The organism is Cellulomonas sp. P4_D11, from assembly GCF_056401915.1.
In genome coordinates this window covers 55,048-104,389 of record NZ_JBFUIK010000016.1, presented here as the reverse complement: position 1 = coordinate 104,389, position 49,342 = coordinate 55,048, and the positions used below count along the sequence as shown (strand labels likewise).

Sequence of the window (49,342 nt, the reverse complement as noted above, 5' to 3'; positions counted from 1 at the left end):
ATCGGACTACCCGCCGCCACCAACGTCGACGGCTACGTCCGACGCGACGCCACCCACTACCTGCTGTCCTTCTCCACCCCCACCACCACCGTGCCCACCCTGGGCACCACCCAGGACGAAGACATCATCGCCAACAACGCCGGCACCTGGACCACCCTCTTCGACGGCACCAGCCACGGCCTGACCAGCGACAACCTCGACACCGACGCCTTCGACACCCCCTGACAGCCCTGCTTCCCACCAGTGCCCCTGCGCATCACGTCCGTGGAGCTCCATGCCTGGCTCGCCGCGTCACCGCCTGGCCACCGCCCTCCTGATGGTCGGCGCGTCGCTGGCGCTCGCGGTGGTGGCGGGAGGGCCGGCGCTGGTCACCGCCTCGTGGATCGCGTCCGCGCACCGGCAGCAGCTGACGCTGACCGCGGCCAGCGAACGGGAGGGACACCGCGAGGCCGAGGTCACAGCGAGTGACGAGGCTGCCGAGGCCCTCGAGCTCGACAGCCTCCTGCGTCGGTCATTGACCGTGAGGACCGCGGCGGCGGTACTGGCCGGGACGGTCTCGCCGGTCCCGTCAGATTCTGTGGGATCGAAGACGGCCGTCGTCGTCACGCGGGTGGCCCCCGACGAGTCCTCTCCGAGGAACGAGGGGCAGGACTCCCTCGGAGTGACCCTGGTCGAGCTGCAGAATGCACTCGCACGGCGGGACGTGTCCGCTGCGCGACGGTTGGTGCACTCCGTCGAGCAGGCCGTCCTCGCAGCTGCCGTCGCGACCGCCGACGACGCAGTGCAGTCTGTCGAAGCGGACCGGGCCGCCTCGGCGGACCGCGAGCTCGTCGACCGTCTGGACCGCGCAGCACTTCTGACGCACCTCGCCGCCGCGGCACGAGCAGTCAGGCCGTCGGCGCGGCACGCCGCCCAGGCCCGCGAGCTGGCAGCCTCTCTGCACGCAACGGCTGATCCGACCCGAGTGGCCGACGAGCCGGCGGCCGACGGGACCGTGGCGGCACAGACCACGGACGGGTACGACAACGGCATGATCCCGCTCGAGGCGCTCTGCCCGGTGAGCTTTGCCCCGGCACACCGGTTGCGCTGCGACGCAGCCGACGCGCTCGACAGGCTGAACACCGCATTCCGTGCGGCCCTGGGCACAGACCTGACCCTCAGCGACTCGTACCGGAGCCTCGGCGGCCAGTACGCCGTGAAGAAGGTCAAGCCATTCCTCGCCGCGACACCGGGGACCTCGAACCACGGATGGGGGTTGGCGGTTGACCTCAGTGGTGGCGTCGAGTCCTACGACTCACGGCCGTACGCGTGGCTGAAGCAGCATGCCACCGAGTACGGCTGGCGACACCCGCCGTACATGGACCGGGGCGGATCCGGTCCCCACGAACCGTGGCACTGGGAGTTCGGGACGACCGACCACCACCCGTCAGCATCGAATCGAGACGAGCGCTCCTCCGCGGTGTTGCCCGACCGCACGGAACCGGCCCCTGCCACGTTGGTACCCAGCTCGTCGCACATCCCGCCGTCCGACCCGGTGCCCGTCGTGGTGCCCAGCTCCGCGGGGGGCCCAGTCTCCGAGGCGCAGTCCCCCGTCGTGCTCAGTGACGAACCGATCGAGGACTCGTCCCCAGCACAGTCCGTACCGCCAGCACTTCTCGAACCCTCCCTCCCGGACCCGGTACCACCAGCGTCGAATCAACCTGCGGATGTGAGTCCGGCGTGCACTGCCCAGACGATCCAGGGCTCATCGGGTCTCCCCCCGTTGCCCGACGAAACGGCCCCCGAGGCAGAGGTCACGTCGTCGCCGGCCTCTCCGTCGCCAGCCGGCGAGCTCGTACCGCCTGCTTCGAGCGACGAGCCACCGCCCCCAGCCTGTCCGGCTCATCTTGACCAGTCGGTCGACGATCACGCCGACCGAGCGATCCCGAGTGATGCGGCAGCCGTCGAGAGCTGACGCCAGCCCGACGGCTCAGCCGATCAGGTGGGACCCACAGCCGGGCCCGTCGACCGAATCGATGGTCACCGATGGGAGCCCGGGCCGCCAAGCGTGCGCCACTCGAGCGGGGCCCGGAGTCCACCGGGGTGCGCGCGGGACGGCCGCGGGGTCATCCGTGCGCCCCCAACCCAGCACCGACCGATCAGCTCGCCCGTGCCCGAGAGTCCTTCGGGGAAGGTCATGCTCACCTCGGCGCCGCTGGCGGTCGCGAGTCCGGCCGGGAAGGCGTAGCGGGGTTCATGGGTGGCGAGGGCGACGGCGAAGATCGGCGGCAGCGTCGGGAGCGAGCCATGCCGCGTCGTCGTCCGCAGTGTCGACGGGATCGCGTCAGAGCTGGCCGTCGGCGGCAGGACGACGGGACCGCCCCGGCGAACGTCGTGCTTGCGAGCCGTCCAGCGGAGGGCCGCGGCCGCGATGTGTAGGACGCGATGTGTCACGCGCGTCGGTGCTCCGTGGTCGGGAGGACGACACCCAGCGTGTAGGACGTCGTTCTGCAGGGCAGTTCTGCTGCCTTCGGCGTGCGTGGGTGTCCAGTCCTCGCCCGGTGACAGCCGGGCGCTCACCCACTGGAGAGACCATGCGACCTGACATCGTCCCCGGCGCGACGTTCCCGGACTACGCGCTGCCCGATCACACGAACACCCTGCGTCGGCTCAGCGAGATCCAGGGCCGCGACCCGATGATCCTGACGCTCGCCCGTGGGGCCTACTGCCCCAAGGAGCATCAGCAGCACCTGGATCTCGCTGCCTTCTTTCCCAAGATCGCGGTGGCGTACACCCGCGTCGCGACGATCACACCTGACACGCCGCGCGGCGCCCAGGAGTTCCGCGACGCGGTGGGGGCGCGCTGGCCGTTCCTCTCCGATCCTGGACGGACGGTGCAGCGCGACCTGGACATCCAGGAGTACACGGATCTCGCCGACGACCCGATGATCCCGCACACCCTCGTGCTCAAGCCTGGGCTCGTCGTCCACTCGATCTACAACGGCTACTGGTTCTGGGGCCGACCCTCGACCCTCGACCTCTGGCACGACCTGCGCGAGGTGACCCGGGAGATCCGCCCCGACTGGGATCTCACTTCGCCGGGTCTGCGGGAACGCTGGGACGCCGGGGACCGCACGCCGTTCTACGGCTTCAGCGATCCCGTCGTCCAGCCCGGCGGCTGAGACCTGGCGACCGGCACGACAGCAGGCTCCTGCGTATTCCTGCGCAGGAGCCTGCAGCGTTCTCACCTGCGCAGGACCTCCGCGGGTTCGTAGGTCCGCACTACGTGCTCGACCACGTGACCGCGGGACGCGACGGCGTGCGGCTGGGGACGACGGTGCTCGTGGGGGCATGGGACGCCTGATCGACCAGTAGAAGGCGGCCAGACATGACCACGACGACGACGGCCGATCCGGCACTTCGTGCGGCACAGCGAGGACCCGGGACTCGGCATGTCCCTCGTCTCCCCATCCCTCGACCAGCGACGTGACCCTCACCACCTCGGTGCCCGAGATGTCACATCTTCGAGATCAGCTCGGTCGGTTCTGCAGACCCACCGCCTGACAGGTCGGGTCATCACCACTCGAGCAGGAGGACGACCACCATGACACCCATCCTCGAACCCCTGGCGCAGGCGTTCGCCGACGCCACCTCGACGCCTCCGTTCGTGTACGAGCTCGGGCCTGACGGAGCGCGCAAGGTCCTCGACGACGTCCAGGCGGCAGCCGTGGAGAAGCTGCCCGTGTACGACCGGTGGATCGACGTGCCCGCCGAGGTCGGCGACGTCCGTGTGCGGATCGTCAAGCCGATCGGTGCACCGGCGTTCCTGCCCGCCATCCTGTACGTCCACGGCGGCGGCTGGGTCCTGGGCAACGCCGGCACGCACGACCGTCTCGTCCGCGAGCTCGCTGTGGGCGTCGGAGCGGCCGTCGTGTTCGTCGAGTACGACCGCTCCCCCGAGGCGCGCTACCCGGTCGCGATCGAGCAGGCGTACGCCACGGCCCAGTGGATCGTCCGGCACGGCCTGTCCGAGGGTCTCGACCCGGACCGGATCGCCGTCGCGGGCGACTCCGTCGGCGGGAACATGACCGCGGCGCTGACGCTCCTGGCCAAGCAGCGCGGGGACGTCACCTTCGTCCACCAGTCGATGTACTACCCCGTCACCGACGCGGCGCAGGACACGGACAGCTACCGCGAGTTCGCCGACGGGCCGTACCTCACGGCGAAGGCCATGGCGTGGTTCTGGGACGCCTACGCGCCGGACCACGAGGTGCGCTCGCAGATCACGGCGTCACCGCTGCGCGCCACGCTCGAGGAGCTGGCGGGCCTGCCGGAGGCGTTCCTGATCGTCGACGAGAACGACGTGCTCCGCGACGAGGGCGTGGCCTACGGGCGCCGGCTCGTGGAGGCCGGTGTCCGCACCACCTCGGTCGGCTACAACGCGACACTGCACGACTTCATGATGCTCAACCCCCTGCGGGCGAGCGCCGCCAGCACCGGTGCCATCGAGCAGGCGATCCAGGTCCTGCGCTCGGCACTGACGGTCGCCTGAACACCCATCCGAGAAGAAGGAGAACCCTCATGAGCACGAAGAAGCCCACCGTCGTCCTGGTCCACGGCGCGTTCGCCGAGTCCAGCAGCTGGCAAGGCGTGGTGGAACGGCTGCAGGCCCAGGCCGTTCCCGTCGTCGCCGTCGCCAACCCGCTGCGCAGCGTCGCCGGCGACGCCGCCTACGTCCGCGACGTCGTCGCCGACATCGCCGGCCCCGTCATCCTCGTCGGCCACTCCTACGGCGGGATCGTCATCACCGAGGCGGCCACCGACAACGACTCCGTCGTCGGCCTCGTGTACGTGAACGCGTTCGCACCCGAGCACGGCGAGAACGCGTTCGACCTCTCGGCCAAGTTCCCCGGCAGCACCCTCGGCGCCGCGCTCAAGGCCTACCCGGTCGCCACCGGAGGCAACGAGCTCGCGATCCGCCCGGACGTGTTCCGGCAGCAGTTCGTCGCCGACGTCCCGGCGGCGGTGGCCGACGTGCTGGCGGCGACGCAGCGGCCCGTGACCCAGGCCGCTCTGGTCGAAGGGCTCGCGTCGGAGAAGCCGGCGTGGTCGACGCTGCCGTCGTGGTTCGTCTTCAGCGACGCGGACCTCAACATCCCCGTCGCGCTGCACCGCTTCATGGCCGACCGCGCCGGTGCCCGCACCGCGACCGAGGTCGCCGACGCCTCGCACGCGATCTCGGTCTCCCGTCCCGACGCGGTGACCGCCACCATCCTCGACGCCGTCGAGCACTGGGACGACTGACCCCAGCATCACCACCTCCCCCTCAGAACGGAGAAAGCAGACATGAAGATCCTCATCATCGGAGGCACGGGCCACATCGGCTCCAACCTCACCGGCCTCCTGCGCGCCCAGGGCCACGACGTCACGCCCGCGGCACCCAGCACGGGCGTCGACACCATCACCGGGCAGGGCGTCGCCGAGGCGGTGGCGGGCCAGGACGTGGTCGTCGACGTCAGCAACGCCCCGGCGTGGGACGACCAGGCCGTGCTGCACTTCTTCACGACCTCGACGAGCAACCTCCTGGCCGCCGAGCGAACCGCCGGGGTCCAGCTGCACGTCGCGCTCACGATCGTGGGTGCGGAGCGCGCTCCGGACAGCGGCTACCTGCGCGCCAAGGTCGCCCAGGAGAAGCTCATCCAGGAGTCCGGCCAGCCCTTCACGATCGTCCGCTCCACGCAGTTCTTCGAGTTCGTCCGCGGCATCGCTGATTCCGCAGCCGACGGCGACACCGTCCGACTGCCGGGGGCCACCCTCCAGCCGATCGCCGGCGACGACGTCGCGCAGCTCCTGTGCGAGATCTCGACGTCCCCGGCGGCCAACGGGGTCATCGAGATCGCGGGACCCGAGGCCATCGGGCTCGACAACCTCGCCCGCCGGGCCCTCGAGCGCGACAACGACACTCGCGTCGTCGTGACGGACCCGGAGGCCCGCTACTTCGGCACCCGGCTCGAGGACTCGACCCTCACGCCGGGCCAGGGTGCCCGCATCGCGCCGACGCACTTCGGGGACTGGCTCACGACGCACCCCCGCGTCTGAGCCCTCACAGAGGACGGCGGGCGGTCCGTACCGCCCGCCGTCACGAACATCGAAGGACCCTCATGTTCGACGACTTCAGCGAACGGCTCCTGCGGACCGACCGTGGACCGGTCTTCGCGCGGGTCGGCGGCGACGGGCCTCCCGTCCTCCTGCTGCACGGCTACCCGCAGTCCCATCTGATGTGGCACTCGACCGCCCCCTTGCTGGCGCAGCACCTCACCGTCGTGGCCGTGGACCTCCCGGGGTACGGCGCATCCTTTCGTCCGGTGATCGCGAGCGACCACGCCCCGCACGCCAAGCGAGCGGTGGCCGTCGACCTGGTCGAAGCCATGGCCGACCTCGGCCACGACCGGTTCGCCGTCGCCGGCCACGACCGTGGCGGACGCGTCGCCTACCGGATGGCCCTCGACCATCCCGAGCACGTCACGGGAGTGGCCGTCTTCGACGTCGTGCCCACCGGCGAGGTCTGGGCACGGGCGGACGCGCTCCTCGCGCTCATGTACTGGCACTGGGGCTTCCTCGCGCAGCCGGCCCCTCTTCCCGAGCGCCTCATCGGCGCCGACCCCGACGCCTTCTTCGACCTCCACGTCAGAAGACTTGGCATCGGTGGCGCTGACGGTCGGTACCCACCGGCGCTCCTGGCGAGCTACCGCGCGCTCCTCGACGACCCGAGCATCGTCGAGGCCATCTGTGAGGACTACCGCGCCGCCGCGACGATCGACCGGGACCACGACGACGCGGACCTGCGCGCAGGTCGACGGATCGAAGCCCCTCTGCTCGCACTGTGGAGCGCACGGGGCGCTCTCCCGCGCCTGTACGGAGACGTGCTGGACGTCTGGCGGCCTTGGGCTCGACAGGTGTCAGGCCAAGGGCTGGACACGAGCCACTTCCTCGTGGAGGACGCCCCGGAAGCGGTCGCCCAACAGCTACGCACCCACTTCGGCTGACCGGACTCGCGACGCTCCTGCCTGGTGACCAGGAACCGGCACTTCGCGGTGTCGCGAGGCCCGACGTGACGGTCCGGTCGCGAGTCGCGGGACGTGAGCTCCCGACCTACCGTGGAGATGTCAGGTTCGTTGCGACGTCGATGTCGACGGCCGGACTCACGACCAACGGTCGCCGGGAACGGAACCCCATGTCTCGCACCTACAGGGTTGGGTACTTCGTCGGAAGCCTCTCGTCCACCTCCATCAACCGCGTTCTCTCCAAGGCGCTCATCCGACTGGCGCCCGGCGACCTCGAGTTCGTCGAGCTGCCCATCGGCAACCTCCCGCTGTACAGCCCCGACTACGACGCGGACTACCCGCCGGAGGCCCGAGCGCTCAAGGAGGAGATCGCCGGCATCGACGCGGTGCTGTTCGTCTCCCCCGAGTACAACCGGTCCATCCCGGGCGCCTTGAAGAACGCCATCGACTGGGCGTCGCGACCGTGGGGCCAGAACTCCTTCGACCACATGCCGGCAGCGGTGATCGGCGCGTCGATCGGGGCCATCGGCACGGCGGTCGGCCAACAGAGCCTGCGCGCTGTGCTCAGCTTCTGCAACGCCCGGCAGATGACGTCGCCCGAGGCGTACATCCACTACTCACCCGACGTCTTCCGCCCCGACGGCGAGGTCGACGACGACTCGACTGCCGCATTCCTGCGCGCGTTCATGGCCGAGTTCCACGATCATCTCGTGCGCGTCCTGACGGTGCTCCCGCGCGCCTGACCCAAGCGACAGCAGCGGCGGCATGTCGACATCGTTGTTCATGACTTCACCTGATCTCATCGACCGCGCGCCGGTCGCGGTGATGCAAGCGACCTGCGCAGACGACCTCGTCGAGATCCAGAGGCTCTGGCCCTGGTTCGAGGATCGAGTCGGGTTACGCGGCCGCAAGATGTACGCCGCTGCAGATGTTGTGGCGCAGACCTACACGACGTGCACGCCTGTGCGCGAAGGTGACGACCCAGCGCACCTGGGCCTCGAGGTGGGCGAACTGCCGGGCGGAAGGTTCCGTCGTGGTCGCCTGCGCGGGATGCCTCCCGAGGTCTACGCCTCGATCGGGCCCGGGCTCGAGGAGCTGGAGGCGGCGGGCGCGGTCGACAGATCGCGACCACTCGTCGAGTTCTACAGACGGCACGACGAGATCGAGCTGTGGGTACCTGTCACGTCCTGATCTGCACCGATGAGTGTCGGTTGCGCCGGAGCGTGAACCGATCGTCGCCTCGGTAGCGCCAGAATCGCCACGGCACAGCGGACCTTCTGACGGCCTGGTTCATCCGCGTCGCGAGCATCGAGCTCGTCCGGATGGCTCCGGCCCGTCAGGACCCGTCCGACGATGGTCTGCCGTAGCCCTCGAGCAGCCGGAGCCAGATCTCGCTGAGTGTCGGGTAGGCGGGCACGGCGTGCCAGAGTCGATCGAGGGGAACCTCCGCCACGATCGCGACCGTCGCGGCGTGGAGCAGCTCGGCGACGTCGGGACCGGCGAACGTGACGCCCAGGACGACGTGACGCTCTTCGTCGACCACCATGCGCGCCGTGCCGGTGTAACCGTCGGCGTGGACGCCGGCTCCGGCTACCTGACCGATCTCGTAGTCGACGACCCGGGTCGAGTATCCGGCTGCTTCCGCGGCTTCCGCGGTGAGCCCGACGGACGCAATCTCGGGGATGGTGAAGGTCACCTGCGGGACAGCGACGTGGTCGGCGCTGGCGACGTGCGTTCCCCAGTGCTCGGCGGAGACCGCTGAGCCGGTGGCGCGGGCGGCGATGACGTCACCTGCGGCCCTTGCCTGGTACTTGCCTTGGTGGGTCAGCAGGGCGCGTCGGTTGACGTCGCCGACGGCGTAGAGCCAGTCAATGCCGACCACGCGCAGGCTGTCGTCCGTCGCGAGCCACTCGCCGGGCGTCAGGCCGAGGGTCTCCAGTCCCATCCCGTGGGTTCGCGGTGAGCGGCCGGTGGCCACGAGCACCTCGTCGGCGACGACAGTTCCGGCGGTCGTCTCGAGGACGACCCCGTGGGCCGTGCGGGTGACCTGCTTCGTCTCGGTGTCGAGGAGCACCGTCGCGCCCATCAACTCGAGTGACCGAGCAACGAGCTCGCCGGCAAACGGTTCCATGGAGGACAGCAGGCCGCTGCGGGAGATGACGTGCACCTTCGCTCCGAAGCTGGCGTAGGCGGTGGCCATCTCCACCGCGACGACGCCGCCCCCGATGATGGCGAGGCTCTGCGGGATCGCCTGGGCGCTCGTCGCGTCGCGGCTGGTCCAGGGTCGCGCCGCGCGGAGCCCGTCGATGTCGGGCACGAGCGGGTCGGAGCCGGTCGTGACGGCGACGGCGTGCCGGGCCGACAGGACCGTCGTGGTTCCGCCCGGACCGGTGACCGTGACCTCGCGGGGGGCGGTGATGATGCCGTGGCCGCGTACCAGGGCGATGCCGGCCTGCACGACCCACCGTTCGGCGCCGGTGTCCGTCCAGTTGCTGGTGTAGTAGTCGCGGTGCGCAAGCACGGCGGCGACGTCCACCGCGCCGGTCACGGCGCTCGCCGCGCCCGGCACATGCCGGGCGGCGTGCAGCGCGTGCGCCGGCCGCAGCAGCACCTTCGAGGGCATGCACGCCCAGTAGGAGCATTCGCCGCCGACGAGCTCGTGCTCGACGAGCGCGACGGACAGGCCTCCTTGCACGGCGCGGTCGGCGACGTTCTCGCCCACGGCGCCGGCGCCCAGCACGATCAGGTCGTACTCGATGGTGTCCATCTCGGTCCCGTCGCCGAAGTGCTCCCGCCGCGTCCGCGGCCGTCGGTCACCGCGGACGGATGGCGGTCCGGTTCGTCCGTCCAGGTGACGTGTGCAGCGTGGTCCTCCGGCCTGCTGGTTCGCGCCCGTGAGACGCACGGGTGCACACCCTGGGGCGCCGCGCGCCACCGCCAGTCATTGTGCGCACCCGAGGTGTCACGCTCTAGACGATCTGGGCGGCGGGTGAGACGCTCGAAGGGCACCAGCCGTCAGAGCTCCGCCGAAGTCCTCACGGTGTCTGCGCCAGGCGGGAGTACCTCGACGAGAAACGGCGGGGGCAAGGTGTCCATCCATAGGCACTGCGTCGTGTCCGGAGAGCCTGACGGCTCATGACGAGCCGGGGCGGCGGTCTGCGCGGGCGCTCGACCGAGTGCGATGCCTTGGACCAGCTGCTCGACAGCGCTCGCGACGGCCGCAGCCAGGTCCTGGTGCTGCACGGTGAGGCTGGTGTCGGCAAGACGGCGCTCCTGGACTACCTGAGTGCTCGGGCATCGGGCTGTCGCCTCGCCCGCTCGTCCGGTGTGGAGTCCGAGATGGAGTTGCCGTTCGCGGGTCTGCACCAGCTCTGCTCCCCTTTCCTGGGCATGGTCGACCGCCTGCCGGTACCGCAGCGCGACGCCCTGCAGACGGCGTTCGGCATGCGTGAGGGAACGGTGCCCGACCGGTTCATGGTCGGGCTCGCCGTCCTGACCCTGCTGGCCGAGGTGGCAGAGAAGCAACCGCTGATCTGCGTCATCGACGACGCACAGTGGCTCGACCGGGCGTCGACCCAGACCCTGACCTTCGTGGCCCGACGGCTCCTCGCCGAGTCGGTCGCGGTGGTGTTCGCCCTCCGGGAGTTCGGCGCGCAGCAAGACCTGTCCGGGCTGGCCAAGCTCTCCATCGGCGGGCTCATGGACGCCGACGCGCGCGCCCTGCTGGAGACGGTGGTGACCTGGCCGCTCGACAGACAGGTTCGGGATCGGATCGTGGCCGAGGCGCGCGGCAACCCGCTGGCGCTCCTCGAGCTGCCGCGCGGTCTGTCCGCGTCGCAGCTCGCCTTCGGACCAGACGTTAGCGACCTGCCCTTGATCACCCGGATCGAGCAGGGTTTCCTGCGCAGGCTGCAGCCGCTTCCCCTGGACACGCAGCGCCTCTTGCTGCTCGCTGCGGCCGATCCGGTCGGGGATCCCGGGCTGATGTGGCGAGCCGCCGCGCTGCTCGACGTGGACCCCAACACCGCGACCGCGGCTGTCAGGGCGGGTCTCTTCGAGGTCGGGGCGCAGGTGCGCTTCCGACACCCCTTGGTGCGCTCGGCGATCTACCGGGCAGCCGGTGACGACGACCGGCGCGCCGTGCACCGTGCGCTCGCCGAGGCGACCGACGCCGCTGTCGACCCGGATCGGCGCGCCTGGCACCGGTCCAGCGCCGCAACCGGACCGGACGACGACGTCGCCGACGAGCTGGAGGCGTCCGCCGGTCGGGCTCAGAGCCGAGGAGGGATGGCGGCCGCGGCATCCTTCCTCGAGCACTCCTCCGCACTCACCGTCGACGGCGGCGCGCGTGCCCGACGTGCTCTGGCCGCAGCGCAGGCACACAAGCTCGCAGGAGCGTTCGACTCCGCACTCTCCCTGCTCTCCCAGGCGACCTCCGGACCACTGACTCCGGCGGAGGTCGCCCACGCGGACTTGCTGCGCGCGCAGATCGTCTTCACGACGACCTTCGGCTCCGCCGCCCCGCCGATGCTCGTCGAGGCAGCCCGGCAGCTCGAGCCGCTCGATCTGCGGCTGTCCCGCGACACCTACCTCGAGGCAATGGCGGCGGCACGGTTCGCGGCTGACGGGGACGGCCGGATCGTCGAGGAGGTGGCCCGAGCAGCGAGGAACGCACCTGCGGCACCGCAGCCGCGGACGGCGACCGACGTGCTCCTCGACGGCCTGGCGCTGAGGTACACCGAGGGGATGGCGGTAGCCCTCACGTCGATGCAGGCGGCGGTCGCCGCCTTCGGCAGCCCCGCACTCCCGCCGACCGAGGGGCTGCAATGGCTCTGGTACGCGGGCATGACGGCGCTCGAGCTCTGGGACGACGACGCCTGGCTCGCCCTCGCCGAACGCCACGTCCAACTGGTCCGCGATGTCGGGGTGCTGCCCTTGCTGCCGATCGCGCTGAGCACGCTCAGCGCGGTCCACGTGTGCGCCGGGGAGATGCACGAGGCGGCCGCCCTCAACGACGAGATCCGGCGGCTGACCGAGCTGCTCGGCGGCCAGCTGGGGCCCTACGCCCAGCTCAACTTCACTGCGACGCAGGGCCGTGAGGAGCCGGCTCTCGACCTGATCGAGTCAGCGATCGCGGACGCCAATGCGAAGGGCCAGGGCCTCGAGTACACGATCGCGAACGTCGCCGGCGCGATCTTGTACAACGGACTCGGCCGCTATCCCGAGGCCCTGGCAGCGGCCGAGCGGGCCGGCGCCCTGCCCGTGGATCGTGGCGGCAACATGTGGGCGCTCGCCGAGCTCGTCGAAGCCGCGCACCACAGCCGGGAGCCCGAGCGGGGACGGGACGCACTGCGCAGACTGAGCCAGATCACGGAGGCGACGGGCACGGACTGGGGCCTCGGGCTGCAGGCGAGCCTGCAGGCTCTGTTCAGCGAGGGCGATGACGCGGAACGACTCTTCCTGGAGGCCATCAATCGGCTCGGGCGGACCCGCGTGCATCTGGCCCTGGCTCGGGCGCACCTGCTCTACGGCGAGTGGCTGCGGCGCGAGAACCGCCGCCTGGACGCCCGCGGCCACCTGCGCACCGCGTACGAGATGCTGGCGGAGATGGGCGTCGAAGCCTTCGCCGAACGGGCCCGACGCGAGCTGGTGGCGACCGGTGAGATCGCGCGCAAGCGGGCGGTCGACACGCGCGACGACCTGACGGCGCAGGAGGAGCAGATCGCCCGGCTCGCTGCAGACGGCGACACCAACCCCGAGATCGGCGGAAAGCTGTTCATCAGCTCCCGCACCGTGGAGTGGCATCTACGCAAGGTGTTCACCAAGCTCGACATCTCCTCCCGCCGCCAGCTCAAGGACGCGTTGCCGGCACCGGCCCGAGCCGCCACCGCCTGAGAGCATCCGGCCCCGGTCACCGCACCGGTCCCTCGCGCCGCGTACCGCCCCCACCAGTGCCCGCCACACCCTGGCCAGGGCACGGCCAGTGCCATGCACGGGCGCGACCGGCGCCCGCAGGATCGAGCCTGGACACGTCGGAGTACCTACGCCGACGCATCTCAGAAGGAGCGAGCCATGAGCACCCGGATCACCGTCATCTACGACAACCCCGTGGACCCCGACGCCTTCGAGGCCGGCTACCACGACCAGCTCGCCCTCGCCGGGAAGCTCCCGGGAATCAAGCGGCTCGAGAGCGCGAAAGTGTGGCCGAAGGAAGACGGCACCCCGACGCCCGCCTACCGGCTTCTCGACCTCTACTTCGACGACTACGCCGCAGCCAGCCACGCCGTGACCACGCCGCAGGCCGCCGAGCTGTTCCCGCACATCTTCGGCTCCGCCACCGGCGGCGTGCGCATCGTGTTCGCCGACGTCGAACCCGACTGACCTCGCTCGCTCACGACGTACCCAAGGTGGTCAGAGCATGAGGTCTCGCCCGCGCTCCACAAGCGCTCGTCGCGACCGGCACTCCACGCCGGTCGTCTTCACCGACACCGCGACGCCTGAACGATCCTTCGACACCGGCCCGGTGCTCGTCTCGGTCAGCACGAACGACGACGTGGCGGCCATCCACTGGGCAGCTTCCGAGGCCGCCGCCCGGCACTGCGCCCTCCGCGTGGTGCACGTCTTCACGCCCGCCCTGACTCCCGACGCCTTCGGCTACGTGCCGTCGGGACCCGCCATCCCGGCGCTGCAGGAAGCAGCACAAAGGGTTCTCGATGTGGCCGTCGAGCGCGCGCGCGACATTGCGCCCGAACTGGCCGTGACCGGGCACCTGCAGGCCGGCGAGACAGCAGTCGGCATCCTGCGCCAGCTCGACGACGACGCGCTTGTCGTCCTCGACCGCAGTGCCGCCCGGCGCCGCTGGACGTCGCTCGTCTTCGGCTCCTTGTGGCATGGCCTGGTGCGGAACACCCGCGTGCCGGTCGTCCTGGTCGGCACCCTTGCTCCGCGCGGCGGTCCGTCCGCCGGGCGCGTCGTCGTCGCGCTGGAGGCAGGCGGACCGTCGCGCGCCGTGCTCACCTTCGCCTACGCGGCCGCGCGTCGCAGGCACCTCGGCGTGACGCTGCTGCGCGTCGCCGGATCCGCGGACTCACCACGAGCACAGGCCATGCACCCCGTCGAGGCCACGGCATCGCGAGAGGAGCTGCACCGCCTGGCGCACGCCGTCGCCGCGACAACCCCGGACCTCGACGCGGTCGTGGACCTCGACGACGCCCTCAGTCCGCGTGCCCTCGCCGACCGGGCCGCAGGCGCCGCCCTGCTCGTCGTCGGCGTCTCGCGACGAGGAATCCACTGGGCGAACCCCCGTACCCGCGCTCTCGTGGGCGCGGCAGAGAACGTTCCGCTGGCCCTGGTGCCGCTGCGGAACGACCACTGAGGAACCAGCCCGAGGATGACCGACGGTCACCCGGACACCACCAACAAGGGAGTGCATCGTGGACATGAAGCTCGAGGTCATCGTCGTCCCGGTCTCGGACGTCGACCGCGCGAAGGAGTTCTACGGGACGCTGAAGTGGCGCCTCGACGCAGATTTCGTCACCGGACCCGACTTCCGGGTGGTGCAGGTCACCCCGCCCGGCTCCGAGTGCTCTGTCATCTTCGGCACGGGGCTCACCACGGCCGCGCCGGGCTCGGCACAGGGCCTGCACCTGGTGGTGACTGACATCGAGGCAGCCCACGCCGAGCTCAGCGCGCTGGGCATCCACGTCGACAAGGTGTTCCACGACGAGGGCGGGATCTTCCACCACGCCGGCACCCTGTGCCAGGTGCCTGGTCCCCACCCGGACCACGCCAGCTACGGCTCGTTCGCCACGTTCGCCGACCCGGACGGGAACGGCTGGGTCCTGCAGGAGATCACCGAGAGGGCTCCCGGGCGATGAACGCCGTCGAACCGCTCGGCACCACAGTGGTCGACCCCGCCACGACCGCGCTGATCCTCGACGTCCTCAGTCGGGCCGCGACGGCGCACGGCCGGTACGAGATCGAGATCGGTCACGAGCACGCAGAGTGGGCACCGTGGTACGCGGCCCACATGGCGCGCACGTTCGCGGACGGCGGCTACACGATCGTCGCGCCGGACCAGCGGTAGCACCCGACGAGCGGCCCCGGCTGGAGATCCAGCCGGGGCCGCTCGCCTCTGCGTCAGTTCTTGCTGAAATGCCCGTTGACCCGGTGTGCGAACTCGTGCGGGTACTGGAACAGGAACCCGTGGTTGGCGTCCGGGTAGATGACCAGCTCGGCGGACGGCAGGTGCCCTGCGAGCAGGTAGGTGTTCGGCGTCGGGATCATGATGTCGTTGTCGCCGTTGGCCACCAGCGTCGGCACCGTGATGCCGGCCAACCGCGCCAGCTGGCCCATGTCCGGCACGCTCCACTCGCTGATCACCGCACGCACGGCGTCGCGCGCCGCGAGCGAGGGGGTCACGTCCCGGTCGACCTCGCGGGTGAAGATCCGCTTGACGAACTCGTTGCCGGCCGCCTGGCTCGAGTCGGACGGTGAGAAGAACAGGAACAGGATGTCCTCCGCGCCCTGGACGTCCTTCATCGCGTGCGCCCACACGTCCTCGGACCAGACGTGCATGTCGCGGCCGCCGCGTGGCCCTGTGCCCGCCAGGACCAGGCGCCGGACCAGCTTCGGGCGCAGCAGGACGAGCTCCTGCGCGGCGAACCCGCCGGTCGAGAACCCGAGCAGGTCGATCCGGGACAGCCCGAGCGCATCGACGAACGCCAGCGCGTCCCGAGCCAGCCCCTGGGCGGTGTTCGGGGTGGTCCCGGTGGACAGACCGGTTCCGCTGGTGTCGACGAGCAGGACCTCCCGCTCCTCGGCGATGTCGTCGACCAACGCCGGGTCCCAGCTGTCGAGGTTGCCCCGGAAGTGGTTGAGGAACAGCACGGGCGTGCCACCGGGTCGGCCGAACCGCCGGTAGGCGTAGGACGTCCCGTTGGAGGCGTCGACGTGGGAGATCGGGGCTGTGTACTGCGACATCATCGTCCTTCTTCCGTCCGGGGGAAGCGGCCGGCAGCCGTCTGCCGACCCGGGGGCTGCCGCTGAGCGTCGTCCGCACAGCCGTTTCCCCTCGCCCACTCTCCGGCTGCTCCCGCGCCGCTCGCGCCAGTGCTCCGCACTGGTCCCCCACTGGTCGGGCGCGGGCCGCCCGCCGCCCGGGGTCGGGGGGCTCCGCGCACGTGCATCCCCAGGGTGCGTCCCGGGCGCGACGGGCCGGCTGACCGCGCGACGGTGGACACCCGGACAACCAAGGAGAAGGCCATGAACGAGCTGCTCACCCAGGTCCTCGAAGTTCACGGCGGCCTCGACCACTGGTCGAAGGTCACGCACGCGACGGCGCAGCTGTCCCTCGGCGGGCCGTTCTGGGGATGGAAGGGCTGGCCCGACGTCTACGTCGGGCAGACGGTCAGCCTCGATACCCAGCGCGAGCACATCAGCTTCGCTCCCTTCACCGGTCCCGACCGCGTCTCGGTGTTCGACGCCGACCCCGAACGCGTCGAGATCCGCACCGCCAGTGGCGAGCTGGTCGAGGGCCGAGACGACCCCCGACCGAGCTTCCCGGCCTACGAGAACGACACTCCGTGGGACGCCCTGCAGGTCGCCTACTTCACCAGCGCCGCGACGTGGAACTACCTGACCGCCCCGTTCCTGTTCACCTACCCGGGTGTCGAGGCCCACGAGATCGAGCCGTGGAACGAGGACGGGGAGACCTGGCGCCGCCTGGCCGTCACCTTCCCGAGCAACCTGCCCAACCACAACGTCGACCAGGTCTTCTACTACGACGCGGACTTCCACCAGCGGCGCATGGACTACCAGCCGGACGTCACCGGGTCACCCATCGCCCACTACACCCACAAGCCGCGGGTCTTCGACGGCTTCCTCTTCTACACGCAGCGGCTGGTCCACCTGCGCGGCGACGACAACGTCGCGAACCAAGAGTTCGCCCCCATCACGATCGACCTCGAGTCCGTCGAACTCAGCTACCGATAGCACCAGCCGACGGACATCGCCGCGACCTCACGGCGGTGGGCACCTCGCCCCACTGCACCAGCTGTCCGGGAGAACAGCGCCTCAGGCGACGTAGGCGAGCACGACCGGGGACCCGAGGCCCGACCACGTGCCGGTGAGGATGCCCTCGCCGTCGGTGGGAGTCGACTGCAGATCGAGCCGACGGCACAGGACGATGCGCAGGGCTCCGGACATGTCCATGACTGTCGTCGAGCGGTCCGAGGACACGCGCACGTCGCCGATGGTCGGGACGTCGCCCGAGCGCGAGCCGCTCACGCTGACGCGCATGCTCGGTTCGCGTGGGGCGGCAGCACCTTCGACGACCTCGTCGGCTTGGTCGACACCCGCCAGCAGCACGGACGCGAGCACGCCGGCGTAGACGGGGTCCCCGGTCGCGTCGTAGACCCAGCGCTGCCCGAGCACCGAGTGCTCCATGGTGCAGATCAGGAAGTGGTCCGCACCGTCCAGCGGGGCGCCGCGGTAGGTCAGCGGAACATGGAGCAGGACCCCGCCGGAACTCGACAGGACGTGTGACTCGATCCCGACCTCACCGTCCGGATCGTCGAACCGGTACGCACCAACCAGCTCGAGCTCCCGGTCCCCCCACGGCTGGCCGGGAACCCAGTCGTTGAGCAGCTCCGCCTTGGTCGGACGAATGGTCGCACGGTGGATCAGGGCCATCGGCCGACCCTAGCGTCCGCGGTGAGAGGCACGCTCGAGACCGGTCGCGACACCCGTGAACCACGTGGGCGCTCGCGCGGTCAGCGGGCGCAGGACCTGACCGCACACGGACCGTGCCGCATCTACCCCTTGCTGTCTTCCTCGTCCTTGCTGTTTCCCTTTCCGCTGTTGTCGTCCTTGGCTTCGTCCTCCTGGTGGCCCCTGTTGTCCTCGTCGCCCGTCGTGGCCTCGCCCGCATCGTCGTCGTCCTGACTGGGCGGTGGTGCCGTGGCAGACGGTACGACTTCGGGTGCGAGGGACGGGGTAGACGCTGCCTCGGGCACGGGCGAAGCAACAGGGGGCGGTGGTGGTGCCGGGGTTCCCTGCACGGTCGTCGCGTGGTCGGTCGTGGCTGGCGGGAGAGTGGGGATGACGTCGGCGCTCTCGTCGGCGCCGGGAACACGCGGCGTCGTCTCGGACGATCCGCCGGGGACGGCAGCGTCCGGCTCGGGCGCGGCCGGGACACCGGGCAAGGCGGCACCCGCGGTAGCCGCCGAGACCGAGAGCACGAGCCCGATCGCCCCGGCGCTCTTGAGTGCGCCCGCGGTGGTGACCCTCTGCACGACGGACGGCAGGTCGGTGGTGAACGTCGGCAGACCCGGCAGAGCGGAGAGGATGCTCAGCGGTCCGGCGACGCGGCGCAGCTCGCCCAGCCCGATGGCGAGGAACGCCCGGACGACTCGCGGATCGAACTGCTGGCCGGCGCATCGCGCCAGCTCTGCGCGAGCTGCCGACGCGGGCAACGCCTTCTTGTACGCGCGCGCCGAGGTGATGGCGTCGTACGCGTCGGCCACCGCGACGATGCGCGCGGCCTCGCTGATCGCGACGCCCGACAGGCCCTGGGGATACCCGGCGCCGTCCCAGCGTTCGTGGTGCTGGCCGATCGCATCCAGCCACGGACCAAGCCACTCTCGAAGCGGCTCGGCGACCTGCATCCCGGCACTGGGGTGGCCCGCCAGGATGGTCCACTCGTTGCTCGTCGGCTGCCCCGGTTTGCTCAGGATGGCCGCGGGCACGTACAGCTTGCCGATGTCGTGCAGGAGCGCGGCCCAGCTGAGCTTGGCGGCATCCTGCCCCGAGAGGCCGAGCTCTCGTCCGATCAGAGCCGAGTAGGCCTGGACCCGCTCGGAGTGACCACGCGTGAGCTCGTCGTGGTCGCTGATCGCCGCCACGAGGTCGAGGATGCGCGCGGCGTGGTCGTCTTCGGGTCGCAGCCGCCGTTCGTGCCCGGAGCCGACCATCCCCGCCTGCAGGGCGTTCGGCGAGTAGTGGCTCATGGCGATCGAGAGCCGTGAGGGCGCGCGGTCGGGAAAGTACATCGTCAGCCGGAGCAACGTCGTCAGCGGGATGAGCCGGCGCGCCGCACGCGTCGCAAGGACCAGGACCGCTGTCGCACAGGCAACCTCTGCGACCAGCCAGAGCCAGGGATGGATGCCCAGGCGGCGCGGCGGGAACCAGTGCACAGCGGCGAGCCCCAGCCCGATCGCCAGGATTACGGGGCCGACGGCGATCAGTGTCCGAGCGGCGGCCGCAAGAACCGGGCGCGCCTTCCACACCCCCAGACTCGCGTCGTCGTAGTTCTGCGTGGGACCGAAGGCCATCCCGTGACTTCGACAATGCGGTCCCGCATCTTGACACCACGTTCGAGTGACCGTTTCCGATGCCACAAACGCCGTCGACCCGCCGGCGGCGAAAGCTACGATCCGTAGATGAGCATGACTCCGGACGCCCAAGACGAGCCCGGCCCGGCAGGGCGCGCGAGCCTCATCGCTCGCCTGCGAACCCGGATGCGGCTCTCCCGCGAGCAAGAGATCGCAGCCGCGCGGCGCGACCGGCTGGACGTCCCGGGTCGGGAACGACTCGACACCGCTCCCCGATGGCCGATCGGGATGCCCTGAGCCACTGGTGCCATCACGCGTCCCGTTGCAGGACGCAGGCACCCTGCCGTCAGTCGTCGCTCGTCAGCATCGTCAGCAGCTCGCTGATCAGCCCGTCGCGGACCGTGATGATGTCGACCCCACGCGCAACCGGCGCTTCGGGCGGTCCAAACTTCCAGGCGAGCGCGCCACCCCTGCCACCGATGTAGCGGGGGCCGTCCTCAGCGAACTCGAAGGTCTCCGGGGTTCGCGCAAGGAGCGCCGCGGCACGCTCGTCGAGCGCATCGTGCCCCGTGACGGTTCCCTCGGGCTCGCTGAACGTCACGTCGTCGGTGTACGTCTCGCGGATCGCCCGGCGACGAGCGGCGGCGTCCCGGTTGTTGAAGACGCGATTCAGGTTCGCGTCGAGAAGTTCACGGACCTCTGCCATGGATGCCTCCGGAAGTTGGCGTGGTCCAGCATCTCGCGCGCACACGTCACTCACCACCGCCGCGCGACCCGCCAGACCGGCGCTAGCGAGCCTTGGAGGGTCGCCACAGCCGCGGAGGTGCGCGCGCACGCGTCGAGCTGCCCCATCACCGTCAGCCGCCTGGCAGACGGCGACAGGTTGCCGGGCTACCTGGGCTGAGACGGAGACGAACCGCGACGCAGCGACCGATGCGGCACGCGCAGGAGGCTCCGCGAGTCGCGCCGCGGTCGCGTCCGGCGCATGATCGACCGTACGGCGCGATGTGCCCCAGGCCACCGCCGCCCGGGCTCCAGAGTCGCGGCCCCCAGCACGACCGTGGGAGCCCATGATGAGCCAGACCACCCCTGACCCGGTCGCCGGCCGCGACGACCCGTTCCGGTCCGACGACGACCAGCGCGACGAGAACCTTCCGGACGACAGCATCGGCATCGGCATCCCGCTCGTCGGCGACGCGCTCGTCGACGACGCGGACAGGAGGACCGACCGCGACGAGCCCGGCGACCGGGTGTAGCCCGCGGCGGTCAGTCTCCGACGGTCTCGCTCCCCCGCTGGACGATCAGTGGGTCGACCTCGCCGATGACGCCCTCGTCCTTGCCCTCGTAGGAGAACTGGCTGAGGAAGTAGCGCATCGCGTTGAGCCGCGCGCGCTTCTTGTCGTTGCTGCGGATCGAGATCCACGGCGAGGGGTCGGTGTCCGTGCCGGCGAACATCGCCTCCTTGGCCGCCGAGTACTGCTCCCAGCGATCGAGCGACTCGAGGTCCATCGGCGACAGCTTCCACCGGCGAACGGGGTCGATCTGTCGGATCGCGAAGCGGGTGCGCTGCTCGCGGCGCGTGACGGAGAACCAGAACTTGGTCAGGTGCGTGCCGTCGTCGGCGATCAACCGCTCGAACTCCGGGGCCTGGCGCATGAAGGCCGCGTACTCGTCGTCGGAGCAGAAGCCCATCACGCGCTCGACGCCCGCCCGGTTGTACCAGGACCGGTCGAACAGCACGATCTCCCCGGCCGTCGGGAAGTGCTGGACGTAGCGCTGGAAGTACCACTGGCCCTGCTCGGTGGTCGTGGGCTTGTTCAGCGCCACGACGCGGGCCGCGCGCGGGTTCAGGTGCTCGATGAACCGCTTGATCGTCCCGCCCTTGCCGGCCGCGTCACGGCCCTCGAAGACGATGATGTGCCGCTCGCCGGTGTCCTCCGCCCAGTACTGCAGCTTGAGCAGCTCGATCTGCAGGCGGTACTTGGCCTCCTCGTACTCCTCGCGATCCATCAGCTCGGCGTACGGGTAGTCCTCGCGCCACGTCTCGACCGCCTTGCCGCCGGGGTCGATGAGCACCGGATCGGCGCCCTCGCCGCCGGCGACGCTGTACCCCTCGGCCACCAGGCGGTCGATGTACTCGCGCAGGTTGTCCTCGGCCTCGGGCCGGTAGCCGTCGAGATCACGCGTCGAGTCCATCGCATCCTCCTGACGGGGCCGTCTGCGACTGTATCGGCGTCGTTCCGTCAGGACCATGCGGACGGGGCGGGCCGGTCCGCGGACGGCGCCGAGGCCGCCGCGGACCGGACCGGCCTCAGCCCTCGGTGCCGGTCACGCCGATGTACACCGCCGCGTTGCCGCGGGGGCTGAGCAGCACCACCGGTGCGATGCACCGCTGGGGCAGGGTGACCGTCGCGCGGATCCTCGCGTCACCCGTGGTCGAGAACGGCACGACGGGCGTCGTCGCGACGACGGCCCCGTTGCACGCGACGCTGGCCGCGACCTGTGTCACCGGGTTGGCACCCGTCGACGTCAGCACGAGGCCCTCGACCCGCACGTCCAGCCGACCGTCGTGGCGCAGGCGCACCTCGCCCTCGTCGATCACCCAGTCCGCGCCGCCGGGCGACGCCGTCTGGAACAGCACCGGATCGGTGGTCAGGCTGCCGGCCACCTCCGCGCTCAGGATGGTCCGCCCGCCGCCGCCGCCGTGCTGGCCGTTGGCGAACGCCGCGGGAGCCCCGACCAGCCCGACGGTCATCACGACGGCCGAAGCCACTGCCACCCGCCTCAGGATCGTCTTCATCGTCAACCCTTCCTCCGCGAGCCCGGGACGGGCCCGACATGAGTGGGACGAGACGGCGGGACGGTGGGTTCACCCACGAGGGCGGGCGGTGCGGAACAATGTGGTCGTTGTCCCAGGAGTTCCGGCGCGACGAGAAGAGCACTCATGCGGTCCGACATCGTGCCCGGCGGCGTCTTTCCCGACTACGAGCTCCCCGATCACACGGGCACCGCCCGCAGGCTGAGCGAGATCCAGGGCGACGACCCGATGATCCTGACGCTCGCCCGCGGCCACTACTGCCCGAAGGAGCACCAGCAGCATCTCGACCTCGCCGCGATGCAGCCGAAGCTCGGGGTGGCGTACACGCGCATCGCCACGATCGCGACGGACGAGCGCCACACGCTCCAGGAGTTCCGCGCCTCGGTGGGCGCGCACTGGCCGTTCCTCTCCGACCCGGGCCGGATCGTGCAGCAGGATCTCGACATCCAGGAGTACACGGACCCGGCGAACGACCCGATGATCCCCCACACGCTCGTGCTCAAGCCGGGGCTCGTGGTCCACAGCATCTACAACGGCTACTGGTTCTGGGGGCGCCCGTCGGTCGACGACCTCTGGCACGACCTGCGCGCCGCCACCAGCGAGGTCCGGCCGGACTGGGACCTGAGCACGCCGGGACTGCGCGAGGCGTGGGACGCGGGCGACGTCTCGAGGTTCCACGGCTGGGAGCGATGGTCGCCCGAGCAGGTCCGCCAGGCTCGCGGCCTGAGCGATCCGAACCCGGCCGGGTGACGCGATGGCCACGCTTCTCTCGGTGAACGTCGGGCTGCCGAAGGACGTGCCGTGGCGCGGCCGGACCGTGCACACGGGCGTGTGGAAGAGCCCGGTGACCGGGCCGCGGATGGTCCGGCGCCTCAACATCGACGGGGACGGGCAGGGGGACCTGGCCGGGCACGGCGGGGAGCAGCGCGCCGTCCTCGTCTACCAGATCGAGTCGTACCACCACTGGCAGGAGTTCTTCGGGCGCGACGACCTCGAGTCCGGAGCGTTCGGCGAGAACTTCACCGTCGAGGGGCTGACCGACGACGAGGTCTGCATCGGCGACCGCTACCGCATCGGCGAGGCCGAGCTCGAGGTCACGCAGCCCCGCGTCACGTGCTTCCGGGTGGGGATGCGCATGGGACAGCCGCAGCTCCCGTCGCTGCTCGTCGCGCACCACCGCCCCGGCTTCTACATGCGTGTCCTGGCCGAGGGACACGTCCGCGCCGGCGACCCGATCGTGCGCACCCGACGAGGACCGCACGCGCTGAGCGTGGCCGACGTCGACGCCCTGCTCTACCTGCCCGGGCACGACGCGGCCCGGCTCGAGACCGCGCTCGACATCCCGGCCCTGAGCCCCGGGTGGCGCGAGTCGTTCCGGAGCATGCTCGCGGGCGGTGTCCAGCCCGCCGGCGTCGCGGTCGCGCCGGAGCCCTCGTGGTCGGGCTTCCGCACGCTGACGGTCACGGGTGTCGTCGCCGAGTCCGCCGCCGTGACGTCGTTCCGGCTGGCGGCCGACGAGGCCCTGCCGGCGTTCGAGGCCGGCCAGTTCCTCAGCGTGCGCGTCCGCGAGGCCGGCGACCCGGCGCCCGTGCGGACGTACTCGCTCTCCGGCGACCCGGTCGGCGGCGAGTACCGGATCAGCGTGAAGGCCGAGCCGGACGGCGGGATCAGCGCCCGCCTGCGTGCGCTCCTGCACCCCGGGGACCACGTCGAGGTCGCGGCTCCGCGCGGCGCCTTCGTGCTCGACGACGGCGACGCGCCGGTCGTGCTCGTGTCCGCCGGCATCGGGGTGACGCCCGTGCTGGCGATGCTGCACCGGCTCGCGAGCACGCGCAGCACGCGCGAGGTGTGGTGGATCCACACGACCCACGACGAGCAGACCCAGGTCCTCGCCTCCGAGGCCGCCGACCTGGTGGCACGCCTCCCGCGAGCCCGCTCGCTCGTCTTCTACACGACGCCGAGCGGCCCGCTGCCCGCGGGGGCTCGGGCGGGGCGGCTCACCGCGGACGTCGTCGGCGGCCTGGGCATGCCCGTCGACGCGATCGCCTACGTCTGCGGCCCCGAGCCGTTCATGGACGACATGGTGGCCGCCCTCACCGCCGTCGGTCTCGACCCCGCGCGCGTCCGCACGGAACGCTTCGGCTCCCGCGCCGCGATCAACCCCGGCGTGGTCGCGGCAGACGTCCCGCCGCCGCACCAGCCACCCGGACCGCCGGGGACGGGGCCCGCCGTGACGTTCGCCCGCTCCGGGCTCTCCGCCGGATGGTCGGACGGCTACGACTCGGTGCTCGAGCTCGCCGAGGCGTGCGACGTCCCCACGCAGTGGTCGTGCCGCACCGGCGTCTGCCACACGTGCGTGACGTCCGTGCTGTCCGGTGCGGCGACGTACGGGACGCCCCCGCTCGAGCCGCCCGGCGACGACGAGCTGCTCATCTGCTCGGCGCGGCCGACGACGGACCTCGTGCTCGACCTCTGAGGGCTATCCCCGGAGGAGCTGCTGGCCGCCGTCCACGTCGAACGTCGCGCCGGTCAGGGCGGTGTTGGTCATGACGTGCACCGCGAGCGCCGCGACGTCGTCCGGCCCGACGACGCGCCCGATCGGCAGGGTCGCGCGCAGCTGGTCGCGTCGTGCGTCGAGCCCGTCGCCGAGCAACGACGCCGACAGCGGCGTGTCGACGAACCCGGCGGCGATGAGGTTCACGCGCACCGGGGCGAGCTCGAGGGCGAGGTTGGCCGCCAGGACGGGCAGGGCCGCGGTCAGCGCCGCCGTGATCGAGAGGCCCACGGCCGGCTGGCGGGCACCCGTGCCACCCATGAACAGCAGCGTCCCGCCCGGACGGATCCTGCCGACGGTGTACCGGGCCACGCCGAGCATGACCATCGGGTGCTCGGCGATGGCACGGCGCGCGTCCTCGAGGTCCATGTCGGGCAGCGGCGCGTAGAACGGCGTACCCGCGGTGACCATGACGTGGTCGATCGGGCCGTCGAGCCCGGCGAAGAAGCTCTCCAGGGCGGCGAGGTCGTTCGCGTCGAACGCGGCGGAGCTCCGCGCGCCGATCTCGTCGGCCGCACGGCGGAGCCGGTCGGGGTTGCGGGCCGCGAGGACGACGTCGGCTCCCTCGGCGTGCGCCAGCCGCGCTGTCGACAGCCCGATGCCCGCGCTCCCGCCGATCACGACGACGGTCTGCCCCGCCAGCGCGGGCTCGCGAGTCGCCGGACTCATCGGGCGATCTCGCCGAGCAGAGCCTTCAGCGCCGGGACGTAGATCTCCGAGAAGGTCGGGAACGGCTGGATGGTGTCGGCCAGCACCGTCAGCGGGACATGGGCCCGGATCGCGAGCGTGGCCTGCTGCAGCCACTCCCCCGCCTCCGGCCCGAGCGCGTACGCCCCGGTCAGGCGCTCGCCGTCGCTGACCAGCGTGAGGAACCCGTTGCTCTCGGCGTAGGCGCGCGTGTAGGTCGACGTCTTCGCCACCCCGGACACCGGGACGGTCGCCTGGAAGCGGTCGTCCGCCACGCCCACGGCCGCTGCCTGCGGGTCGGTGTACGTCACCCGCGGGACGGCCTCGTAGTTGGCGGCCCGTCGCTCCCCCAGGATGTTCGCGGCGACCACGTCGCCCTGGTACTTGCCGACGTGCGTCAGCGGCCAGAGCCCGGTCACGTCGCCGATCGCCCACAGACCGTCGGCGACGCGCAGGGTCTCGTCGACGGGCACGCCCTTGTCGTCCGGCTCGATGCCGACGGTCTCGAGGCCGAGGTCGTGCACGCGCGGGCGCCGTCCCGTGGCGACGAGCAGCTTGTCGCCTCGCAGCTCGCGCCCGTCGTCGAGCTCGAGGACGTAGTCGTCCCCGTCGCGCCGCGCCCGGGCCACACCGGCCGACAGGACGAGCTCGATGCCCTCGCCACGCAGCACGTCGCCGAGCGCCTCGCCGAGCTGCGCAGGCTCCCGCCCGAGCACGTGCGCGGACCGGTCGACCAGGACCACCTCGCCCCCGAGCCGGCGGACCACCTGCGCGATCTCCACCCCGACCGGTCCGCCGCCCATGATGAGCAGGCGACGCGGGACGGCAGTCATGGAGGTGGCCTCGCGGCTGGTCCAGAGGCCGTCCAGCTCACGAAGGCCCGGGACCGGGGGCACGATGGGCGAGGCGCCGTTGGCGAGCACGACGTGGTCTGCCGTGTGCCGCACGCCGTCGACCTCCACGGCGCCAGGTCCGGCCAGCCGTCCGTCGCCCCGGATCAGGTCGATACCGCTGTCCGCGAGCCACGTGACCTGACCGGCGTCGGAGTAGTCCGAGACCTGGAAGTTGCGCCAGGCGAACACGGCCTCGAGGTCGATGTCCGCAGTCGCCGCGGCCTCGCGTGCCGCGTGGACCGCCTCGCCCGGCCGCAAGAGTGTCTTCGACGGGATGCACGCCCAGTACGAGCACTCGCCGCCGACGAGCTCCCGCTCGACGACGGCGACGCGCAGGCCGCCCTCGGCCAGGGCGCCGGCGCAGTGCTCACCGGGCGAACCGCCGCCGAGCACGATCACGTCGTACTCGGCGGTCACGTCGGCAGCTCCTCACCGGCGCGCTCGCGGACCATGTAGAGCGCGTACCAGTCCGGCCAGTCCGGATCCGCCTCGCCCGTCCGCGCCTCATGCTCACCATGTGCCGCTGCCGCGCGGCGCAGGGCGTCGGCGAGATCGCTCACAGACTCGTAGCGCGTGTCCATCGGGTCACTCCCCTCATCGACCGGGCAGGCGCGTCTTGATCTCCTGGAGCAGCCAGCCGTTGCCGTCCGGGTCGCTGAACGCGACGAACGAGCCGTAGTCGGCGTGGCCGGGTGCGGCGCCGTTGACCCGGCCCGCGGTGCCCGCATGGTGGAAGATGCCGGTCTCGTCGTGGAACGGCTCACTGACCTCGACGCCCCGCTGGACCAGGTCGGCGCGCGCGGCGTCGATGTCGTAGACGGACAGCTGCAGCCCCTCGAACGAGCCGGGCGCGGCCGAGGTCAGGCCCGTGCCGAAGATGATCGAGCACGCCGACCCCGGTGGCGTCAGCTGCACCACCCGGTAGCCCTCGTCGACCGCGAGGTCGGCGTCGAGGCGCCAGCCGAGCGACTCGTAGAAGCCCTTGGCGCGGTCGACGTCGGAGACCGGGATGACCACGACCTCGAGCCTCACCTGCCCCGGCTCCACCGGCGGGCTCGCGGCCGCGCTCGCACTGTTCGTGTCGGTGCTGGTCATCCCCTGCTCCTTCGCGTCGCTGTCTCCGCGAGAGGACCCCCGCGGCGACGTGGTCCGGTGCTCGTGTCACAACATGCTCTCGGCAACCGGCGTCGTCAAGAGTTCTCCGCCACACCTGTTGCCGGCGTCGGCGAAGGTGCATTGTGACGGGATGCCGTGGTTCCCGGAGTTCGTCTCCGCCGCCGAGCTTGCCCGCAGGCAGGCGCGCGAGGAAGGGCATGCCGACCCGGTCGCGCAGTACCTGAGGGCCCTGGACACGGGCGACTCGCGCGACCTGGAGTACGTGTGGCCGGGCGACGTGCAGGTCCTCGACCCGCGCGTCGGCACGGTGCACGGACACGCGCAGCTCCGGAAGTTCGTCCGGCGCAACACGTCCTGGCTGGCGAGCCACCGTGCCCGGGTCGAGACGGTGGCCTCGACGACCGACGGGCGTCGAGCCGTGGTGGAGCTGCTGGCGCGCCTCGAGGACGACGAGGGACGTGCGACCGACTGGCCCGTCGCCGTCGTCGCGGAGTCCCCGGACGACCGGTCGGTCGTCTTCCGCACGTACTGCAGCCAGTGGCCCGTCGACGGCAGGCGGCACGTCCGGCCGCCCGTGCTGCAGGCGAGCGGCGACGCCCTGGACGGCGTCGTCGGACGCTTCCAGTCGGCGTTGGCGGGCGCCGACGTCGACGCCGTCATGGGTGCGTTCGCCGACGACGCCTACCTGCGGGAGTCGTTCGGCCCGCACGCCGCCCACCGCGGGAGCGACGAGCTGCGCGCGTACTTCACGACGAGCTTCAGCGCCGGCGGGGGCATCGAGCTGCAGCCCTGCACCGTGACCGACGACGGCGCTCGGTCGGCGGTCGAGTACAACTGCGTCCGCTGGGGCGACCGGGACCTCCCGCCGCAGGCCGGCGTCGCCGTCTACGAGCGGGGAGCGGACGACCGGCTGACGGCCGTCCGCATCTACGACGACGTCGAGCCCCCCGTCGAGCGGCTGGCGCGTGCGGCTCAGCCGATCTGACCTGGACTCGTTCCGTGGTCAGAGCCTTCCCGACCTCCTCGGGAACCCCACGCGGCTGCTGTTCGTCGGCATCAACCCCGGGCTGCGTGCCGTCGCGGTCCAGGCGCACTTCGGCGGCGGCGGGAGCAACCGGTTCTACCCCGCGCTCTACCGGGCGGGCATCGTCGACCGGCGCATCGACGCCTCCGAGGGCCTCCGGCCGGACGACCTCGCGCACCTGCAGGAGCGTGGGGTCGGCATCACGTCGCTGGTGCCGGGCGCCTCGGCGCGCGCGGACGAGCTCACGGCGGCGCAGCTGGTCGCCGGCGCCGTCGCCCTGCCCGACCGGGTGCGACGCATCGCGCCCGCGGCGGTCGCGATGCTGGGGATCACGGCCTACCGGACGGCGTTCGCGATGCCGTCGGCGACCGTCGGCCGGCAACGCGAGCACCTGGGCACCGGCGTCGCCGTATGGGTCGTGCCCAACCCGAGCGGCCTGAACCGGAACGCCACGCTCTCGGACCTCGCCGACGCCTACCGCGAGGTCGCCGTGGCTGCAGGGATCACGCCGTTCCCGTCGCCCCCGTGACCCCCGCGCGTCACGACAGCAGCTGGGCCATCCGGTCCGCGATCATCTCGGTGGCCCGACGCGGGGCGAGCCGCGACAGCCGGTCGAGCATGCGGGCGTCGTTGCCGATGCAGACCCGGTAGGGGCCGGTGCGAACCGCGTCCACGATCGTTGCGGCGGCGTCGGCGGGCTTCGTGAGCTTCGACTCCATCGCCGACGTGTCGCCGCCCGCCCCGGGGATGGCCGAGCCGGAGTTCGCCGCGATCCCCGTCGCCACACCGCCGGGGAACACGACGGTCACCGCGACCGGGGTGCCGCGGAGCTCGGCGTACAGCCCCTCGGTGAACAGCTTCACAGCGGCCTTCGACGCCCCGTACGCGGCCTGACCGGGCACGGGCGCGAGCGCACCCATGCTCGAGACGTTCACGAGCGACGCCGCCGGCCGGGCACGCAGCTGCGGCAGGAACGCGGTCGTGGTGTTGACGACGCCCCAGAAGTTGACCGCCATGACCCGCTCGATCTCGGCGTGCGTCAGGTCGGCGACCTTGACGAACTTCTGGATGATGCCGGCGACGTTGATCAGCCCGTCGACGTGTCCGTGCACGGCCACGACGTCACCGACCAGCGCCGTCACCGCGGCCTCGTCGCTGACGTCGACCGTGTGCAGCGACAACCTGTCGGCGGCGACGGCCAGGCGGGCGGTCTCCGCCAGCGCCTCCTGACGCAGGTCGACGGCGGCGACGCGGCCGCCCTGCCGCAGCAGGGCGAGGACGACCTCCCTGCCGATGCCGTTGCCGCCGCCGGTGACGACGAAGACGTGTCCCTGGATCTCCACGGCCGCTCAGCCCTTTGCCATGTGCCGCGCGGCGCGCAGCCCGAAGACTGCCGCCGGTCCGATGGTCGAGCCCGGGCCCGGGTAGGTCCGTCCCATCACGGACGCGGAGTTGTTGCCCGCGGCGTACAGGCCGGGGACAACGGTGCCGTCCTCGCGCAGCGCCCGCCCGTCGGGGTCGGTGACGACGCCGCCCTTGGTGCCGAGGTCGCCGAGCACCACCTTGTAGGCGAGGAACGGACCCTTCTCGATCGGGCCGAGGTTGGCGTTGGGGTGGACGGTCGGGTCGCCGTAGTAACGGTCATAGGCCGAGTTGCCGCGGCCGAAGTCGCCGTCGACCCCCGACCGGGCGAAGCCGTTGAACCGGTGGGCCGTCGCCGTCAGACGTTCGGGGTCGACGTCGATCGCGCGGGCGAGGGCGGTGAGGGTGTCGGCCTTGACCTCGATCCGGGCCGCGCGCATCGCCTTGACCGCGCGCGGGTCCATCGCGAACGTCCGGAAGTACCGCCGGACGTTGCGCGCCTCGAGGATCAGCCAGTACGGACCCGCTCCCCCGTCGCGGGCGAGCATGTCGTGGCCCAGGTCGACGTAGGACTCGGACTCGTTGGCGAACCGGTCACCGCGGGAGTCGACCATGATCGAGTACGGCATCGAGCGCTCGCCGACGATGAACGACGGCCGGCCCTCGGGCGGCGCGGCCAGCGAGGCGCCCCACCACGCCTCGTCCATGAGCTCGACGGCCACGCCGATCTCCTGCGCGGCGGCGATGGGGACCCCGACGTTGGCGAGGTTGCCCGACGGGGCACCGTCGATGCCGTGGTACTTCTGGCGCCAGTCCTTGTTGCCCTCGAACCCGCCGCCCGCGAGCATCACGCCGAGGTTCGCCCGGATGGTCACGGGCGCGCCGTCGCGCAGGACGCGGATGCCGACCACGCGGCCGTCCTCGACCACCAGCTCCTCGAGGGGCGAGCTCAACCAGAGCGGCACCCGGCGCTGGACGACGACCGCGTGGCAGAACGCGGTCGCCCAGGCGTTGCCGATGCCGACGAGGCGCTTGCCGGTGACGACGCCGCCGAGGATGCGGGAGACCACCTTCACGCCCCGGACCATGCCCGACGGAGTGGACCAGGAGCGGCTCAGCAGCCAGACGTCGTCGGTCTTGGCGGGCAGCGGGACCGCGCCGCGCAGGGTCTGCCACCAGGGTCCGAGGATTTTCGAGTCGAGCGGCTCGACCTCGATCGAGCGCCCGATCTTGCCGCCGGGCAGCTCGGGGTAGTAGTCGGGGTAGTCGGTGGCGCGGGCGAAGGTCACCCCGAACTTCTCGGCGGTGGTCACGAAGTCGCCGACGCCGTCGACGAACGCTTCCTTCCGCGCACGCGTCGAGGCCAGCCCGACCTCGCCGACGCACGCCTCCAGGTAGGTCAGCGCCTCCTGGCGGGAGTCGCCGACCCCCGCGCGGTGCATGAGCGGGTTGTCGGGCATCCACATGCCGCCCCCGGACATCGCGGTCGAGCCGCCCCACTTGTCGGTCGACTCGACCATGAGCACCGAGAGTCCCTCGTCGACCGCGCCCATCGCTGTGGCAAAGCCGGCCGCTCCCGTGCCGACCACGACGACGTCGTAGACGTGCTCCAACGGGCTCTTCGATGCCATCTCGTGCTCCTGACTCGGCAAACCGGACAACGTTGTCCGGATCTAGGATGCAGCATGCCTCCCGCCCGACGCGCAGTCAACCGCGGCCCCGCCGCAGCCCCCGAGAACCGCACCGCGATCCTCGAGGCGGCGCGCCGACTCTTCGCCGAGCGCGGTTTCCTCGTGCCGCTCAGCACGATCGCGAAGGAGGCCGGCGTCGGCCAGGGCGTCCTGTACCGGCACTTCCCGACGCGGTTCGACCTGGCGTTCGCCGTGTTCGAGGACAACTTCGTCGAGCTCGAGAGCGCCGCCTCCACCGGCGGTCCCGACGCGTTCGGGGCGCTGTGGGCGACGCTGCTCGAGCAGACCGTGCGCGAGGCGGCGTTCGTCGAGATGGTCGTCGAGGCCCGCCGGGCCCAGCCTGCCTATGACGGCGACGAGCGCCTGCGCGCGCTCATCGAGCGGACTCTGCCCGAGGCTCGGGCAGCCGGGCGGGTCCCGGCCGGCGTGGGGATCGACGACGTCCTGCTCGCGTGGCGGATGGTCTTCGGCGTCGTGGCGACGGCGGAGTCAGCCCCGCAGGCGCGGGCGGACGTCGCCCGGGTCGTCGCGTTCTTCGACCCGAGCCGCTGACCGCCCGGACCCCGTCACCAGCGGGCCCGCCCGGCGAGGTCGGCACGGCCGGCGTCGGACGTGGAGAACCTGGCGAGCAGTGGCGCGAGCGCCGTCGCCGACAGCAGGGCGTTGCGGAGGTAGCCGTGCCAGAGCCCGGTCAGCAGCACGATCGCGGCGCCGGCGACCAGGACGGAGCCGATGACGTCGCCGAGGTAGTGGACCCCGAGATACAGGCGCGACGCGGCGACGAGCACCACGGCGATCGCGCCGGCCGCCGCGACGGGCCGCGCGCGCTGCGTACCGCGGACCAGGAACCACGCGGCGATCGCGGCCGACACCGCGTAGGCCACGTGACCGCTGGGGTAGCTGGTCATCCCGGTCTCCGGTGCGAGCGAGTGGACGAGGTCGAGCGGGGGCCGCGGCCGCCCGACGAGGACCTTCACGACGAGGGCGGCACCCCACCCGGCGGCCACGACCAGCGCGGTCTCCACGGCGGCGACGGGCCGGCGGCACCCGGCCACCAGGAGTCCTGTGCACGCCAGCACCGTGACGACCGCCACGGGCGGGGACGCCAGGAAGCTGATGCCGAGCATGACCGGCGTCAGCACCGAGGACCGGAGCTCGTCGGCGATCGCCACGTCGATCGCCAGCCCGTAGGGCTGGAGTAAGGCCGTGTCGGTGGCGACGAAGCCGAGGACGAGCGCCAGCACCGCCAGCGCGGCAGCGGCGGCGGGCCAGCGACGGACGTAGGGCATGCGGGGCTCCGGTGCGGTTGATGGACGGGGTACGGGAGCCCACCGTGCGCGACGGCGACTGAGAATCGTCTGAGTCCGGCTCTCAGGTGATCGCAAGGTTCGGGCCGCGACCATGTGGACCGTGACGACCCGTGAGCCCACCGCCACCCCTGCGACTGACGGGTTCGTCGGGGCAGCCAGCAAGGTCCCAGAGGTCGCGGCGATCTTCTGGGTGACGAAGGCGCTGACGACCGCCATGGGTGAGTCGAGCTCCGACTTCCTCGTCCGCGCCATGCCGCCCGAGCTCGCCGTCCTGCTGGGGGCCGCAGGTCTGAGCGTCGCGCTGATCGTCCAGCTGCGGGCTCCGCGGTACGTGCCGTGGCGGTACTGGCTCGCCGTGGCGATGGTGGGCGTGTTCGGCACCATGGCCGCCGACGTGGTCCACGTCGGGCTCGGCATCCCGTACACCGTCTCCACGGCCGCGTTCGCGGCCGTTCTCGGCGCGACGCTGTGGCTCTGGCACCGCACCGAGGGGACGTTGTCGATCCACAGCATCCGGACCCTGCGGCGCGAGTGGTTCTACTGGGCGACCGTCATGGCGACGTTCGCCCTGGGCACGGCCGCCGGCGACCTGGTCGCCGTGCGGCTGCACCTCGGGTACCTGGCTGCCGGCCTCCTCTTCACTGCGCTGCTGCTGGTCCCGGCGATCGGCTACCGGTGGTTCGGGATGAACGCGGTCGCCGCGTTCTGGGTCGCCTACATCCTCACGCGGCCGGTCGGCGCGTCCTTCGCCGACTGGCTCGGTGTCTCCCCCGCGCGCGGCGGGCTGGGCCTGGGCTCCGGGCCGGTCGCCCTCGTCCTGACCGCAGGGATCGTGGCGCTCGTCGTCCGGATGTCGGTCACCGACCGCGCCGCCGGGGAGCTCGCTCGCTGACGGCTACGGTGACCGACATGACAGGGCACCGGCAGCTCTCGGTCCGCGCCCGCTCGGCGCTCGCGGCCATGGGCGCCGTCACGATCGCGCTGGTCCTGGCCTCGCTGGCGCTGCTCGTCGTCCTGCACGACTCCGTCGAGCGCAACGCGGCCGCGACCGCGACCACCCGCGCCCACGACGTCGCCGCCGAGCTGACCACCGACGGCCAGGTCACCACCGGCATCAACCTCGCTCCAGGGCCTGGCGAGGACGCCTACATCCAGATCCTCGACGCCGGCGCCGTGGTCGCCTCGAGCCCGGCGGTGGCGGGGCAGCCTGCGCTGGCGAGCGCGCCCGCAGCGCCCGGCACTGCGGAGGTCGTGCCGCCCGACGCCGTCGGTCCCGGTGAAGGCCCGTTCGTGACCGTCGTCCTCGGGGTCAGCGGCGTCGACGGTGCCGACGCGGTCCTCGTCCAGCAGTTGTACGCCGAGGGCTACGACACCGTGACCGACGCCGCCGAGGCGCTCCTGTTCGCAGTCCCGGCGCTCGTCCTCGTCGTCGGCGCGATGACCTACGTGCTCACGGGTCGGGCGCTGCGCCCTGTGGAGCAGATCAGGCGCCGGACGTCCCAGATCAGCGACGCGGACCTGGAGACGCGGATCGACGTGCCACCGACCGGTGACGAGGTGGCCGAGCTGGCCCGCACGCTCAACGGCATGCTGGACCGGTTGCACGCGGCCTCCCAGGCGCAGGCCCGGTTCGTCGCCGACGCGAGCCACGAGCTGCGGACCCCGCTCGCCGCCGTGCGCGCGGAGCTCGACATCACGACCCGTCAGGGCGCCGCCGCCGACTGGCCGCGCGCCGCCGGCTTCATCGGCGCGTCGAACGACCGGATGCAGCAGCTGGTCGACGACCTGCTGGTGCTCACGCGGACCTCGGAACCGTCCGCGGAACGACGCGACGCCGAGGTCGACCTGGACGACGTCGTCGAGCGGGTCGGCTTCCGGCTGCGCCCGCCGCCGGGGGTCACGGTCCGGGTGAGCACGACACCGGCCCGGGTGCGCGGGGCGCTGCACGAGCTGGAACGGGTCGTGCAGAACCTCGCGGACAACGCGGTGCGGCACGCGGCCGGCCAGGTGGCTCTCTCGGTGAGCCTCAGCGACGACACGGCCGAGATCAGCGTCGACGACGACGGCACCGGGATCCCCATGGCAGCCCGGGAGATCGTGTTCGACCGCTTCGTGCGGCTCGACGAGGGGCGCGCACGCGCCGAGGGCGGCAGCGGCCTCGGACTCGCGATCGTGCGCGGCATCGTGGCGTCGCACGGCGGCACCGTCGTCGCGACCACGTCGGACCTCGGCGGCGCCCGGTTCCTGGTGCGGCTACCCGTCTCGCGGGTTCAGTCCTCGGCGCCGACCCGGTAGCCCATGCCGCGCACCGTGACGATCGACGACCGGCCGAACGGGGCGTCGACCTTGCGCCGCAGATAGCTGATGTAGACCTCGACGACGTTGGGGTCGCCGTCGAACGCCGAGTCCCAGACGTTGTCGAGGATCTCGCGCTTGGTGACCACGTCCCCGCCCCGGCGCAGGAGCAGCTCGAGCACGCCGTACTCGCGCGGGGTCAGTGCGATCTCGACTCCCCCGCGGGTCACCCGCCGCCGGGCCGGCTCCAGGCTCAGGTCCCCCGACACCAGCACCACAGGGCGCTCCGGCGCACCGCGCCGCACCAACGCCCGCAGCCGCGCCAGGAGGACGTCGAACGAGAACGGCTTGGGCAGGAAGTCGTCCGCCCCACGGTCGAAGAGGCTGACCTGCACGTCGTCACCGTCCCGCGCGGTCAGCACGAGCACGGGCGTCCAGATGCCGCGTTCGCGCAGGCTGACCAGCACGTCCCGACCGCTCAGCCCGGGCAGCATCAGGTCCAGCACGATCGCGTCGTAGGTCCCCTCGGTCGCGGCCCACAACCCGTCGACGCCGTCGCCCATGACGTCGACGGCGATCCCCTCGGCCTCGAGCCCGCGCCGCACGACGTCGGCCAGCGGCGGTTCGTCCTCGACCACGAGCACCTTCACGCGCCTACCCTCCCAGCGGTCGACCCCTATCGAACACTGGATCGTCAGTGGGGACGAACGCCCGGCCGCACCGCCCCGACCCGACCGGCCAGCAGGTGCGCGCTGAGCACGGACGCGACCGACTCCGCAGCGAGCAGACCGACCAGGACGAGCAGCTGCACCTGCGCCGCCTCATAGGGCGACGCGCCGCCCAGGAGGAGCCCGACGAAGGCACCCGGCAGGACCACGAGGCCCGCGTTCCGCGTCTGGTCGATCGCCGGCACCAGCGACCGCGCCACCGCACGCCGGACCTGCGGCGCCACGGCAGCGCGCGGCAGCGCCCCCAGCGACAGCCACGCCTCGACGGCCTCCCACTCCGTCGCGACGTCGTCGCGCAGCCGCCCACCCGTCAGTGAGACCGCCGTCATGGAGCCGCCGATGATCTGCGCGACGAACGGGAGCACGGTCTGGGCACGCAGGGGCAGGGCGCCGCTGAGCAGCACGGGGATCGTCGCCGCGAGGGCACCGGAGGCGATGGCAAGGCCGAGGGCAGGCGCCGTCGCGCGGCCCAGCCCGACGCGCACCGTCGACGTCCAGGTCGCCGCCACGAGCATCACCGCCAGGTAGAGCAGGACCGCGCCGGGATGCGCGAACACCCAGGCGATCAGCAGCGCGACGACGGTGAGCTGCCCGGCGGCGCGCGCGACGGCCACCACGGTGTCCCTGCGGACGTGGACGCGGGCGATCGAGAGCGCGACCAGGGTGATCGCGACGAGTGCAGCCACCGCGACGGCGACGGGCACGAGGGACTGCGCGCTCAACGGCGGCTCCCGTGCGGTGCGGCGTGCATCGCTGAACCGTACGGCCCCGAGGACCCCGGCGCGCCGTCCTCAGGGGTTCTTCAGGGTCCGCCCCGGAGGCTACGGGGCATGACGAGCAACCAGCTGAAGACCACCAGCACCGCCCGCCGGGTGCTGAACAAGGTCCCCGAGATCACGATCTACTTCTGGGTGATCAAGGTCCTCGCCACCACGGTGGGCGAGACGTTCGCCGACTGGCTGACGGCGACCCTGGGCATGACCCTGCCGGCCGCGACCCTCGTCGTCGGCGCGATCCTCGTCGCCACGCTCGTGGCCCAGTTCCGCGCCACCCGGTACGTCGCACCGGTCTACTGGCTGGCGGTCGTGCTCATCAGCGTGGTGGGCACCCTCATCACCGACTATCTCGTGGACGAGGTGGGTGTTCCGCTGTGGGTGACCACGATCGTGTTCGCCATCGCCCTCGGCATCACGTTCGCGGTCTGGTACAGGGTCGAGCGCACCCTGTCGATCCACTCCATCACGAGCACCCGCCGCGAGGCCTTCTACTGGCTGGCGATCCTGTTCACCTTCGCCCTCGGCACCGCCGCCGGCGACCTGCTCGCGGAGGGCCTCGCCCTCGGCTACCTCGCCTCGGCGCTGCTGTTCGCCGGCGCCATCGCCGTCGTCGCCGCCGCTCACCGCTGGTTCCGGCTGGGCGCCGTGCTCTCGTTCTGGATCGCGTACATCCTCACGCGCCCGCTCGGCGCGTCGATCGGTGACCTCCTCTCGCAGAGCAAGGCCGACGGCGGTCTCGGGCTCGGCACGACGACCACGAGCGTCATCTTCCTGGCCGCGATCGCCATCACCGTCGCCTTCCTCACCGTGACGCAGCGCGACGTCGAGACCGTGCAGGCAGACGACCTCGACGAGCTCGACGAGCTCGCCGGGGAGCCCGCACGATGACGTTGCTCGTCGCCGCGTCCGACCCGAGTGCCCTGACCGGAGTCGCCGGCTGGGCCGTCCACCTGATGGAGACGCTCGGCGTGGTCGGGGCGGCCATCGCGATCGCGCTCGAGAACGTGTTCCCGCCCCTGCCCAGCGAGATCATCCTGCCGCTGGCCGGCTTCACCGCGAGCCAGGGCTCGTTCGGCCTGATCGAGGCCATCGTCTGGACGACGGTCGGGTCGGTCGTGGGCGCGGCCGTGCTCTACCTCGCCGGCGCCCTCATCGGGCGCGAGCGCACCCGCGCCCTGGTCGGCCGCATCCCCCTGGTCAGCCTGGCGGACGTCGACCGTTCCGAGGCCTTCTTCAACCGGCACGGGCGCACCGCGGTGTTCGTCGGCCGCATGGTGCCCGTGTTCCGCAGTCTGATCTCCATCCCCGCGGGCGTCGAGCGGATGCCCGTCGGGACCTTCCTGCTCCTCTCGGCGGCGGGCAGCGCGATCTGGAACTCGATCTTCGTCTGCGCCGGCTACCTGCTCGGGGAGAACTGGGACCTGGTCGACCAGTATGCCGGGATCTTCCAGTGGCTCGTCATCGCCGCGATCGCGGGGCTCGTCCTGTGGTTCGTCGTCTCCCGCCTGCGCCTGCGAGGCCGCCCGGCCACGGACGGCTGAGCAGTCCGCGCACTCAGGTGATCTTCAGCGTCGGGTGGTCATCATCAGCGGATGGACACGTCCGCTCGGACGACAGCCCCGCCCGGCCGCGCGGCCGCGTGGGCCGTCGCCGGGGGTGCCGGCATCCTCGCGCTCCTGGTCCGGTGGACCGCGCTGGGCGGCGCGCGCGGGCTGTTCGGCTACCACGGGTACGACGACGGGGTGTACTTCGCGTCGGCGGTCTCGTTCGTCCACGACCGCCTCCCGTACCGGGACTTCCTCCTCCTGCACCCGCCCGGGATCATGCTGGCGCTGACGCCCTTCGCGCTCCTGACGCGGTGGCTGAGCGACTCGGACGCCCTCGCAGCGGCCCGGCTCGGCTTCCTCTGTCTCGGGGCGGTCAACACCGTCCTGGTCACCCGGGTCGCGCGGCGCTGGGGCACCGCGGCCATGGTCGTCGCCGGCCTGCTGTACGCGGTCTCCTCGGCGGCCGCCTACGCCGAGCGGCTGACGCTCCTCGAGCCGCTCGGCACTCTCACCCTGCTGGCGTCGGTGCTCCTGCTGCTCAGGGCGCGGGTCGCCAGGGCGTCGTGGTGGTGGCTGTGCGCGGGCGGCGCGGTGCTCGGCCTGGGCCCGGTCGTCAAGATCTGGAACGTCGTGCCGGTGGTGGTCGTCGTCGGCTGGGTGGCCTGGACCCGCGGGTGGAGGCCCGCGGCGGTCGTCGTCGGTGCGGCGACCGCGTCCGCCGCCGCGGTCCTGGTCCCGTTCGCGGTCGCGGCCCCCGCGAGGATGCTCCGGCTGGTCGTGCTCGACCAGCTCGGACGCCCGCGAGCTCCGGGTTCGGTCGCGCTCCGGCTCGAGGGAGTCACCGGAGTCGACGTCACCGCGGCCGCCCCGGTGGCGGCGCAGGCGGCCCTGGCGGCGCTCCTCTGTGCCGCCGTGACGGCCGCGGCGATCGTCACGTGGGTGCACCGACGCGCGCGGCTGTGGGTCGTCCTGCTCGCGACCCAGGTCGTGGTCATCCTCGCTTCGCCGTCCTTCTACGCCCAGTACTCGGCGTACGCCGCTGCGGCGCTCTGCCTGGTGACGGCGGCTGCGGTCTCCCTCGTCCCTGCGCGGCGTCGCGCGGCCGTCGCGGTCGCCACCGGCACCCTGTTCGCCCTCACGGCCGCCGCGGTCCCGGTCCAGCCCGTCCCCGCGTTCCCGGCCGCCGCGGTGCGTCGTCTCCTGCCCGCCGCCGGGTGCATCCAGTCGGACTCGCCGGGCGCTCTGGCACTGCTCGACGTGCTCACCCGCGACGTGGCCCTCCGGTGCGACGTGCCGGTCGACGTCTCCGGGGAGACCTACGACGTCGGCAGCCGTGACTCGCTCGGCCGGCCCGTGCCACGGATCCGCAACGGTCACTGGCAGGCCGACGCCACGGCCTACCTCAGCTCCGGGTCCGCCGCGATCATGGTGCGAGGGGTCGGGGACGGCTTCGACGCCGCGACGCTCCACGCGCTACGGACGCAGAACGAGGTCGTCCACCTGCCCGGTGTGCGCGTGCTCCTCCCGAGGACGAACGCGTCGGCAGGCTGACACCCCGTTGGGGGATGCGTCGCCCGCGCTTGTGGCGTACAACGGGACGCATGTTTGAAGAGGGTCAGCTGTACGCCCCCGTCACCGCGGACGAGGACGGCAAGGCCACCGTGCACCTCGCGGACGACCACCCCGGCGCGAACGATCCGGAGTACCGGCGCCGTCGGAACGAGATCGCCGCCCCTGCGCTCGCGTGGCGGCCCGGCGACCCCGTGCCGCGCGTGGAGTACACCGACTCGGAGAACGAGATCTGGCGGACCGTGTGCCGGGAGCTGGCGCCCAAGCACGAGCGGCTCGCGATCCGGGGGTTCCTCGAGGGCAAGGAGGCGCTCGCGCTCCCGACCGACCACGTGCCGCAGCTGGACGAGGTCAGCGCCGGGCTCGGTCCGCTCAGCGACTTCCGGCTCCACCCCGCCGCCGGGCTGGTGCCCCTCGACGTGTTCTACGGGTCGCTGGCCGACGGGGTCTTCCACTCCACGCAGTACCTGCGGCACCCGTCGCAGCCGCTCTACACGCCGGAGCCGGACATCATCCACGAGGTCGTCGGGCACTGCAATCTGCTCGCGAACCCCGCGATCGCCGAGGTCAAGCGCCGTGCCGGGGAGGCCGCACGACGGTGTGAGACGCCCGAGGGCCTGCAGTACGTGGCCGACGTCTTCTGGTTCACCATCGAGTTCGGCGTCATGTACGAGCACGGCGAGCTGCGCGCCTACGGCGCCGGCCTGCTGTCCTCCTACGGCGAGATCGAGGAGTTCCGCGGCGCCGACGTGCGACCCGTCGACTTCCACGCGATGGCCACGCTCGAGTACGACATCTCCCACTACCAGCCGATCCTGTTCGCCTGCGACGGCATGGGCGAGCTCACCGACCGGGTGGGCGGCTTCTTCGCGGAGTTCGACGACGAGACGCCCGCCCGGCTCGCCCGCGACGCCGCGCTGACCCGCTGACGCGCCCCCGCATGGACCAGCGCGGCGCCGACCACTGGGTGGTCCACCGCGACCGGTACGACCACATGTACGAGCCGTTCCAGGCCGCCCTGCTGTCCGCCGCCGGGATCCGCAGCGGCGAGACCGTGCTCGACGTGGGCTGCGGGTACGGCACGACGACCTTGGCCGCCGCCGCGCTCGCCCGGCCCGGCACGGTCACCGGCATCGACGTCTCGCCCACGATGCTCGCCCTCGCCCGGACGACCGCAGCGGGGATCAGCACCGTCGCGTTCGTCGAGGACGACGCCCAGACCCACGCCTTCCCGCCGGCGTCGTTCGACGTGGTGGTCTCGCGGTTCGGCGTGATGTTCTTCGCCGACCCGGTCGCGGCGTTCGCGACCCTGCGGCGCGCCACCCGACCGGGCGGTCGCCTCGTCTTCGTCTCCTGGCGGTCGCAGGAGCACCAACCCTGGCTGTGCGTGCCGGGCGCGGCCGTCGCCCACTACGTCGAGCTCCCCGATCTGACCAACGGCGGCGGGCCGGGCATGTTCGGACTGGCCGACGCCGACCGGGTGCGGACCGTGCTGCGGGCGGCCGGGTGGACGGCGGTCGAGCTCGCGCACGTGACCACGCCGCTGCCGCTCGGCCGCTCCCCGGAGGACGCCGTCTCGTTCCTCAGGAGCGGATCCCTCGGTCGCCGCGCCCTGGACGGCGCCGACGAGGACACCGAGGCCCGCGCACTGGCCGAGGCCCGCGCCGCGCTGGGCCCGTACACGCAGGCCGACGGGGTCCGGCTCGACGCCAGCGTCTGGCTCGTGCAGGCACGGGCCTGACGAAGCCCTGCGTCAGACCGGCTGACGTGCCCGGACCAGCAGGTGCTGGCGGAAGAACGCGGCGAGCTCGTCCGTGGCGTCGAGGGGCAGGACGGCGGCGACGTACTGGTCGGGCCGGACCACCACGACGCACCCGGCCCGGTCCACGCCGCGCAGCTCGAAGATGTCGGCGTCCGGGTGCGTGGCGAACGCCTTCTCGTAGTCGACGAGCTGGAACGGACCGGTGCGCGGCCGGAAGAGGTCCGGCACGGCCGAGTCGTCCACGTCGACGTGCCGCTGCTGGTAGACGACCTTGAGGTCGAGCACGCTGTCGAGCGGGTCCCCCTCCGCCGTGTGGGCGCGCACCGGCGAGTCGGGCGAGCCGGCCATCCAGTCGGCCCACGCCGTCAGCGCGGACGCGTCCCGGTCGGCGAACGCGTACACGCGCCAGCGGCCGTCGGCGCGGTGCTGGTGCCCGAGGTGCAGGGGGTTGGCGTCGGCGACCCGGACGACGGGCGCGGACTTGAACCGCTTCCCGACCGTGAAGCCCGCGGCGAGCGCCTGGTGCGTGGGCTGGGCGACGAGCATCGACGGCGGGTACTGCGTCATGAACCCGAAGAGGAACTCGGTGGTCTGGACGTAGAAGTCGGCCAGCTCGGCGGGGTCGTCGAAGTCCTCGGGCCTCTTCGCCATGAGGGCCGACCACTGCTTGTCGAAGTCGATGAGGTTCTGCGCGATGACCTGGCGCTCCGCGGAGTACGTGGGCAGCAGGCTCTCCGGGCTACGACCCGACAGGACGTAGCCGAGCTTCCAGCCGAGGTTGAACCCGTCCTGCATGGACACGTTCATGCCCTGGCCGGCCTTCGCGCTGTGCGTGTGGCAGGCGTCGCCCTCGATGAAGACGCGGGGGTTGCGCGCGCCGATCTGCTCGAGCGGGACGTCGTCGAACCGGTCGGTCACCCGGTGGCCGACCTCATACACGCTGTGCCAGGCGACGTCCTTCACCTCGAGGGTGTACGGGTGCAGGATCGCGTTCGCGTGGGCGACGATCTGCTCGACTGGCGTGCTGCGCAGCGCGCCCTCGTTCCCCGGCCGGACCTCGCCCAGGTCCACGTACATGCGGAACAGCTGGCCGCCCTCGCGCGGGATCAGCAGGATGCTGCCGCCCGACCCGGACTGGATCGCGCACTTGCGGCGGATGTCGGGGAAGTCGGTCACGGCGAGGACGTCCATGACTCCCCAGGCGTGGGCCGCGCTGCCACCCTGGGGGATGCAGCCGATGGACCGCCGGACGCCGCTGTGGGCACCGTCGGCGCCGACGACGTACTTCGCCCGGACGACCTTCTCCTGCCCGGCGTCGTCGCCGGACGTGCGCACGAGGTGGACGGTGACCGGGTGCTCGCCGCCGTCGGCGATCTCCAGGTCGCGGAACTCGTAGCCGTAGTCGGGCGTCATCCGCGTCGGGGCGTTCGCCATGAACTCGGCGAAGTAGTCGAGCACGCGGGCCTGGTTGACGTACAGGTGGGGGAACTCGCTGATCCCCGACGGGTCGTCGGCCGTCCGCTCGCCGCGCACGATCCGCGTCGGGTCGGCCGGGTCCGGGTGCCAGAAGCAGACCTCCATGACGCGGTAGGACTCCTCGGCGATCCGGCCGGCGAAGCCGAAGGCCTCGAACGTCTCGACGCTGCGGGGCTGGATCCCGTCCGCCTGGCCGATCTTCAGCCGCCCCGCGCGGCGGTCGACGATGCGCGTGGTGACACCCGGGAACTGCGACAGCTGCGCGGCGGTGATCATGCCGGCCGGCCCCGTGCCGACGACGAGGACGTCCACCTCGTCCGGGAGCTCGTCGGGCCGGTCGAGGCCGACGCCAGCGGCGGGCTGCACGCGCGGGTCGCCGGAGACGTAGCCGTTGTGGTGGAACTGCATGGGACCGACTCCCCTGACGTCGATGTCGAGGTTTGACGGATCGTATATTATCCCCTCTGAGCCGCAGCGACGACGCCGCGGCCGACCCGGTCCGGGAGGCCCTGTTCCATGCCGACGGTTTCCGCGCACGTCGCCGTCACGCTCGCGGCCCACGTCGACCACGTCTTCGGGGTCATGGGCAACGGCAACGCGTACTTCCTCGACGCCCTGACCTGCCAGACCGACGCCGACTTCACGCCGGTGCGGCACGAGGCGGGCGCCGTCGTCGCGGCCGACGCCTTCCACCGGGCCTCCGGCCGGCTCGCGGCCGCGACGACGACCTACGGCGCCGGCTTCACCAACACGCTCACCGCGCTGGCCGAGGCCGTGCAGGCCCACGTGCCGCTCGTCCTCGTGGTCGGCGACGAGCCGACGTCGGGGCCGCGCCCCTGGGGCGTCGACCAGATCGCGATGGCCTCGGCCGTCGGGGCCCGCACCTACACCGTGGGCCGCGCGGACGCCGCGGCGACGACCGTCATCGCCGTCGAGCACGCGCTGACCTACCGGGTGCCCACCGTGCTCGCGATCCCCTACGACGTCGCGACGCTGGACACCGGCCCGGTGCCCGAGACCCCGACCCCGCGCCTGCCCGCGCCGCTCCCCCTGCGCGGGTCGTTCGCCGACGGCGTGGTGCGCGAGATCGCCGCGGCCCTCGCCGGCGCGCGCCGACCGCTGCTCCTCGCGGGACGCGGCGCCTGGGTGGCCGGCGCGGGCGAGACGCTCGGCGCCATCGCCGACGCCACGGGGGCGCTGACGGCGACGACGGCGCTGGGGCGCGGGCTCTTCCCCCGGGCAGAGTTCGACCTCGGCGTGGCCGGCGGGTTCGGCGCGGAGGACGCGATGGCGCTGGTCCGCGAGGCCGACGTCGCGGTCGTCGTGGGCGCCTCCCTCAACCAGTTCACGATGCGGTTCGGCGACCTGTTCGCGCCGGGGTGCCGCGTCTTCCAGGTCGACGTCGCGCCCGCCGCCACCCACCCGCACGTCGGCGGGTACGTGCGCGGGGACGCCGGCGTCGTCGCGGGGGCGATCCTCGACCAGCTCGCGGGGGCCACCCCCAGCGGGTGGCGGGAGTCCGTCGACCTCACGGACGCGCGACGCCACGAGCCCGGGGACGGGATCGCCGCGGACGGCCGCCTCGACCCGCGCACTGCCGCGGCCCGGCTGGCCGAGCTGCTGCCCGAGGACCGCGTGGTCGTCTCGGACGGCGGCCACTTCCTCGGCTGGTCGAACATGTACTGGCCCGTGTCCGCGCCGGACCGGATGATGATGGTTGGCACGGCGTTCCAGGCGATCGGCCTGGGTTTCCCCAGCGTGGTGGGCGCCGCGCTCGCACGACCCGAGTCCACGGTGGTCCTCACCACCGGCGACGGCGGCGGGCTCATGGCGCTGTCCGACCTCGAGTCGGCGATCCGGGTGGCGGGCGGGCGCGGGATCGCGGTCGTGTGGAACGACGGGGCGTACGGCGCGGAGCTGCACCTCTACGGGCGCAAGGGGCTGGCCCAGGAGCCGATGCTGATCCCGGACGTCGACTTCGCCGGCGTGGCGTCCGCGCTGGGCGCGCAAGGCGTCTCCGTCCGGTCCGTCCAGGACCTCGACGTGCTGACGGACTGGCAGGCGCGCCCGGCGAGCGAGCGGCCGTTCCTGCTGCTCGACCTGCGGATCTCCGGGAGCGTGGTCGCACCCTTCTGGGAGGAGATCACCCGCGCGAGCAGCTGACCGGCGCCACCTCTCATCACACACGGGCGAGGAGCTCATGACGGACCACAGCGCAGGCACGGACGACCGGTTCTCCGGCCTGCCCGGCCGCCCCGGGAAGATCGTCGCGATCCACCTCAGCTACGCGTCCCGCGCCGACCAGCGCGGCCGCCGCCCCGCCCACCCGTCGTACTTCTTCAAGCCCTCGAGCTCCGTGGCGCCCTCCGGTGGCACGGTCGAGCGCCCGGCCGGTACCGAGCTGCTCGCCTTCGAGGGCGAGATCGCGCTCGTCATCGGCACCGCCGCGCGGCGCGTGCCTCTCGCCCGCGCGTGGGACCACGTCGCGTGGGTCACGGCGGCGAACGACCTCGGCCTGTACGACCTGCGCGCGAGCGACAAGGGCTCCAACGTCCGGTCCAAGGGCGGGGACGGGTTCACCCCGATCGGGCCCGGCCTGCTCGATGCCCGGTCGGTCGACCCGGCGGCGCTGAGGCTGCGGGCCTGGGTGAACGGCGAGCTGCGCCAGGACGACACGACCGCCGGGCTGCTCTTCCCCCTGGCCCAGCTCGTCGCCGACCTCTCCCAGCACCTGACCCTCGAGCCCGGCGACGTCATCCTCACCGGCACGCCCGCCGGCTCCTCGGTCGTCGTCCCCGGGGACGTCGTCGAGGTGGAGGTCGACACCCCCGACGGGCGCACCTCGGGCCGGCTCCGCACGATCGTCACCCAGGGCGATCGGGAGCTCGACGGCACGCTCGGAGCACTCCCCGCCGTCGACGACGTCCAGCGCGCCGAGGCGTGGGGCTCGCGCGCTGCGGCGGGGCTCGGACCGGAAGGCCTCTCCCCCGAGCTTCGCGAGAAGCTCACACGCGCGCCGGTCGCCGCGCTCAGCGCCCAGCTGCGCAAGCGCGGCCTGGACGCCGTGACCATCGACGGCGTCCTGCCGATGCACCCGGGCGCCAAGCTCGTCGGCACCGCGCGCACCCTGCGGCTCGTGCCGGGCCGCGAGGACCTGTTCGCCCGCCGGGGCGGCGGCTACAACGCCCAGAAGCGCGCGTTCGACTCCGTCGGCGAGGGCGAGGTGATCGTCATCGAGGCGCGCGGCGAGACCGGGTCCGGCACGCTCGGCGACATCCTCGCCCTGCGCGCCCACGTGCGCGGCGCCGCCGGCATCGTCACCGACGGCGGGGTGCGCGACCACGACGCCGTCGCCGCGGTCGGCATCCCCGTGTACTCGGCCGGCGCACACCCCGCCGTCCTCGGCCGGCGGCACGTGCCGTGGGACGTCGACGTCGCCGTCGCCTGCGGAGGGACGACCGTCGAGCCGGGCGACGTGGTGGTCGGGGATCGCGACGGAGTCGTCGTCATCCCGCCGGGGCTCGTCGAGGAGGTGGTCGACGCCGCCCTCGCCCAGGAGGAGGAGGACGGCTGGATCGCCGAGCAGGTCGCCGCCGGCCACGCGGTCGACGGCCTCTTCCCGATGAACGCGCAGTGGCGAGCGACGTTCGACGCCTGGCACGCGAGCCGATGAGCGAGACGACGCCGGAGACGGGCAAGTCCCAGCAGGCGTACCACTGGCTCAAGGAACGGATCGCGCGCGAGGAGCTCGCGCCGGGCTACCGGCTGGTCCTGGCCTCGATCGCGAACGAGCTCGACATGAGCGTGGTGCCCGTCCGGGAGGCGATCCGCCGGCTCGAGGCCGAGGGGCTCGTGACGTTCGAGCGGAACATCGGGGCGCGCGTGTCGATGATCGACGACACCCAGTACCGGCACAGCATGGAGACCCTGGCCATCCTCGAGGGTGCGGCCACCGCGCTGTCCGCGCGGCACCTGGGCGCCGACGACGTCCGGCACGCGCGCGAGCTCAACCGCCGACTCGTCGAATCCCTCGACGACTTCGACCCCCGGCTCTTCACGTCACTGAACCAGCGGTTCCACTCGGTGCTGTTCGCGCCCTGCCCGAACCCTCGCCTGCTCGCGCTCGTGGAGGCCGAGTGGGTTCGGCTGGGGCACCTGCGCGACTCGACGTTCAGCTTCGTGCCCGGCCGCGCGCAGGAGTCGGTGCGCGAGCACGAGACCATCGTCGACCTCATCGAGACCGACGCACCCCTGGCGGACATCGAGCGCGCCGCCCGCGCGCACCGCTCGGCCACGCTCGCCGCGTACCTCAGCCACGAGCACCCCGACGAGGCGCCGGTCGAACCCGGCGCGACGATTGGATCCTGAGAGGCGACCCCATGCCCCACCACCTGCCCGCCGACCTTCCTGAGCACATCCAGCACTACATCGGCGGCGAGCACGTCGACTCCGCCGGCGGCGCGACGTTCGAGGTCCTCGACCCGGTGTCGAACGAGACGTACCTGCGCGCCGCGGCGGGCAAGGCCGCGGACGTCGACCGGGCCGTCGCTGCGGCGCGGCGCGCCTTCGAGGAGGGCCCCTGGCCGCGGATGGTGCCGCGTGAGCGCTCGCGGGTCCTGCACCGGGTCGCCGACATCGTCGAGTCTCGCGACGCCCGCCTGGCGGAGCTGGAGAGCTTCGACTCGGGCCTGCCGATCACCCAGGCGCTGGGCCAGGCGCGCCGGGCCGCCGAGAACTTCCGGTTCTTCGCCGACCTCGTGGTCGCCCAGACCGACGACGCGTTCAAGGTGCCCGGCCGGCAGCTCAACTACGTCAACCGCAAGCCGATCGGCGTCGCCGGGCTCATCACGCCGTGGAACACGCCGTTCATGCTCGAGTCGTGGAAGCTGGGCCCCGCGCTGGCCACGGGCAACACGGTCGTGCTCAAGCCGGCCGAGTTCACGCCGCTGTCGGCGTCCCTGTGGGCCGGCATCTTCGAGGAGGCCGGCGTGCCCGAGGGGGTGTTCAACCTCGTGCACGGGCTGGGCGAGGAGGCGGGCGACGCGCTGGTCAAGCACCCGGACGTCCCGCTCATCTCGTTCACCGGCGAGAGCAGCACCGGGCAGCTCATCTTCGCCAACGCGGCGCCGCACCTGAAGGGCCTCTCGATGGAGCTCGGCGGGAAGTCCCCCGCCGTGGTCTTCGCCGACGCCGACCTCGAGGCGGCCATCGACGCGACGATCTTCGGGGTGTTCTCGCTCAACGGCGAGCGGTGCACCGCCGGCAGCCGGATCCTCGTCCAGCGCGAGATCTACGACGAGTTCGTCGAGCGCTACGCCGCACAGGCGAGGCGGGTCGTCGTCGGACCCCCGCACGAGGCGAGCACCGAGGTCGGCGCGCTCGTGCACCCCGAGCACTACGCCAAGGTGATGGGCTACATCGAGATCGGCCGGACCGAGGGTCGGCTCGTCGCCGGCGGCGGACGGCCCGACGGCTTCCCGACCGGCAACTACGTGGCGCCCACCGTCTTCGCCGACGTCCCGGCGGACGCCCGGATCTTCCAGGAGGAGATCTTCGGGCCGGTGGTCGCCATCACGCCGTTCGACACGGACGAGGAGGCGCTCGCGCTCGCGAACGGCGTGAGGTACGGGCTCGCGGCCTACGTGTGGACCAACGACCTGCGGCGGGCGCACACCTTCGCTCAGGCAGTGGAGTCGGGCATGGTGTGGCTCAACAGCAACAACGTCCGCGACCTGCGCACGCCGTTCGGTGGGGTCAAGGCCTCGGGGCTCGGCCACGAGGGCGGGTACCGCTCGATCGACTTCTACACGCACCAGCAGGCCGTGCACGTCACGCTCGGCGCAGCACACAACCCGACCTTCGGCAAAGGACACTGACGTGAGCACCCCCCTCACCCCCGGCGGGCCCGAGCCCGTCGTGAGCGCCGAGGACCCGATCCGGTCCGGCGACCCCATCCCGACGCCGTCGTCCCCGCCGCCGGACATCCTGCGCGCCGCGTCGATGGAGCTGGTCGTCACCGACCTCGCGGCGTCGCGGAACTTCTACGTCGACGTCCTCGGCCTCGTCGTGACCGAGGAGGACGACGAGTCGGTCTACCTGCGCAGCCACGAGGAGTTCATCCACCACAACCTCGTCCTGCGCACGGGTCCGGTGGCGGCGGTCGCCGCGCTCTCCTACCGGGTCCGCGCGCCCGAGGACCTCGACAGGGCGGTCGCGTTCTACGGCGAGCTCGGGTGCCGGGTCGAGCGGCGTGCCGACGGCTTCGTGAAGGGTCTCGGGGACTCCGTCCGCGTCGAGGACCCGCTCGGGTTCCCGTACGAGTTCTTCCACGACGTCGAGCACGTCGAGCGGCTCGCGTG

Annotated in this window: 50 protein-coding genes and 1 pseudogene (1 of these 51 cut by a window edge); 34 read left to right on the top strand and 17 right to left on the bottom strand. The window is 72.1% G+C overall.

Annotation, left to right across the window (positions count from 1 at the left end):
• The 9 genes from AC1DT4_RS12165 to AC1DT4_RS12125 all read left to right on the top strand — a co-directional run.
• A partial coding sequence (locus AC1DT4_RS12165) for a hypothetical protein (RefSeq protein WP_477090051.1) occupies nt 1-225 on the top strand: 225 nt, incomplete at its 5' end.
• 91 nt (nt 226-316) lie between these two features.
• Nucleotides 317-1,954, top strand: a complete 1,638-nt coding sequence (locus AC1DT4_RS12160; protein ID WP_477090050.1) for a M15 family metallopeptidase — start codon at nt 317-319, stop codon at nt 1,952-1,954.
• A gap of 619 nt (nt 1,955-2,573) precedes the next feature.
• Nucleotides 2,574-3,161 (top strand): redoxin domain-containing protein, encoded by a 588-nt coding sequence (locus AC1DT4_RS12155; RefSeq protein ID WP_477090049.1) that lies wholly within the window; start codon nt 2,574-2,576, stop codon nt 3,159-3,161.
• A 422-nt stretch (nt 3,162-3,583) separates the two neighbouring features.
• On the top strand, nt 3,584-4,531 hold the full coding sequence (locus tag AC1DT4_RS12150; RefSeq protein WP_477090048.1) for an alpha/beta hydrolase: 948 nt from the start codon (nt 3,584-3,586) through the stop codon (nt 4,529-4,531).
• A 29-nt stretch (nt 4,532-4,560) separates the two neighbouring features.
• Nucleotides 4,561-5,283 (top strand): alpha/beta fold hydrolase, encoded by a 723-nt coding sequence (locus AC1DT4_RS12145; protein WP_477090047.1) that lies wholly within the window; start codon nt 4,561-4,563, stop codon nt 5,281-5,283.
• 42 nt (nt 5,284-5,325) lie between these two features.
• Nucleotides 5,326-6,078 (top strand): SDR family oxidoreductase, encoded by a 753-nt coding sequence (locus AC1DT4_RS12140; RefSeq protein WP_477090046.1) that lies wholly within the window; start codon nt 5,326-5,328, stop codon nt 6,076-6,078.
• A gap of 62 nt (nt 6,079-6,140) precedes the next feature.
• On the top strand, nt 6,141-7,025 hold the full coding sequence (locus tag AC1DT4_RS12135; RefSeq protein ID WP_477090045.1) for an alpha/beta hydrolase: 885 nt from the start codon (nt 6,141-6,143) through the stop codon (nt 7,023-7,025).
• Between the two features lie 188 nt (nt 7,026-7,213).
• Complete coding sequence (locus AC1DT4_RS12130) at nt 7,214-7,786, top strand: NADPH-dependent FMN reductase (protein WP_477090044.1); 573 nt, start codon at nt 7,214-7,216, stop codon at nt 7,784-7,786.
• Between the two features lie 22 nt (nt 7,787-7,808).
• Nucleotides 7,809-8,234 (top strand): AraC family transcriptional regulator, encoded by a 426-nt coding sequence (locus AC1DT4_RS12125; RefSeq protein WP_477090043.1) that lies wholly within the window; start codon nt 7,809-7,811, stop codon nt 8,232-8,234.
• A gap of 145 nt (nt 8,235-8,379) precedes the next feature.
• On the opposite strand, the gene AC1DT4_RS12120 is transcribed toward AC1DT4_RS12125, so the two are convergent.
• Nucleotides 8,380-9,810: a dihydrolipoyl dehydrogenase family protein gene (locus AC1DT4_RS12120; protein ID WP_477090042.1), complete on the bottom strand. Its 1,431-nt coding sequence runs from the start codon at nt 9,808-9,810 to the stop codon at nt 8,380-8,382.
• A 368-nt stretch (nt 9,811-10,178) separates the two neighbouring features.
• On the opposite strand from AC1DT4_RS12120, the pseudogene AC1DT4_RS12115 reads away from it, so the two are divergent.
• The 6 genes and pseudogenes from AC1DT4_RS12115 to AC1DT4_RS12090 all read left to right on the top strand — a co-directional run.
• Nucleotides 10,179-10,610, top strand: a pseudogene (locus AC1DT4_RS12115) (AAA family ATPase); the annotation flags it as partial.
• A gap of 132 nt (nt 10,611-10,742) precedes the next feature.
• On the top strand, nt 10,743-12,938 hold the full coding sequence (locus tag AC1DT4_RS12110) for a helix-turn-helix transcriptional regulator (protein ID WP_477090054.1): 2,196 nt from the start codon (nt 10,743-10,745) through the stop codon (nt 12,936-12,938).
• Between the two features lie 177 nt (nt 12,939-13,115).
• Nucleotides 13,116-13,424, top strand: coding sequence for an EthD family reductase (locus AC1DT4_RS12105; protein WP_477090041.1), 309 nt, complete (start codon nt 13,116-13,118; stop codon nt 13,422-13,424).
• Between the two features lie 37 nt (nt 13,425-13,461).
• Entirely contained in the window at nt 13,462-14,418 is a 957-nt protein-coding gene (locus AC1DT4_RS12100) for a universal stress protein (protein ID WP_477090040.1), read from the top strand.
• Nucleotides 14,419-14,482: 64 nt separating this feature from the next.
• Nucleotides 14,483-14,920 (top strand): VOC family protein, encoded by a 438-nt coding sequence (locus AC1DT4_RS12095; protein ID WP_477090053.1) that lies wholly within the window; start codon nt 14,483-14,485, stop codon nt 14,918-14,920.
• On the top strand, nt 14,917-15,129 hold the full coding sequence (locus tag AC1DT4_RS12090) for a hypothetical protein (protein ID WP_477090039.1): 213 nt from the start codon (nt 14,917-14,919) through the stop codon (nt 15,127-15,129). The genes AC1DT4_RS12095 and AC1DT4_RS12090 overlap by 4 nt, the downstream gene beginning before the upstream one ends.
• Before the next feature lie 53 nt (nt 15,130-15,182).
• On the opposite strand, the gene AC1DT4_RS12085 is transcribed toward AC1DT4_RS12090, so the two are convergent.
• Nucleotides 15,183-16,025: an alpha/beta fold hydrolase gene (locus AC1DT4_RS12085; protein ID WP_477090038.1), complete on the bottom strand. Its 843-nt coding sequence runs from the start codon at nt 16,023-16,025 to the stop codon at nt 15,183-15,185.
• A 282-nt stretch (nt 16,026-16,307) separates the two neighbouring features.
• On the opposite strand from AC1DT4_RS12085, the gene AC1DT4_RS12080 reads away from it, so the two are divergent.
• Nucleotides 16,308-17,036: a hypothetical protein gene (locus AC1DT4_RS12080; RefSeq protein ID WP_477090037.1), complete on the top strand. Its 729-nt coding sequence runs from the start codon at nt 16,308-16,310 to the stop codon at nt 17,034-17,036.
• 81 nt (nt 17,037-17,117) lie between these two features.
• Here the strand turns inward: AC1DT4_RS12080 and AC1DT4_RS12075 are convergent, their stop codons facing one another.
• The 3 genes from AC1DT4_RS12075 to AC1DT4_RS12065 all read right to left on the bottom strand — a co-directional run bounded on the left by AC1DT4_RS12075 (nt 17,118) and on the right by AC1DT4_RS12065 (nt 20,081).
• Entirely contained in the window at nt 17,118-17,735 is a 618-nt protein-coding gene (locus AC1DT4_RS12075) for a CG0192-related protein (RefSeq protein ID WP_477090036.1), read from the bottom strand.
• 122 nt (nt 17,736-17,857) lie between these two features.
• Nucleotides 17,858-19,375 (bottom strand): HD-GYP domain-containing protein, encoded by a 1,518-nt coding sequence (locus AC1DT4_RS12070; protein WP_477090035.1) that lies wholly within the window; start codon nt 19,373-19,375, stop codon nt 17,858-17,860.
• A gap of 346 nt (nt 19,376-19,721) precedes the next feature.
• Nucleotides 19,722-20,081 (bottom strand): nuclear transport factor 2 family protein, encoded by a 360-nt coding sequence (locus tag AC1DT4_RS12065; RefSeq protein ID WP_477090034.1) that lies wholly within the window; start codon nt 20,079-20,081, stop codon nt 19,722-19,724.
• Between the two features lie 367 nt (nt 20,082-20,448).
• On the opposite strand from AC1DT4_RS12065, the gene AC1DT4_RS12060 reads away from it, so the two are divergent.
• The gene (locus tag AC1DT4_RS12060) at nt 20,449-20,631 is read left to right on the top strand and encodes a hypothetical protein (RefSeq protein ID WP_477090033.1); all 183 of its coding nucleotides are present in this window, start codon (nt 20,449-20,451) and stop codon (nt 20,629-20,631) included.
• Nucleotides 20,632-20,641: 10 nt separating this feature from the next.
• Here the strand turns inward: AC1DT4_RS12060 and ppk2 are convergent, their stop codons facing one another.
• Nucleotides 20,642-21,571, bottom strand: a complete 930-nt coding sequence (gene ppk2 / locus AC1DT4_RS12055) for a polyphosphate kinase 2 (protein WP_477090032.1) — start codon at nt 21,569-21,571, stop codon at nt 20,642-20,644.
• A gap of 115 nt (nt 21,572-21,686) precedes the next feature.
• Complete coding sequence (locus AC1DT4_RS12050; RefSeq protein ID WP_477090031.1) at nt 21,687-22,154, bottom strand: hypothetical protein; 468 nt, start codon at nt 22,152-22,154, stop codon at nt 21,687-21,689.
• 165 nt (nt 22,155-22,319) lie between these two features.
• Between AC1DT4_RS12050 and AC1DT4_RS12045 the strand changes: the two genes are divergently transcribed.
• Together AC1DT4_RS12045 and AC1DT4_RS12040 are read left to right on the top strand one after the other, a co-directional pair.
• Entirely contained in the window at nt 22,320-22,943 is a 624-nt protein-coding gene (locus AC1DT4_RS12045; protein WP_477090030.1) for a redoxin domain-containing protein, read from the top strand.
• A gap of 4 nt (nt 22,944-22,947) precedes the next feature.
• Nucleotides 22,948-24,669: an MOSC domain-containing protein gene (locus tag AC1DT4_RS12040; protein ID WP_477090029.1), complete on the top strand. Its 1,722-nt coding sequence runs from the start codon at nt 22,948-22,950 to the stop codon at nt 24,667-24,669.
• A 3-nt stretch (nt 24,670-24,672) separates the two neighbouring features.
• Here AC1DT4_RS12040 and AC1DT4_RS12035 read toward each other — a convergent pair whose 3' ends face one another.
• From AC1DT4_RS12035 to AC1DT4_RS12020, 4 genes are read right to left on the bottom strand one after another with little or no spacing between them, the layout of a single operon-like run.
• Nucleotides 24,673-25,416, bottom strand: coding sequence for an SDR family oxidoreductase (locus AC1DT4_RS12035; protein ID WP_477090028.1), 744 nt, complete (start codon nt 25,414-25,416; stop codon nt 24,673-24,675).
• Nucleotides 25,413-26,744: a dihydrolipoyl dehydrogenase family protein gene (locus tag AC1DT4_RS12030; RefSeq protein WP_477090027.1), complete on the bottom strand. Its 1,332-nt coding sequence runs from the start codon at nt 26,742-26,744 to the stop codon at nt 25,413-25,415. Before AC1DT4_RS12030 ends, AC1DT4_RS12035 begins: the two co-directional genes overlap by 4 nt.
• A complete protein-coding gene (locus AC1DT4_RS12025; RefSeq protein ID WP_477050152.1) occupies nt 26,741-26,908 on the bottom strand; it encodes a hypothetical protein in 168 nt (55 codons plus the stop codon). The genes AC1DT4_RS12030 and AC1DT4_RS12025 overlap by 4 nt, the downstream gene beginning before the upstream one ends.
• A 13-nt stretch (nt 26,909-26,921) precedes the next feature.
• Nucleotides 26,922-27,422: a VOC family protein gene (locus AC1DT4_RS12020; RefSeq protein WP_477090026.1), complete on the bottom strand. Its 501-nt coding sequence runs from the start codon at nt 27,420-27,422 to the stop codon at nt 26,922-26,924.
• Nucleotides 27,423-27,573: 151 nt separating this feature from the next.
• On the opposite strand from AC1DT4_RS12020, the gene AC1DT4_RS12015 reads away from it, so the two are divergent.
• Both AC1DT4_RS12015 and AC1DT4_RS12010 read left to right on the top strand, forming a co-directional pair.
• The gene (locus AC1DT4_RS12015; RefSeq protein ID WP_477090025.1) at nt 27,574-28,428 is read left to right on the top strand and encodes a nuclear transport factor 2 family protein; all 855 of its coding nucleotides are present in this window, start codon (nt 27,574-27,576) and stop codon (nt 28,426-28,428) included.
• Complete coding sequence (locus tag AC1DT4_RS12010; RefSeq protein ID WP_477090024.1) at nt 28,409-28,996, top strand: mismatch-specific DNA-glycosylase; 588 nt, start codon at nt 28,409-28,411, stop codon at nt 28,994-28,996. The genes AC1DT4_RS12015 and AC1DT4_RS12010 overlap by 20 nt, the downstream gene beginning before the upstream one ends.
• Nucleotides 28,997-29,006: 10 nt before the next feature.
• Here the strand turns inward: AC1DT4_RS12010 and AC1DT4_RS12005 are convergent, their stop codons facing one another.
• Nucleotides 29,007-29,810, bottom strand: coding sequence for an SDR family NAD(P)-dependent oxidoreductase (locus AC1DT4_RS12005; protein WP_477090023.1), 804 nt, complete (start codon nt 29,808-29,810; stop codon nt 29,007-29,009).
• 6 nt (nt 29,811-29,816) lie between these two features.
• On the bottom strand, nt 29,817-31,460 hold the full coding sequence (locus AC1DT4_RS12000) for an FAD-binding protein (protein WP_477090022.1): 1,644 nt from the start codon (nt 31,458-31,460) through the stop codon (nt 29,817-29,819).
• A 54-nt stretch (nt 31,461-31,514) separates the two neighbouring features.
• Between AC1DT4_RS12000 and AC1DT4_RS11995 the strand changes: the two genes are divergently transcribed.
• Nucleotides 31,515-32,072, top strand: coding sequence for a TetR/AcrR family transcriptional regulator (locus tag AC1DT4_RS11995; RefSeq protein ID WP_477090021.1), 558 nt, complete (start codon nt 31,515-31,517; stop codon nt 32,070-32,072).
• A 14-nt stretch (nt 32,073-32,086) separates the two neighbouring features.
• Here the strand turns inward: AC1DT4_RS11995 and AC1DT4_RS11990 are convergent, their stop codons facing one another.
• Complete coding sequence (locus AC1DT4_RS11990; RefSeq protein WP_477090020.1) at nt 32,087-32,809, bottom strand: phosphatase PAP2 family protein; 723 nt, start codon at nt 32,807-32,809, stop codon at nt 32,087-32,089.
• Nucleotides 32,810-32,930: 121 nt separating this feature from the next.
• Between AC1DT4_RS11990 and AC1DT4_RS11985 the strand changes: the two genes are divergently transcribed.
• Nucleotides 32,931-33,722, top strand: a complete 792-nt coding sequence (locus AC1DT4_RS11985; RefSeq protein WP_477090019.1) for a COG4705 family protein — start codon at nt 32,931-32,933, stop codon at nt 33,720-33,722.
• Between the two features lie 17 nt (nt 33,723-33,739).
• Nucleotides 33,740-35,125: a sensor histidine kinase gene (locus AC1DT4_RS11980; RefSeq protein WP_477090018.1), complete on the top strand. Its 1,386-nt coding sequence runs from the start codon at nt 33,740-33,742 to the stop codon at nt 35,123-35,125.
• Here the strand turns inward: AC1DT4_RS11980 and AC1DT4_RS11975 are convergent.
• Nucleotides 35,101-35,775, bottom strand: a complete 675-nt coding sequence (locus tag AC1DT4_RS11975; protein ID WP_477090017.1) for a response regulator transcription factor — start codon at nt 35,773-35,775, stop codon at nt 35,101-35,103. The two genes, AC1DT4_RS11980 and AC1DT4_RS11975, sit on opposite strands and share 25 nt — an antisense overlap.
• A 44-nt stretch (nt 35,776-35,819) precedes the next feature.
• The gene (locus AC1DT4_RS11970; RefSeq protein WP_477090016.1) at nt 35,820-36,575 is read right to left on the bottom strand and encodes an ABC transporter permease; all 756 of its coding nucleotides are present in this window, start codon (nt 36,573-36,575) and stop codon (nt 35,820-35,822) included.
• A gap of 108 nt (nt 36,576-36,683) precedes the next feature.
• Between AC1DT4_RS11970 and AC1DT4_RS11965 the strand changes: the two genes are divergently transcribed.
• The 5 genes from AC1DT4_RS11965 to AC1DT4_RS11945 are packed head-to-tail and all read left to right on the top strand — an operon-like array spanning nt 36,684 to nt 41,486.
• The gene (locus AC1DT4_RS11965) at nt 36,684-37,517 is read left to right on the top strand and encodes a COG4705 family protein (RefSeq protein WP_477090015.1); all 834 of its coding nucleotides are present in this window, start codon (nt 36,684-36,686) and stop codon (nt 37,515-37,517) included.
• Complete coding sequence (locus tag AC1DT4_RS11960) at nt 37,514-38,170, top strand: DedA family protein (RefSeq protein ID WP_477090014.1); 657 nt, start codon at nt 37,514-37,516, stop codon at nt 38,168-38,170. Before AC1DT4_RS11965 ends, AC1DT4_RS11960 begins: the two co-directional genes overlap by 4 nt.
• A 51-nt stretch (nt 38,171-38,221) precedes the next feature.
• Nucleotides 38,222-39,727: a phospholipid carrier-dependent glycosyltransferase gene (locus AC1DT4_RS11955; RefSeq protein ID WP_477090013.1), complete on the top strand. Its 1,506-nt coding sequence runs from the start codon at nt 38,222-38,224 to the stop codon at nt 39,725-39,727.
• 50 nt (nt 39,728-39,777) lie between these two features.
• Nucleotides 39,778-40,674 (top strand): phenylalanine 4-monooxygenase, encoded by an 897-nt coding sequence (locus AC1DT4_RS11950; RefSeq protein ID WP_477090012.1) that lies wholly within the window; start codon nt 39,778-39,780, stop codon nt 40,672-40,674.
• Nucleotides 40,675-40,685: 11 nt separating this feature from the next.
• A complete protein-coding gene (locus tag AC1DT4_RS11945; protein ID WP_477090011.1) occupies nt 40,686-41,486 on the top strand; it encodes a class I SAM-dependent methyltransferase in 801 nt (266 codons plus the stop codon).
• 12 nt (nt 41,487-41,498) lie between these two features.
• Here AC1DT4_RS11945 and AC1DT4_RS11940 read toward each other — a convergent pair whose 3' ends face one another.
• Complete coding sequence (locus tag AC1DT4_RS11940) at nt 41,499-43,391, bottom strand: FAD-binding monooxygenase (RefSeq protein ID WP_477090010.1); 1,893 nt, start codon at nt 43,389-43,391, stop codon at nt 41,499-41,501.
• 108 nt (nt 43,392-43,499) lie between these two features.
• Here AC1DT4_RS11940 and AC1DT4_RS11935 point away from each other — a divergent pair, with 108 nt between their 5' ends.
• The 5 genes in view from AC1DT4_RS11935 to hpaD are tightly spaced (at most 37 nt apart) and all read left to right on the top strand, a layout consistent with a single transcriptional unit that may run on beyond the window.
• Entirely contained in the window at nt 43,500-45,146 is a 1,647-nt protein-coding gene (locus AC1DT4_RS11935) for a thiamine pyrophosphate-binding protein (RefSeq protein ID WP_477090009.1), read from the top strand.
• A gap of 37 nt (nt 45,147-45,183) precedes the next feature.
• The gene (locus tag AC1DT4_RS11930; protein WP_477090008.1) at nt 45,184-46,656 is read left to right on the top strand and encodes a fumarylacetoacetate hydrolase family protein; all 1,473 of its coding nucleotides are present in this window, start codon (nt 45,184-45,186) and stop codon (nt 46,654-46,656) included.
• A complete protein-coding gene (locus AC1DT4_RS11925) occupies nt 46,653-47,351 on the top strand; it encodes a GntR family transcriptional regulator (protein WP_477090007.1) in 699 nt (232 codons plus the stop codon). The genes AC1DT4_RS11930 and AC1DT4_RS11925 overlap by 4 nt, the downstream gene beginning before the upstream one ends.
• An 11-nt stretch (nt 47,352-47,362) precedes the next feature.
• Nucleotides 47,363-48,859, top strand: a complete 1,497-nt coding sequence (hpaE, locus tag AC1DT4_RS11920) for a 5-carboxymethyl-2-hydroxymuconate semialdehyde dehydrogenase (protein ID WP_477090006.1) — start codon at nt 47,363-47,365, stop codon at nt 48,857-48,859.
• A 1-nt stretch (nt 48,860) separates the two neighbouring features.
• Nucleotides 48,861-49,342, top strand: partial view of a 3,4-dihydroxyphenylacetate 2,3-dioxygenase gene (hpaD, locus tag AC1DT4_RS11915; RefSeq protein ID WP_477090005.1) — the beginning only. The gene runs 679 nt beyond the window's last position; only the first 482 of its 1,161 coding nucleotides appear in the window; the start codon lies at nt 48,861-48,863; its stop codon lies beyond the right edge, outside the window.

What these genes read in the sequence shown, in the direction of transcription:
- AC1DT4_RS12145 (WP_477090047.1), top strand. Translation starts at nt 4,561, where the DNA reads ATGAGCACGAAGAAGCCCACCGTCGTCCTGGTCCACGGCGCGTTCGCC.
- AC1DT4_RS12155 (WP_477090049.1), top strand. Translation starts at nt 2,574, where the DNA reads ATGCGACCTGACATCGTCCCCGGCGCGACGTTCCCGGACTACGCGCTG.
- AC1DT4_RS12135 (WP_477090045.1), top strand. Translation starts at nt 6,141, where the DNA reads ATGTTCGACGACTTCAGCGAACGGCTCCTGCGGACCGACCGTGGACCG.
- AC1DT4_RS12140 (WP_477090046.1), top strand. Translation starts at nt 5,326, where the DNA reads ATGAAGATCCTCATCATCGGAGGCACGGGCCACATCGGCTCCAACCTC.
- AC1DT4_RS12120 (WP_477090042.1), bottom strand. Translation starts at nt 9,810, where the DNA reads ATGGACACCATCGAGTACGACCTGATCGTGCTGGGCGCCGGCGCCGTG.
- AC1DT4_RS12105 (WP_477090041.1), top strand. Translation starts at nt 13,116, where the DNA reads ATGAGCACCCGGATCACCGTCATCTACGACAACCCCGTGGACCCCGAC.
- AC1DT4_RS12075 (WP_477090036.1), bottom strand. Translation starts at nt 17,735, where the DNA reads ATGGCCCTGATCCACCGTGCGACCATTCGTCCGACCAAGGCGGAGCTG.
- AC1DT4_RS12060 (WP_477090033.1), top strand. Translation starts at nt 20,449, where the DNA reads ATGAGCCAGACCACCCCTGACCCGGTCGCCGGCCGCGACGACCCGTTC.
- AC1DT4_RS12035 (WP_477090028.1), bottom strand. Translation starts at nt 25,416, where the DNA reads ATGAGTCCGGCGACTCGCGAGCCCGCGCTGGCGGGGCAGACCGTCGTC.
- AC1DT4_RS12100 (WP_477090040.1), top strand. Translation starts at nt 13,462, where the DNA reads ATGAGGTCTCGCCCGCGCTCCACAAGCGCTCGTCGCGACCGGCACTCC.
- AC1DT4_RS12000 (WP_477090022.1), bottom strand. Translation starts at nt 31,460, where the DNA reads ATGGCATCGAAGAGCCCGTTGGAGCACGTCTACGACGTCGTCGTGGTC.
- AC1DT4_RS11995 (WP_477090021.1), top strand. Translation starts at nt 31,515, where the DNA reads ATGCCTCCCGCCCGACGCGCAGTCAACCGCGGCCCCGCCGCAGCCCCC.
- AC1DT4_RS11960 (WP_477090014.1), top strand. Translation starts at nt 37,514, where the DNA reads ATGACGTTGCTCGTCGCCGCGTCCGACCCGAGTGCCCTGACCGGAGTC.
- ppk2 (WP_477090032.1), bottom strand. Translation starts at nt 21,571, where the DNA reads ATGGACTCGACGCGTGATCTCGACGGCTACCGGCCCGAGGCCGAGGAC.
- AC1DT4_RS11950 (WP_477090012.1), top strand. Translation starts at nt 39,778, where the DNA reads ATGTTTGAAGAGGGTCAGCTGTACGCCCCCGTCACCGCGGACGAGGAC.
- AC1DT4_RS11990 (WP_477090020.1), bottom strand. Translation starts at nt 32,809, where the DNA reads ATGCCCTACGTCCGTCGCTGGCCCGCCGCCGCTGCCGCGCTGGCGGTG.
- AC1DT4_RS12085 (WP_477090038.1), bottom strand. Translation starts at nt 16,025, where the DNA reads ATGTCGCAGTACACAGCCCCGATCTCCCACGTCGACGCCTCCAACGGG.
- AC1DT4_RS12015 (WP_477090025.1), top strand. Translation starts at nt 27,574, where the DNA reads ATGCCGTGGTTCCCGGAGTTCGTCTCCGCCGCCGAGCTTGCCCGCAGG.
- AC1DT4_RS12095 (WP_477090053.1), top strand. Translation starts at nt 14,483, where the DNA reads ATGAAGCTCGAGGTCATCGTCGTCCCGGTCTCGGACGTCGACCGCGCG.
- AC1DT4_RS12090 (WP_477090039.1), top strand. Translation starts at nt 14,917, where the DNA reads ATGAACGCCGTCGAACCGCTCGGCACCACAGTGGTCGACCCCGCCACG.
- AC1DT4_RS12110 (WP_477090054.1), top strand. Translation starts at nt 10,743, where the DNA reads ATGGACGCCGACGCGCGCGCCCTGCTGGAGACGGTGGTGACCTGGCCG.
- AC1DT4_RS12160 (WP_477090050.1), top strand. Translation starts at nt 317, where the DNA reads ATGGTCGGCGCGTCGCTGGCGCTCGCGGTGGTGGCGGGAGGGCCGGCG.
- AC1DT4_RS11945 (WP_477090011.1), top strand. Translation starts at nt 40,686, where the DNA reads ATGGACCAGCGCGGCGCCGACCACTGGGTGGTCCACCGCGACCGGTAC.
- AC1DT4_RS12150 (WP_477090048.1), top strand. Translation starts at nt 3,584, where the DNA reads ATGACACCCATCCTCGAACCCCTGGCGCAGGCGTTCGCCGACGCCACC.
- AC1DT4_RS11955 (WP_477090013.1), top strand. Translation starts at nt 38,222, where the DNA reads ATGGACACGTCCGCTCGGACGACAGCCCCGCCCGGCCGCGCGGCCGCG.
- AC1DT4_RS12070 (WP_477090035.1), bottom strand. Translation starts at nt 19,375, where the DNA reads ATGGCCTTCGGTCCCACGCAGAACTACGACGACGCGAGTCTGGGGGTG.
- AC1DT4_RS12065 (WP_477090034.1), bottom strand. Translation starts at nt 20,081, where the DNA reads ATGGCAGAGGTCCGTGAACTTCTCGACGCGAACCTGAATCGCGTCTTC.
- hpaE (WP_477090006.1), top strand. Translation starts at nt 47,363, where the DNA reads ATGCCCCACCACCTGCCCGCCGACCTTCCTGAGCACATCCAGCACTAC.
- AC1DT4_RS11940 (WP_477090010.1), bottom strand. Translation starts at nt 43,391, where the DNA reads ATGCAGTTCCACCACAACGGCTACGTCTCCGGCGACCCGCGCGTGCAG.
- AC1DT4_RS12040 (WP_477090029.1), top strand. Translation starts at nt 22,948, where the DNA reads ATGGCCACGCTTCTCTCGGTGAACGTCGGGCTGCCGAAGGACGTGCCG.
- AC1DT4_RS12130 (WP_477090044.1), top strand. Translation starts at nt 7,214, where the DNA reads ATGTCTCGCACCTACAGGGTTGGGTACTTCGTCGGAAGCCTCTCGTCC.
- AC1DT4_RS11965 (WP_477090015.1), top strand. Translation starts at nt 36,684, where the DNA reads ATGACGAGCAACCAGCTGAAGACCACCAGCACCGCCCGCCGGGTGCTG.
- AC1DT4_RS12045 (WP_477090030.1), top strand. Translation starts at nt 22,320, where the DNA reads ATGCGGTCCGACATCGTGCCCGGCGGCGTCTTTCCCGACTACGAGCTC.
- AC1DT4_RS11980 (WP_477090018.1), top strand. Translation starts at nt 33,740, where the DNA reads ATGACAGGGCACCGGCAGCTCTCGGTCCGCGCCCGCTCGGCGCTCGCG.
- AC1DT4_RS11925 (WP_477090007.1), top strand. Translation starts at nt 46,653, where the DNA reads ATGAGCGAGACGACGCCGGAGACGGGCAAGTCCCAGCAGGCGTACCAC.
- AC1DT4_RS11930 (WP_477090008.1), top strand. Translation starts at nt 45,184, where the DNA reads ATGACGGACCACAGCGCAGGCACGGACGACCGGTTCTCCGGCCTGCCC.
- AC1DT4_RS12080 (WP_477090037.1), top strand. Translation starts at nt 16,308, where the DNA reads ATGAACGAGCTGCTCACCCAGGTCCTCGAAGTTCACGGCGGCCTCGAC.
- AC1DT4_RS11935 (WP_477090009.1), top strand. Translation starts at nt 43,500, where the DNA reads ATGCCGACGGTTTCCGCGCACGTCGCCGTCACGCTCGCGGCCCACGTC.
- AC1DT4_RS12125 (WP_477090043.1), top strand. Translation starts at nt 7,809, where the DNA reads ATGTCGACATCGTTGTTCATGACTTCACCTGATCTCATCGACCGCGCG.
- AC1DT4_RS12025 (WP_477050152.1), bottom strand. Translation starts at nt 26,908, where the DNA reads ATGGACACGCGCTACGAGTCTGTGAGCGATCTCGCCGACGCCCTGCGC.
- AC1DT4_RS12020 (WP_477090026.1), bottom strand. Translation starts at nt 27,422, where the DNA reads ATGACCAGCACCGACACGAACAGTGCGAGCGCGGCCGCGAGCCCGCCG.